A 56,215-nucleotide genomic window follows, 5' to 3' on the forward strand; every position below is an offset into this window, starting at 1 on the left:
GGTGCTGCCGGCCGGGAAATCGATGCCGGAGCACTGGGTGAAGGGACAGATCACGTTCCAGTGCCTGTCAGGCGAAATCGCCTTCGACGCGCATGGGCGCACGACCACGCTGCGCGGCGGCGAGATGCTGTACCTGGAAGGCGCCGCGCCGCACGGGCTGACGGCCGTCACCGATTCGGTCGCCCTGCTGACGATCGTCCTGAAAGACTGAAGCTTTTCACGGACACGGGTAGCGCAGCGCGTACAGCACGCGCGGGCTTCCCAGCGGCATGCCGTTGACCGGATTGCGGTCGAGGCGGGCCGCTTCTTCCAGTTCGACGCAGGCATCGTGCGTCAGCGTGCCACCCGCCGCGAAGACGTGCGTGATGCCGGCCGCGCGCAGCGGTGCCGCTTGCAGCGTCACCTGGTGCGGCGACGTGAGATTGGGTTCGAGGCCCAGCAGGCGCCGCGCTTCCGGCATGCTCGCCACGCGATTCGACAGGGCCGCGCCGGCCAGCGGATAGTGCCAGCTGCGGTCGGCCAGGTTCAGGATCGTCGCGCCGGCCGGCAGTGCGTCGATCCCCTTCGGATATTCGTAGAACAGCGCGCGCGAGGTCTGGTGCGACAGCAGGATGCGGTCGCCGAACTGCAGCGCCTGGCGCGACAGGAACACGCCCAGCATCGTCACGATGCAGACCGCCAGCACGAGGTCGAAGGCACGGCGCCAGCGACCTGCGGATTGCGTAACGGCCCACGCCACCAGCGGCATCGCCAGTGGCAGGGCGGCCAGTCCGTAGCGGGGCTGGCGGTCGCCCAGCAGCCACCAGGCGGCGGCGATGAACAGCACGGCAAACAACAAGGCCAGGCGGATGCGGTGCCGGCGCCAGCCATCGCGCACGAAGGCCGATCCGAGCGCCACGGCCGTCGCGGGCAGGGTGGCTGCTACGAAGGCGCCCAGGCCCGCGCTGTGCTTGAAGTTCTGGCCGTAGCGCTGCGGTTCCGTCCACGGATAGACCAGCCATTGCCACGTGCTGTCCACCCATTCGAGCTGCGTGGTGGCGCGCAGCGACGCGTCGAAGTCGGCAGCCGGCAGCCAGCCCAGCCAGGCACCGACCAGCGGCACGCCCACCGGATGCAGCGGATTGCCGAACGCGAGGCCGTTGCGCAGCATCCAGAAGCCGCCGGACAGCAATGCTGCCCCGCCAAACCAGGCAGCATTGCGGAATGGGGACCTTCCATCGTCACTGCGGCAGCACGCCACCAGTCCGATGGCCACCGCGCTGATCAGGTGCAGGCTCTTGAACCCGAACGCCAGCCCGGCGCACAGTCCGGCCAGCGGCAGCGCGGCCGGGGCCCGCAGCGGACCGAGAACGAACACCATCGCCAGCGCCACGAAGGCGATGCCGCCCACGTCCGCGCCCAGCTCGGCGGACGAGAACGCGATCATCGGCACGCCCACCAGCCCGCAGCAGGCGTACAGCGAGGCCTTGCGGTCGGCATCGGCCAGGCGGCACAGCGCATACGTCGCCATCACCAGCGGCACCAGCAGCACCAGGTTCGCTGCGGACGCGAGCCGCTCCGGCAGGCCGTCCAGCAGCACGGCCCACAGGATGCTGGCGTTGGCGGGGAAGGTGTGGGGGAAGTTGCCGTCCCAGGGTTGCAGCGAATGCGCCTGCAGCAGGTGGACGGACAGGGGCAGGTGGTAGGCCATCACTTCGTAGCCCTGCGGATGGCCGCAGACCAGCATCACCGCCACCAGCACGAAGCCGGCGATCGTCAGCCCCGCCAGCCGGCTGGGCTGCTCGCGCGGTGGCGTCACCCGCAGCGTGACCGCGAGGGGCATGCGCCGGATCACGAAGGCCGCTGCCAGCAGCAGCAACGCCGCGCTGCCGGTGGTGACGAGGGGCGCGCCGGTCGCCAGTTCGACAAAGCCCAGCACGTGGAAGGCCAGCAGGAAGGCGGCGAAGAACGCGGTGATGGCAACGAGCTTGCGCTGCTGCGCGAACCGCCGCGCCGCCAGCGCCGCGATCCACCCGCACAGCCCCAGGTAGACAACCGTCAGCATCACAGGTGTTCCGCGATCGAGCGCACCGCACCCACCAGCAGCAGCACGTGGTTGTGGATGCCGGCGCTGCAGCAGAAATACACGACGGCCGAGCCGATCGACAGGCCGGCCGGCACCTGCGTGACGAGCGCGCGGCTCATGCCCCCTCCGCGCCGAACGCCTGGCCGACCACCGCCTCGACATGGAAGCGGGGCCGCTTCTTGGTCGACTCGTACACCTTGGCCAGGTACTCGCCGATCACGCCCAGGCTGAGCAGCTGGATGCCGCCCAGCAGGTACATGGGGATGACGACCGAAGCCCAGCCCGGCATGGCGTGGTCCGTGAACAGGCGGATGCCCAGTGCCCAGGCGGACATCAGCAGGCTGGCCAACGACACCAGCGCCCCGACGCCGGTGATCAGCCGCAGCGGATAGGCGGTGAACGACGTGATGCCCTGCCAGGCCAGCGCCAGCATCTTGCGCAGCGGGTATTTCGACGTGCCAGCAAAGCGCGCGGCCCGGGCGAATTCCACGACCGCCGTGCGGTAGCCCAGCTGCGGCACGAGGCCGCGCAAGAACAGGTGGGTTTCCTCGTAGGCGCGCAGGCTCTCGATGGCGCGGCGGCTCATCAGGCGAAAGTCCGCGTGGTTGAACAGCACCTGCACGCCGAGGCAGGCCAGCAGGCGGTAGTAGCCCTCCGCCGTCACGCGCTTCAGGAAGCCATCGGCATCGCGGCGGCTGCGCACGGCGTAGACGATCTCGTTGCCGTCGCGCCAGGCGGCCAGCATCTTCGGGATGGCCTCGACATCGTCCTGCAGGTCCGCATCCAGGCTCACCAGCACGTCGCCCGGCGCCGTCATCAGGCCGCATAGCAGCGCGTTCTGGTGGCCCCGGTTGCGGCTCAGCTTGATGCCGCAGACGGCGGGGAGGGTGGCCGCGTAGTCGGCGACCAGGCGCCAGGTGGCGTCGCTGCTGCCGTCGTCCACGTAATAGATGGCGCTGCCCGGCGCCGCCACGCCCTCCGCTTCCAGTCGCGCCAGCAGCGCCACCAGCCGGCGCGTGGTTTCCGGCAGCACCTCCTGCTCGTTAAAACAGGGCAGCACGAGGCTGACGACGGGAGTGCTCCTCAGCGGCGCCGGCTGCTGAAAGTCCAGGCGCCATGGATGCAGTAGTTCCATGCGATGACTCCCGTGGTGGTCAGCAGCTGGGCGGGCACGGTGGCCAGGCCGGCCCCCGTCAGCCGGTCCAGCAGCAGGTGGTTCAGCGCCAGGCCGGTGGCGGCAACGAGGGCGAAGCGGGGCGCGGTGATGCGGCGTTCCAGCCGACTGTGGAAGGTGAGCTGCTCGTTGAGGAGGTAGTTCAGCAGGGCGCTGAGGAGGAAACCCATGCCGGACGCGGGCACGGCCGGCAGGCCGGCCCGCATCAGCAGCGCCATCACGAGGTAATGCGCGGCCGTTGCGGCACCGCCGACGCACAGGAAGACCAGCAGGCTGCGCGGCGAAAAATTGCCGGAGGCAGGGAGGCTGGCAGGAATGGAGGGATCGGGCATGGAAAGCGGACATGACAAGCGGACTTGTCAATGCTATCCATGGTCAACGGGGGCCGACCTCGATTCGGTCAAAGGCCCGCATCAAAACGTGCTGCAGTTTCCCGCTGTCAGACATCGGGGACAGCCACCTTTTTTTCTGCAACTTGTTGCCCGGAAATAGGTGGCTGTCCCCGATGTTACCGGCGCTACTTGGCGGCAGGGTTGAGGGTTTCGTCGCGCGGATCGCGGGCCAGCATCCGGCCGACGAGCTCCTGAGGCGACACGCCATCGAACAGCACGGCGGCCACACCGTTCGTGATCGGCATCTCCACGCCCAGCCGCGCGGCCAGTTCGCGCACGGCCTTCGCGCAGGGCACGCCTTCCGCCACGTGACCGAGCTCGCTGACGATCGTCGCCAGCGCCTTGCCCTGCGCCAGGCCGAGACCGACGCGCCGGTTGCGCGACAGGTCACCCGTGCAGGTGAGGATCAGGTCGCCCATGCCCGTCAGGCCCATGAAGGTCTCGATATTGCCGCCGAGCGTCGTGCCCAGGCGGGTGACTTCGGCCAGGCCGCGCGTGACGAGTGCCGCGCGGGCGTTCAGACCCAGGCCCAGGCCGTCGGCGATGCCGGTGGCGATCGCCATCACGTTCTTGACCGCGCCGCCGACTTCCACGCCGATCAGGTCGTCGCTGGCGTACACGCGCATCGTGCCGCCATGGACGGTGGCCACCACGCAGTCGCGCAGCGCGGCCGATTGCGATGCGATGGTCAGGGCACAGGGCAGGCCGCGTGCCACTTCCTGCGCGAACGAGGGACCGGACAGCGCGCCGCTGGCGATGCCGTCGCCCAGCACTTCGGCAAAGATCTGGTGCGGCAGCAGGCCCGTTTCGTACTCGAAGCCCTTGCACAGCCAGACCACGTTCGGAATCGGCCGGCCCTTCAGGCTTTCCAGCAGGGGGCGCAGGCCGGCGACGGGGCAGGCGGCGATCAGCAGGCCGTCGTCGCCCTCGGCATCGCGCAGCGTGTGCGCAACGGCGGCATCGAAATCGGCCGTGACCTGCAGCGCGGGCGGGAACGGATAGCCGGGCAGGTAGTGGGTGTTGTCGCGCGCGGCGTCGAGGTCGCGCATGGTGGCGGCATTGCGGCCCCACAGGAGTACGTCATGGCGGGCGGCCACGGCGATCGCCACGGCGGTGCCCCACGCGCCGGCGCCCAGGACGGTGATGCGGCGACGGTTCGGTGTGTTCTCTTGCATTGCCTGCTTTCTAATTGGCCAGCTCGTTTGTTCAGCTCAGTTGTTCAGCTCGATGACCCCAGCTCGGTCACCCCAGCTCGGTGACCCCAGCTCGGTGACCCCAGCTCGGTGCTCCAGCTCAGTTACCCCAGATATCCGTACCGCGCACATAGCCGGCCAGCCCGTCCCGATGGCGTACCTTGATCCAGCCGTTGGCGCCCGGCTCGCCCAGTTCCAGCAGCACGCCCCGGTCGGCGATGAACACGACCGTGGAGGTTTCGTCCTCGCTGGCGCGGATCTTCAGGTTCGGCGTGCGCACGATGACGTTGCGGCGCGCGGACAGGCCGCGCGACGGCGTCCAGGCCAGGTCGCCTGTTACATCGCGCACCTTGACCCAGTCGCCATAGGTGAGCACGACTTCCAGCGGCGCGCCGCGCGGGACGATGAACAGCTTGTTGCCCTTGGTGGAAGGGGCATCGTACAGCAGGGCCGGTGCGGTGCCGACCGTCTTGAATTCGGCTGCCTGGCCGGCCGCGCTTGCCAGCAGGAGGACCCCCATTATCAAGCGCGTAATAATCATTGCCAAAAACTTTCGTCCAAAATGATCAAAGGCCACAATGGGCCTTTGAATGGTGGCGGCTGGGCCGCCCCGGAACCGCGGTGTCGCCACCGCGGCGGTGAACCGGATTACTGCACCGTGTTCGTGCCTTCGGCCGTTGCGGCCTGCTGCTCGGCGATCGCCTGCAGACGCTGCTGGTAGAACACTTCGAAGTTGATCTCGGCCAGGTGCACTGGCGGGAAGCCGGCACGGGTGATCACGTCCGCGATGTTGGCGCGCAGGTAAGGGTAGACGATGTTCGGGCAACCGATGCCCAGCAGCGGGTCCAGCTGGTCGGCCGGGATGTTGCGCGCTTCGAAGATGCCTGCCTGCTTGCCTTCGACGAGGAAGGCAACCTTGTCTTTCACCTTGGCGGTCACGGTGATCGTCACGGTCGACTCGAAGATGCCGTCCTGCAGCGGGGTCGCGCCCACGTCCAGGGCGACTTCGATCGTCGGGGCATCCTGCTCGAGGAAGATCGACGGCGAGTTCGGCTGTTCCAGCGACAAATCTTTCAGGTAGACGCGTTGGATTTGAAATACGGGTTGCAGATTTTCGTCAGACATGGAACGCTTTCATTGGATTGGACACATGATTATCGTCGTCCGGCCGGGCAGGCCCGGGCCAAACGCGTGGGCAATTGTAGCAAAACTAATATGGCGATCAGCCTTTTTTTGCGCCCGGGGGACGGTCCCGATCAGCCGTTCAGCAGCGGATCCAGGGCGCCTTTCTGGTCCAGCGCATACAGGTCGTCGAAGCCGCCCACATGGGTGTCGCCCACGTAGATCTGCGGCACCGTGCGGCGGCCGGTTTTCTGCATCATCAGCTGGCGCTGCGACGGATCGAGGTCGACGCGGATCTTGTCGATGTTCTTGATGCCCTTGCTCTCCAGCAGGCGCTCGGCGCGGATGCAGTAAGGGCAAATGGCGGTGGTGTACATGGTGACTTGTGCGGTCATGGCGCTATCCTCCTGTTATTTGGTGATGGGCAAACCCTGGGTTTTCCACGCCTCGATGCCGCCTTCCAGCACGACCACGTCGGCAAACCCTGCCGCTTCCAGTTTCTTTGCGGCACCGAAGGCCCGCGCCCCTTTTTGGCAGACGACGATGGCCGTCCTGTTCTTGAATTTGTCCAGCTCGCCCTTGCGATTGTCCAGTTCGCTTGCCGGGATGTTTTTCGCATCCGGCAGGTGTCCCTCGGCAAACGCGGCAGCGTCGCGTACATCCACAATGGTGGCTTTACCGCGATTTATCAACAGCGTGACAGCCTGCGGGCTGGCTTTTTTGCCGCGCTGGGCCAGCGCCGGGAACAGCAGTGCGCCACCGGACAGGGCGGCAATAGCGATCAGGAAAATATGGTCGAGGATGAATTTCACTTAGCTTCCATTGGTTGAAGTCAACCTGACCATTATAAAATAGAAGGCGATAACGGCTGCGGCAACATTTTCCGGCCACCGGTTCTCTATTTCTCACTTCAAGAAGATTGCCCTATGTACAAAATTGTTTTCATGCGTCATGGCGAGTCCACGTGGAATCTCGAAAACCGGTTCACCGGCTGGACCGATGTCGATCTGACGGAGAAGGGCGTCAAGGAAGCGAAAGCGGCCGGCACGATCCTGAAGCAGGAAGGCTTCGAGTTCGACGTGGCCTACACGTCGGTCCTGAAGCGCGCGATCCGCACGCTGTGGCTGGCGCTGGACGAAATGGACCTGATGTACCTGCCGATCAAGCACGACTGGCGCCTGAACGAGCGTCACTACGGTTCGCTGCAGGGCCTGGACAAGGGCGAAACGGCCGCCAAGTTCGGCGACCAGCAGGTGCTCGTGTGGCGCCGCAGCTATGACATTCCGCCGCCGGCGCTGGAAGAGGGTGACGACCGCACCTCGTTCAACGATCCCCGCTACGCCGGCCTGCCGAAGGTGCAGATCCCGCTGACGGAATGCCTGAAGGATACCGTGGCGCGCGTGATGCCGGCGTGGGACGAGGAAATCGCCCCCGCCATCAAGGCCGGCAAGAAGATCCTGATCTCGGCCCACGGCAACAGCCTGCGCGCGCTGATCAAGATGCTGGACGGCATCAGCGACGAGGAAATCGTCGGCCTGAACATCCCGAACGGCCAGCCGCTCGTCTACGAGCTGGACGAGAACCTGAAACCGATCCGCCACTACTACCTGGGCGACCCGGCCGCGATCGCCGCCGCGCAGGCGGCCGTCGCCAACCAGGGCAAGGCCAAGTAATCCTCGATGACAGTTCCAGGTCGTACACGGCGCGCCAGCGCCTGGTTTGCCGCGCTGGGCGTGGCCGTGGCAGTGGCGTGCGGGGGCGGCAATGCCGTCTCCGCCGCCGCTGCCGCACCCGCCAAGCAGCAGACCAACCGCAGCAAGCAGAAGGCCGTGGCCGAGGCGGAACGCGTGGCCCTGCAGCAGAAGCTCAATGCCCTCAAGCGCGACATCGGCCAGACCGAAAGCGCGCGCGAGGATGCGGCCGACACGCTGGCCGACTCGGAAGCGGCCATCTCCAACGCCAACCGGCAGCTGCGCGAACTGGCCGGCGAAACGGCGCAGACCAACGCGAAGATCGCCGAACTGTCCACGCAGCGTGAAACGCTGACGGCCCGCATCGCCAGCCAGAAGGGACAGCTGGCCAAACTGCTGCGCGAGCAGTACGTGGCCGGCAACGAAGACCGCATCAAGCTGCTGCTCTCCGGCGACAATCCGAACCGCATCAACCGCGACCTGCAGCTGATGTCCTATGTGTCGCAAGCCCAGGCCGCGCTGATCGAATCGCTGCGCACCAACCTGGCGGCCGTCGAGACCAACCAGGCCGAGGCGCAGAACGCGCGCGACGAGCTTGTCGAGATCGCGGAAGAAGAAAACCAGCAGAAGGCCGTGCTGGAACAGCAGAAAGCAAAGCACGCCGCGCTGGTGGCGAACCTGTCGAAGAAGCTGGACACGCAGCGCAAGGAAGTGGGCCGCGTGGAACAGGACGAGCAGCGCATGGGCGCCCTGGTCGACCGGCTGAACAAGCTGATCGAGGAACAGGCGCGCGCCGCCGCGGCGGAACAGAAACGCAAGGAACAGCTGGCCGCCGCGCGGGCCGCGAAGCTGAAGGCGGAAGCGGAAGCCCGCGCGCTGGCGCTGGCCAAGGCCAAGGCGGAAGCGAAGGCGGAGCGTGAACGCATCGCCCGCGAAAACCGCAACAAGCCGAAGGCCGAGCAGAAGCCGCTGCCGAAGGTGCCGCAGGAAGTGCGGCCGGCACCGGCGCCCCAGATCGCCCAGCGCGAACCGGCCAGGCCGGAACCGAAGGATGAAGGCGCCGCCAAGCCGGCGGATGTGGCGCTGGCACCGGCGGCGCCGTCCGGCGCGTTCGCCGCATTGAAGGGGCAGATGCGCGCGCCGCTCAGCGGGCGGCTGGCCGCGAAATTCGGCAGCAAGCGGGGCGATGGCCCGGGCTGGAAAGGCGTCGTCATCCTGGCGCCGGAAGGCAGCGAAGTGCATGCCGTGGCCGGCGGCCGGGTCGTGTTCGCCGACTGGCTGCGCGGCTTCGGCAACCTGATCATCGTCGACCATGGCGGCCAGTACATGAGCATTTATGGCTACAACCAGTCGCTGCTCAGGCGCGTGGGCGAGGTGGTGAAAGCCGGCGACGTGATCGCCGCGGCCGGCAACAGCGGTGGCAACGAGGAATCGGGTCTATACTTCGAGCTGCGTCATCAGGGCCGGGCATTCGATCCGGCCGGGTGGGTGCGGTTCTGATGCGGAAGAATTATGCGTATTAAGCTCAAGAGTATCGGCCTGATCGGCCTCGGCATGGTCGCCGGCGTGGCCGTCTCGACCAATTTTTCCGCCCTGGCGCAGCGTGCCGAGGCACCGCTGCCGCTGGAGGAACTGCGCCAGCTGTCGGACGTGTTCGCGCTGATCAAGTCCGACTACGTGGAAGGCGTGGACGACCGCAAGCTGCTGCAGGATGCGATCGGCGGCATGGTCGCCTCGCTCGACCCGCATTCCGTCTATCTCGATAAGAAAGCCTTCCGCGAGATGCGCGAGTCCGTGCAGGGCAAGTTCGTGGGCGTCGGCATCGAGGTGGCGATGGAGGACGGCTACGTGAAAGTGGTCTCGCCGATCGAGGACACGCCCGCCTACAAGGCCGGCATCAAGGCCGGCGACCTGATCACCCGCATCGACAACGTGCCGCTGAAAGGCATGTCGCTCGACGAGTCGATCAAGAAGATGCGCGGGGAACCGAAGACGAAGGTGGTGCTCACGCTGTCCCGCAAGGGCGACGACAAGCCGCTGATCGTGCCCGTGATGCGCGAGGAGATCCGCGTGCAGAGCGTGAAGGCCAAGCTGGTGGAGCCGGGCTATGTGTGGCTGCGCATCGCGCAGTTCCAGGAGCCCACCGTCGACGAGATGGCGAAAAAGCTCACCGGCCTGTATGCGCAGAACCCGGACATCAAGGGCATCGTGCTGGACCTGCGCAACGATCCGGGCGGCGTGGTGCCGGGCGCGATCGGCGTCTCGGCCGCCTTCCTGCCGAAGGATTCCGTGATCGTCTCCACCAACGGCCAGCTGGCCGATTCGAAGCAGACCTTCTACGCGCGGCCGGAATATTATGCCGGCCGCAATCCGGGCGACCCGCTGGCCAAGCTGCCGGCGGCGCTGAAGACGGTGCCGCTGGTGGTGCTGGTGAATGCCGGTTCCGCATCGGCCTCCGAGATCGTGGCCGGCGCGCTGCAGGACTACAAGCGCGCCACCGTGATGGGCAGCCAGACGTTCGGCAAGGGCTCGGTGCAGACGCTGCGCCAGCTGACCGCCGACACGGCCGTCAAGCTGACGACGGCGCGCTACTACACGCCGAAGGGCCGGGCGATCCAGGCCAAGGGCATCGAGCCGGACGTGCGCGTGGACGAAACGGCCGAAGGCGATGGCCTGAACAGCCTGCGCCTGCGCGAAGCGGACCTGCAGAAGCACCTGTCCGGCGACGAGGCCGACACGCGCCCCGTGAAGCACGACGAGCTGGAAGAGGAAAAGCGCATCCTGGCGCTGGCGAAAAAGCAGAAGCCCGTCGAATTCGGCAGCAAGGACGACTTCCAGCTGGCCCAGGCGCTGAACCACTTCAAGGGCCTGCCGGTGAAGCTGGCGAAGGCCGATACCGAAACGGAGAAAGCCGCCGAGAAGATCCTCGTGAAGCCGGAAACCCAGTCGGATGTCGGCATCAAGCCGGAAGACCGCAAGGCGCCGGCATCGAAATAAATGGATGCGCATCTTGGATGATTCGCAGCTGCTGCGCTACTCGCGGCACATCCTGCTCGACGAGATCGGCATCGAGGGCCAGCAGAAGCTGCTGGCCGCCCGCGTGCTCGTGGTGGGCGCCGGCGGCCTCGGTTCGCCGGCGGCGCTGTACCTGGCCGCCAGCGGCGTGGGCCACCTGACGATCGTCGACGACGACGCCGTCGATCTCACCAACCTGCAGCGCCAGATCGCCCATACCACGGCGCGCGTCGGCCAGCCGAAGGCCCTGTCGGCGCAGGAAGCCATCGCGGCCGTGAATCCGGACGTGCAGGTCACCGCGCTGATCGAACGGGCCGGCGAGGCGCGCCTGGCCGAACTGGTGGCGGCCGCCGACGTGGTCCTCGACTGCACCGACAACTTCCAGACCCGCCACGCCATCAACCGTGCCTGCGTGGCCGCGCGCGTGCCGCTGGTCTCCGGCGCCGTGATCCGCTTCGATGGCCAGGTAAGCGTGTTCGATCCGCGCACCGGCACGCTGCCCTGCTATTCCTGCCTGTTCCCGCAGGACCAGGCTTTCGAGGACGTGGCCTGTTCCACGATGGGCGTGTTCGCGCCGCTCGTCGGCGTGGTCGGTGCGATGCAGGCCGCCGAGGCGCTCAAGATCGTGATGGGCATCGGCGAAACGCTGGCCGGCCGCCTGCTGATGCTCGATGGCCTGCGCATGGAATGGACCAGCATCGGCGTGGCGCGCGATGCTTCCTGCCCGGCCTGTTCGCGCTAGCGGGCACTTACATCCGGTCACATCTGGGGCCCGGAATTAACCCCGTTTTTCGGCCCCGCTTCACCTTCCTGTAGTATTTAAGGCTTATACTGCTGCACTCTGCAATTGCCTTAACTACTCTTCAAGTCATGCAAAACGGTCACTATTGCGGGTCCCCCAGGGCGCGCCGCGCGCGCGGTTTCACCCTCATCGAAATCATGGTCGTCGTCGTCATCATGGGCGTGCTGGCCGCGCTCGTCGTGCCGAAGCTGCTGTCCCGCACCGGCGAATCGAAGATCGCCGCGGCCCGCGTCGACATCGCCACCATCATGCAGTCGCTCAAGCTGTACAAGCTGGACAACACGCGCTACCCGACCACCGAACAGGGCCTGCAGGCGCTGCTGACGCGGCCCACCAGCGGCCCGGCCGCCAACGGCTGGAAAGAGGGCGGCTACCTGGAAAAGATGCCGAAGGACCCGTGGGGCTTCTCGTACCAGTACCTGTCGCCCGGCGTGAAGGGTGAAGTGGACGTGTTCTCGCTGGGCGCCGACGGCCAGCCGGGCGGTACCGGCGACGATGCCGACATCGGCTCCTGGGAAAACTGACTCATTGACGGCGCCGACGGACATGCGCCAGCGCGGCTTTACCCTGATCGAGCTGCTGGTGGTGCTGGTCATCATCGGCCTCACGCTGGGGCTGGTAACGCTGAACGCGGCTCCGAGCGGGCGCCAGGCCATGCAGCAGGAAGCGCAGCGCGTGGCCCTGCTGCTGCAGCTGGCGCGTGACGAGGCCATCGTGCGCAACCGTCCCATCGCCTTCGAAGCCAGTCCGATGGGCTACCGCTTCCTGGTGCGCGACGACCGCCAGTGGAAGACGCTGCCGCAGGACGACATGCTGCGCGAGCGCGCATTCAAGCGTACCCCGATGACCCTGCTGCTCGACCCGCCCACCAATGTGCCCGGCGCGCCGCTGCGCATCGTGTTCGGCCGCGAGCCGGTCGACAAGCCGTTCGTGCTGACGCTGGCGTCCGGCGACGTGAGCGCCGCCGTCCATGCCGATGGCGTGGGCCACTTCGCGGTGGAATGATGACCATGCCGACGACGTTGCGGATACGCTCGCGCGGCTTCACGCTGCTGGAAGTGCTGGTGGCGCTCGTCATCGTGGGCACGGCGCTGGGCGCTTCGCTGCGCGCCATCGGCAGCCTGACGCAGAACAGCGACGGCCTGCGCGGCACGATGATGGCCACCTGGTCGGCCGAGAACCGCATGGCGCAGATCCGCCTGGCTAGGACCTTCCCGGCGGTGGGCAGGACATCGTTCGCCTGCCCGCAGGGCGACCTGCAGCTGCTGTGCCAGGAAGAAGTGATCATCTCGCCGAACCCGCTGCTGCGCCGCGTCGAGGTGTCGGTGTACGAGGCGGCCCATCCCGAACGCCGCATCATCAAGCTGGTGCAGCTGGTGCTGAAACAATGAAGCCGCGCGCCGCATTGTCCGGTTTCACCCTGGTGGAGCTGCTGGTGGCGATCACCGTGCTGGCGATCGTGGCCGTACTGGGCTGGCGCGGCCTGGACAGCATCGTCCGCTCGCGCGTGATGCTGACGGCGCAGATGGAGCACACGCGCGGCATCCAGCTGGCGTTCGCGCAGATGCAGAACGACCTGGAACAGATGGCCGGGGCGGACCTGGTGGGCACGCGGCAGTACCTGGCCGCGGACAATGCGCGGCTGCTGTTCGTGCGCACGGTCGCCGCGGAAAACGCCGCCACGCAGCTGGTGGTGGTGAGCTACCGCGTGCGCGACGGCGTGCTGACGCGCCGCGAATCGCCCGGCACGCGCGACCTGGCGCAGCTGCAGGCCCTGTGGCAGGTGGCCATGTCGGATGGCGATCCGGTGCCCGGCGTGGCGCTGCAGCGCGGCGTGGCCGGCATGACGGTGCGGGTGTGGCGCGATGGCGCTTGGCAGCCGGCCGGCAGCGGCACGAGCAGTACCACCAGCACTGGCAGCACCAGTACCGGCAGCACCAGTACCGGCGGCACCGGCAGCGGGGCCACGGGAACTGCAGTCACGACCGCCACGGCGGCGGACCTGCCCGAGGGCCTGGAGATGTCGCTGCAGCTGCAGGGCGAAAACGCGCCGCTGGTCAAGGTGCTGCTGGTGGGGGCGACGTGAGGGGCCGGACGCAGCGGACCCGCCGCAAGCAGCGCGGCGTGGCCGTCGTCACGGCCCTGCTGCTGACGGCGCTGGCGATCACGATCGTGGCCAGCCTGTTCTGGCAGCAGCAGGTGCAGGTGCGCTCGGTGGAGAACCAGCGGCTGCACCTGCAGACGCGCTGGATCCTGCGCGGCGCGCTCGACTGGGCGCGGCTGATCCTGCGGCAGGACGGCATGGACAACCCCAAGTTCACGCGGGCGGACGGCGTATGGGCCACGCCGCTGGCGGAGACCCGGCTGGACCAGTACGTGGAACGCGAACGCGTGCAGGGCGAGGACTACGACGCCACCCTGAAAGGCCAGATTTATGACGCACAGTCGCGTTACAATCTGGCGAACCTGGCGACGGCCGCGGTGGTCAATAGCGGCGAGCTGAGTGTCTTCCGCCAGCTGCTCAACCTGCTGCAGCTGGACAGCGGCCTGGCGTCCGCGGCCGCGCAACTGGTGGCGCGCGGCCAGGTGCAGTCCGGCCAGCAAGGCACGCAGCAGAAGGGGGCGATGCCGTTGCAGCGCGTGGAAGACCTGGCAGCGGCGGGCTTTTCGCCCGCGGCGATCGAACGGCTGCGCGATTTCGTGATCGTGCTGCCCAATACCGCCAGGGTCAATGTCAACACGGCCAAGGCGGAAGTCCTGGCCGCGCTGGTGCAGGGCATGTCGCTGTCGGAGGCGCAGTCGCTGGTGGCGGCGCGCAAGAACAAGACCTACGGCCAGCAGAGCGACTTCACCGGCGCCATGACGGGTCGCACGGTACTGGCCGACGTGGTGACGCGCAGCGATTATTTCCTGGTACTGAGCCAGGTGAAGCTGGACCGCGCCGTGCTGGAATCGTGGGCGCTGATCCGCCGGCTGCCACCGCAGCAGGGTTCGCGCACGTTCCTGGAATGGATCAGGGAAATCTAAGGAAAGCAGCTTTTGACGACTCTCTACATAAGTTATCCGGCCCGCGTCGCGGCCAGCGACACCGGCGTGACCTGCGCCTACGCGCAGGTGGGCGATGGCGGAAACGTGCTGCAGCAGGGCGCCGGTGCGCTGGGCAAGCTGACCGACCTGGTCGCGGCCAGCCGCCGGGTCGTGCTGCTGCTGGCCGCGCCGGACGTGAGCCTGCTGCGCGTAACGGTGCCGCCGCTGGCCGGCAGCCGCCTGAAGGCGGCGCTGCCCAATCTCGTCGAGGACCAGCTGCTGGGCGATCCGGACGACTGCGTGTTCGCGCTGGCGCCCGCCCAGGCCGGCAGTGCCGAGCGCACCGTCGCGGTGGTGCAGCGCGCCTGGCTGGAAGTGCTGGTGAAGGCGCTGGTGGCGCAGGGCGCGCGCGCCGTGTCCGCCGTGCCCGCGCAGCTGTGCCTGCCGCTGGCGCCGGGTGGCGTGTCGGCCGCGCTGGCCCACGGCGAAGGCGACCTGGAACTCACGCTGCGCACCGCGCAGTACGAAGGCGTGGGCCTGATGCTGCCGCAGGATGCGGAGGGCGCGCTGCACACGCTGCGCGCGCTGGCGGCCGATGCACCCGTCACGCTGTACGTGCCGCCGGCCGAGCGCGCGCAATACGACGCGCTGCTGGCGAACCTGGCTGCGCCTTTGCCCGGCATGGTGCTGGAAGACGAGCACTGGGCGCACCGCATCGCCGCCAGCCGTGCGGTGCAGCTGGACCTGGCCGCCAACCTGCGCGCCGCCAGCGGGGCGAACGCGCAGGCCTGGAAACGCTGGCGCTGGCCGCTGCGCCTGGCCGTGCTGGCCGTGCTGGTCAATATCGCCGGCCTGAACTGGGAATGGCTGCGCCTGCATCGCGAGGAAGTGGCCGTGCGCCAGTCGATGCTGCAGATCTTCCGCGCCGCCTACCCGAACGAGAAGGTGGTGCTGGAACCGGCCGCGCAGATGCGCGCCAATATCGCCCGTGCCCGGGCGGCCGGCGGCCAGGCGGGACCGGATGAATTCACGGCGCTGGCCGCCGCGTTTGCCGAGGCGCTGCAGGCGCTGCCGCGGCGCGACATCGTCGCCGGCCTGGAGTACCGCGAACGCACGCTGACCGTGCGCCTGAAACCGAACGTGGTCGATGCCGCCGCGCTGGCCCAGGTGCAGGCGCAGCTGGCACCGCGCCACCTGGCGCTGACCGAGACGGGGGCCGGCACGTGGCAACTGAAAGCAGGAGGCAAGTCGTGAGCGTCAATTCCACCATCGCCGGCTGGCGCGCCCGTGGCAGCGCGTTCTGGGCTGCGCGCACGGAGCAGGAGCGCCGCATGCTCGCCATCGGCGGGGCCGTCGTCGGCCTGGCGCTGGTGTACTCGCTGCTGGTCGATCCGGCGCTGACGAACCGCGAACGGCTGCGCCGCACGCTGCCCGAACTGCGCCAGGAAGCGGCCACCCTGCAGGCGCTGGCCACGCAGGCGGCGCAGCTGTCGGCGCAGGCGCCGGTACAGGCGCTGCCCCTGTCGCGCGAGGCATTGACGGCCGCGCTGGCCGCACGGGGCCTGGCAACGCAGAGCCTCGTCATGACGGGCGAGTATGTGAAGATCGAATGGAAGGGCGTGCCGTTTGCCGGCCTGGTCACGTGGATGGATGCCGTGGCGCGCGAAAACCGGCTGCTGGTGCAGGATGCGAAGATCAGTGCCGTCGACACGGCGGGCCTGGTCGACGCGACGCTGACCTTGCGCCAGCAGGCCAACCCGTGATGCGGACGGTCCGATGAAGCGCGCCTTCCTGTGGCTGCTCGCGATCCTGGCGACCGCCGCGCTGACCACGCTCGTGTTCTTCCCTGCCGCGTGGGTCGCCACGCTGGTGGAGAAGCAGACGGGAGGGCGCATCACGCTGGGCGATGCGCAGGGCACGCTGTGGCGCGGTTCCGCCTTCGTGGGTGGCGCCGCCAGCGCGGGCAGCCCCGTCACGCCCCTGCTGCCGGGCCGCTTCGCCTGGCGCCTGTCGCCCCTGTCGCTGCTGGGCAGCGTGCGCATGGAACTGAGCAATCCGGAGGCGCTGACGCAGCCCGTGCAGTTCACGGGCAGCTGGCGCGCCTGGCAATTGAGCCCCGCCGCCCTGAAGCTGCCGGCCGATGGCCTGTCCGGCCTGGGCGCGCCATTGAACACGCTGGCGCTGTCCGGCCGGCTGCAACTGGCCTGGACCTCGCTGCAGCTGGCGCTGGCCGACCGCAACGTGCTGGTCAACGGCGTGACGACCCTGCAGATGGACGACATGTCGTCGCGCCTGGCGCCGATCAAGCCGCTGGGCAGCTACCAGCTGGCGCTCGACTGGCAGGGCCAGGGGGCCGGCGTGACACTGAAGAGCAACAAGGGCCCGCTGCTGCTGTCCGGCACGGGCCAGTTACAGAACGGGCGGCTGCGCTTTTCCGGCCAGGCCGCCGCCGATACCGGCTACGAAGACACCCTGGGCAACCTGCTCAACCTGCTGGGCCAGCGTCGCAACGTCGGCGGCAAAAACATCATCGCACTCGAGTTCAGATAATGACAAACCAGTCTGCTAGCAAATCCTCCCTCCCGGCGCTGCGCCGTCTCTCCGCTGCCGCCATGCTGTGCTGCGTGCTGTCCACGTCGGTCGGCCCGGCCTGGGCCGCGCCGCAGGACGAAGCCGCGCTGAACTTCGTCGGTGCCGATATCGAATCCGTCATCAAGGCGGTGGGCCACTACACCAACATCACGTTCCTGATCGACCCGCGCGTGAAGGGCACGATCACGCTGGTGTCGGAAAAGTCGATCAACAAGTCGCAGGCGTTCTCGCTGCTCGCTTCCGCACTGCGGCTGCAGGGCTACGCGATCGTGAGCGGCGACGGCTATGCGAAGGTGGTACCGGAGGCGGAAGCAAAGCTGCAGGCTTCGCCCACCGTGGTGCAGGGCCAGGGGGCGCCGAAGGGCGACCAGGTGGCCACGCAGGTGTTCCGCCTGAACCACGAGTCGGCCGCCAACCTGGTCACCGTGCTGCGCCCGCTGATCTCGGCGAACAACACGATCAATGCGAACCCCGGCAACAACTCGCTGGTGATCACGGACTACGCGGACAACCTGAAGCGCCTGGCGAAGATCATCGCCGCGATGGACACGCCGGCCAATGCCGACATGGACGTGATCCCGGTGCGCTACGCGATCGCCAGCGACGTCGCCTCGATGATCAACAAGCTGATGGAGCCGGGCACGGGCGCCGGCGGCGATGCGGGCGGGCGCCTGTCGGTGCTGGCCGATCCGCGCACCAATTCGCTGGTGCTGCGCGCGCCGACGGTGGCACGCGCCAACCTGGCCAAGTCGCTGATCGCCAAGCTGGACCAGCCCACTTCGCAATCCGGCAACGTGCATGTGGTGTACCTGAAGAATGCCGATGCCACCAAGCTGGCCGAAACGCTGCGCGCCGTGACGGCGGGCGAAACGCCGGCCACCACGGCCACCGGCACGGGCACCGGCACGGCGCAGAACGCCGGCCAGGGGCTGGCGCAGGCCAGCACGGGCAGCGCCTTCGGCCAGAGCGGCACGTCGACGACCAGCGGTTCGGGCCCCACCAACCCGCTGCTGAGCGCGAACCGCAGCGGGGCGCAGGCGGCCGGCGCGGGCGGTGCGGGCGGCTTCATCCAGGCCGATGCCTCCACCAACACGCTGATCATCACGGCGCCCGAAGCGATCTACCGCAACCTGCGCGCCGTGATCGACCAGCTCGACGTGCGCCGCGCCCAGGTCTACATCGAGGCGCTGATCGTGGAAGTGGCCGCCGACAAGGCCGCCGAATTCGGCGTGCAGTGGGTCGGCGCGACGGGCGACAGCAGCAGCACCTACCGCCTCGGCGGCCTGCAGTCGTTCTCCAGCGGCGGCAACAACCTGGTCAATGTCTACAACGGCGCCAGCTCGCCCAGCAACGGCCTGACGATCGGCATCTTCAAGCAGCTCGCGGACGGCAAGTTCGGCCTGGGCGCCGTGGCCCACACGCTGGAATCGACCGGCAGCGGCAATATCCTGTCGACGCCGAACATGATCACGCTCGACAACGAGGTGGCCACCATCCGCGTCGGCCAGAACGTGCCGATCCTGACGGGCCAGTTCACCACCACGTCCGGCACCAACACCAACCCGTTCCAGACCATCGACCGCAAGGACGTGGGCCTGACGCTGACAGTGCGGCCGCAGATCTCCGAAGGCGGCACGATCAAGCTGGCGATCTACAACGAATCGTCGTCGGTGGACCAGTCGACGCTGGCGGCCACCGCCGGCATCACGCTCAACACCCGCGTCATCGAGAACAACGTGATCGCCGACGACGGCCAGATCATCGTGCTGGGCGGCCTGATCGAGGACCGCGCTTCCGACAGCATCGAGAAGGTGCGCGGCCTGGGCGACATTCCCGTGCTGGGCAACCTGTTCAAGTACAACACGCGCTCGCGCAAGAAGACCAACCTGATGGTGTTCCTGCGGCCCGTCGTCATCCGCAACAAGGAGCAGAGCATGAGCCTGGCCACGGACCGCTACGACTACATGCGTGCCTCCGGTGCGGAATTCTCGCCGGACGATTCGATCCTGATCCGCCAGCTGGGCCAGCCCCAGTTGCCGACGCTGAGCAATGGCACGCCGGTCGGTTCGCCGACGGTGGCGAAACCCGTGCCGCCGGCGCCGGTACCGCCGGTGGCGCCGGGGATCGTCGCGCCGCAACCCCAGCAACCGCAACGGTAAGCGTCGATGGACAATCTTCTTCCCTACGCGTTTGCCCGCGATTACCTCGTGCTGGCACGGGGCGGCGAGCGCGATGGTGCCGGCATGGGGGCCATTGAGGTGCTGGTCTCGCAGGCCACGGCACCTTCGGCGATCGCCGAAGTGTCGCGCCGCTTCGGCCGCATCCAGTTGAAACCCGTGCCCCGTGCCCAGCTCGAGGAAGCCATTGCCGCGGCCTACGCGGGCACCGGCGGCGACGTGGCGCAGGTGGCCGACGAATTCGATGCGGACCTCGACCTGACGCGCCTGCTGCAGGACGTGCCGGCCATCGAGGACCTGCTGGAATCGTCCGACGACGCGCCCGTGATCCGCATGATCAATGCGCTGCTGACGCAGGCGCTGCGCGATGGCGCGTCCGATATCCACGTCGAGCCCTTCGAGCAGATTTCCGTGGTGCGCTTCCGCATCGACGGCGCGCTGCGCGACATCATCAAGCCGCGCAAGGCGATCCACGGTTCGCTGATCTCGCGGATCAAGATCATGGCGCAGCTGGACATCGCCGAGAAACGCCTGCCGCAGGATGGCCGCATCACCTTGCGCGTGGGGGGCAAGCCGGTGGACGTGCGCGTGTCGACGCTGCCCACCGGCCACGGCGAACGGGCCGTGCTGCGCCTGCTGGACAAGGAAGCGGGCCGCCTGGACCTGCAGCACCTGGGCATGAGCGAGACGATGCTTCCGGAGATGAACGCCCTGCTGGCGCAGCCGCACGGCATCGTGCTCGTCACGGGCCCCACGGGGTCCGGCAAGACCACCACCCTGTACGCCGCGCTGTCGCTGCTGAACTCGACGGCGACGAATATCCTGACTGTCGAAGACCCGATCGAATACGACCTGGCCGGCGTGGGCCAGACCCAGGTCAACGCGCGCATCGACATGACGTTTGCAAAAGCCCTGCGGGCCATCCTGCGCCAGGATCCCGACGTGATCATGATCGGCGAGATCCGCGACCTGGAAACGGCGCAGATCGCCGTGCAGGCGTCGCTGACGGGCCACCTGGTGCTGGCCACGCTGCACACCAACGATTCCGCATCGGCCGTCACGCGCCTGCTGGACATGGGCATCGAGCCGTTCCTGCTGTCGTCGTCGCTGCTGGGCGTGCTGGCGCAGCGGCTGGTGCGCAAGCTGTGCCCGGTATGCAAAACGACGGACGGCCACCAGTGGCACGCGGTGGGCTGCGATGCCTGCGGCCACACGGGCTACCAGGGCCGCGTGGGCATCTACGAGCTGCTGCAGACGACGGAGCGGATCCGCGCGCAGATCCACGAGCGCGCTTCCGAAGCCGCCATCAAGGACACGGCGCTGGCCGACGGCATGCAGACGATGCGCGAGGACGGCGAACGCTGGCTGGCGGACGGCACCACCACGCTGGCCGAGCTGCTGCGCGTGGCGAAGGATTAAGCCATGGCGGCTTTCCGTTACGAAGCCGTGGATGCGGGCGGCGCCACGAAGAAGGGTGTCGTCAATGCCGACAATGCCCGTTCCGCGCGTGCCGACCTGCGCGGGCAGGGGCTGGTGCCGCTGAAGGTCGAGGCGATTTCGGCGCAGGTCGATGCCAGCGGTGCGGCCACGCGGCGCGGCTTCGGCGAAAAACTGTCGACGGTGGAGCTGGCGCTGTTCACGCGCCAGCTGGCCAGCCTGCTGCAGGCCGGCCTGCCGCTGGAGCAGGCCTTCACGGCGCTGCTGGAACAGGCGGAACGCCCGTACGTACGGGATCTGATCGCATCGATCCGTTCGGAAGTGATCGGCGGCGCGGGACTGTCCGACGTGCTGGGCCGCCACCCGCGCGACTTCGCCGAGATCTACCGGGCGCTGGTGGCGTCCGGCGAACAGATCGGCCAGCTGTCGCGCGTGCTGTCCCGGCTGGCCGACTACATCGAGCGCCGCAATGCGCTGGTGACGAAGGTGCGGCTGGCTTTTACGTATCCGGCCATCGTCACGGTCGTCGCGTTTTCCATCGTGATCTTCCTGCTCACCTATGTGGTGCCGCAGATCGTTTCCGTGTTCGCCAACACGAAGCAGAAGCTGCCGCTGCTGACGGTGCTGATGCTGGCCGTCTCCGACTTCGTGCGCAACTACGGCCTGGTCGTGCTGGTCCTCCTGATCGGCGGCTGGTTCATGTGGCGGCGCGCGCTGGAGAACATCGCGCTGAAGACGCGCTGGCACACCTGGCTGCTGACCGCGCCGCTGTACGGCAAGTTCGAGCGCAGCCTGAACACATCGCGCTTTGCCAGCACGCTGGCGATCACCACCGGCTCCGGCGTGCCGATCCTGCGCGCGCTGGAAACGAGCCGCGACACGCTGTCGAACGTGGCGATGCGCCAGCTGGTGGAAGAGGCCAGCGACGCGGTGCGCGAAGGCGTGGGCCTGGCGCGCGCGCTGTCGGCCCAGAAGCACTTCCCGCCGATGCTGATCCACATGATCCGCGCCGGCGAAATCACCGGCGAGCTGCCGGCCATGCTGGAACGGGCCGCCGCTGCCCAGGAAGCGGACCTGGAACGCCGCACGCTGACGATTGCCGGCCTGCTGGAACCGGCGCTGATCCTGGCGATGGGTGTGGTGGTGCTGCTGATCGTGCTGGCCGTGCTGATGCCGATCATCGAGATCAACCAGCTGGTGAGATGATGGCTGGTGAAATGAGTCGCTGGTGACATGAGCAGCTTGTACGGCGAGCAGCTGGTGCGCTGATCCTTGGAGTCCTGAATGAACCGCTTGATGAACAACACCCTGAATCCCACGCTGGCATCGCTGGCAGCCGTCGTCGTGCTGACCGCCTCGACCGCTTACTGGGGCCTGCAACTGTTCAAACCGGAGCAGCGGCCGATCGCCGCCGTGGTGCTGCAGGAACTGCCGCCGCCGTCGGTGGATGCCGCCCGCGGCCTGTTCGGCGGCCAGGAGACCGTGGCGGAAGCCAGCGCCTACGAACTGCGCGGCGTCGTTGCCAGTCCTCGCGGCCGCAGCGTGGCGATCATCGCGACCAATGGCAATCCGCCGCAGGCCTACCCGGTCGGCAAGGAGGTCGCCGCGGGCGTGACGGTGCAGGAAGTGGCACCACGCTACGTGATGCTGATGGAGGGCGGCGTGCCGAAGCGCCTCGACCTGCCGGCCGATGCGGGCTCGTCGCTGACGACGGCCGCGCCGCTGCCAACGGTGGACCGCGCCGTGCCGCCGGTGCCCGCACTCGGCCAGGCGCAGCCGCAAGCCGTGCCGCCAGCGCCATCGGCGACGCCCCTCGTCACACCGCCACCCGGCACGCCGGTCGGTGCGCCGGGCCAGCTGGCACCGATCCAGTCCGCGCCCGCGCAGCGGCCCGTCACGTCGCAGTAAATTGGCAGGGACCCTGTTTGCCAGGAAGTTTCCTGAAAAATGGGGTCTGTCCCCATTTTTTCGGAAATTTCCTGGAAAATGGGGACAGACCCCATTTTCGCTTCCGGCCTAGTCCTCCGGATCCGCTTTCAGCTTCGCCTTGGCGATCGCCACCTTGGCGGCCTGCCGCTCGGCCGATTTGCTGCGCTCGTGCGGACCGGCGGCGCGGGACTTGGCCAGCGCCGCGAACGGGTTGCGCGGTTTGACGGGTTGCGCCAGCAGGCGCATTTTCTGGCGGGTGGCCAGGGCCTTGTTTGCCATCCGAACCTCCAAAAAGAAAAAGCCGCGGCGTCTGCGAATGCAAACGCCGCGGCAGCAGTGTTACAGCCTGCCGGTTGCAGCCTGCCGGTTACAGCACATAGCGCGACAGGTCCTCGTTCACCGACAGCGCTTCGAGCCGCTCGTTGACGTAGGCCGCATCGATCACGATGTGCTGCGCGCCGCCTTCCGTGGCGGTGAACGAGATCTCTTCCAGCAGCTTTTCCATCACCGTGTACAGCCGGCGCGCGCCGATGTTCTCGGTGCGTTCGTTGACCTGGAACGCGATCTCGGCCAGCCGCGTCACGCCTGCCGGCGCGAACTCCAGCGTCACGCCTTCGGTGGCCAGCAGCGCCTGGTACTGCATCGTCAGGCAGGCATCGGTGCTGGTGAGGATGCGCTCGAAGTCGGCGATCGCCAGCGATTCCAGTTCCACGCGGATCGGGAAGCGGCCCTGCAGCTCCGGGATCAGGTCGGACGGCTTGGCCAGGTGGAACGCACCGGAGGCGATGAACAGGATGTGGTCCGTCTTGATCATGCCGTACTTGGTGTTCACCGTGGTGCCTTCCACCAGCGGCAGCAGGTCGCGCTGCACGCCGGCGCGCGACACTTCCGCGCCACCCGCTTCCGAACGGGAAGCGATCTTGTCGATCTCGTCGAGGAACACGATGCCGTTCTGCTCGACGTTCTGGATGGCCTTCTGCTTCGTCTCGTCCTCGTTGACCAGCTTGGCCGCTTCCTCGTCCACCAGCAGCTTCAGGGCCTCGCGGATCTTGATCTTGCGGGCCTTCTTGCGCGTGCCGCCGGCACCGGCGAACATGGACTTGATCTGCTCCGTCATTTCCTCCATGCCGGGCGGCGCCATGATTTCCATCTGCGGGCCCTGTTCGGCCAGCTCGATCTCGATTTCCTTGTCATCGAGCTCGCCCTGGCGCAGGCGCTTGCGGAACGTCATGCGCGTGCCGTCCTTCTCCGGTGCTTCGGCACTGTTACTGCTGCTGTCGCGGAAGCCGAAGTCGCGCGCCGGCGGCAGCAGGATGTCCAGCACGCGGTCTTCCGCGGCATCCTCGGCACGGGCGCGCACCTTGGCCATCTCGGCCAGGCGCGTCTGCTTGATGCCGATGTCGATCAGGTCGCGGATGATGGTGTCCACGTCGCGGCCCACGTAGCCCACCTCGGTGAACTTGGTGGCTTCCACCTTGATGAACGGCGCATCGGCCAGGCGGGCGAGGCGGCGCGCGATCTCGGTCTTGCCCACGCCGGTCGGGCCGATCATGAGGATGTTCTTCGGCGTGATTTCATGGCGCAGCGGCTCGGCCACCTGCTGGCGGCGCCAGCGGTTGCGCAGCGCGATGGCGACCGCCTTCTTGGCCTTGCCCTGGCCGACCACGTGCTTGTCGAGTTCCCCGACGATTTCCTGTGGAGTCATGTTCATTGGTCAGCCTTAATCCAGGGTTTCGATGATGTGCGACAGGTTCGTGTAGATGCACAGCTCGCCGGCGATGGTCAGCGATTTCTTGACCACTTCCGCCGGTGACAGTTCCGTGTTCTCGAACAGCGCCTTGGCGGCAGACTGCGCGTACACGCCGCCCGAGCCGATCGCGCCGATGCCGTCTTCGGGTTCGAGCACGTCGCCATTGCCGGTGATGATGAGCGTCGATTCCGCATCGGCCACCAGCAGCATCGCTTCCAGGCGGCGCAGCACGCGGTCGGTGCGCCAGTCCTTGGCCAGTTCGACGGAAGCGCGCAGCAGGTTGCCCTGGTGTTTTTCCAGCTTGCCCTCGAAGCGGTCGAGCAGCGTGAAGGCGTCGGCCGTGCCGCCGGCGAAGCCGCACAGGACCTTGCCCTGGTACAGCTTGCGCACCTTGCGGGCCGAGCCCTTCATGACGATATTGCCCAGCGTGACCTGGCCATCGCCACCCAGCGCGACCTGTTTGCCGCGCCGGACGGAGAGGATGGTAGTGCCGTGAAATTGTTCCATAGTTGCCTCGAAAAATGACGTGCAAACGTCCAGCCCCGAACATGGGGCTGGGCCGGATGATTGCAAGTCTTGCAGGAAACAGGTGGGCCGCCGGGCCGCGCTCAGTGGAACAACCAGACGGCCAGTACGCCGATCAGCGCCACGGCCACTATCACGACCACCTTGCGCCAGCGCCAGGCCATGATGGCTTCCCCCCGCGCCGTCACTTCCCAGGGTACTTCGCGCAGGCCGGCATGGGAAGCCGCTTCCGACACCAGGCGCAGGTACGTCGCGCGTGGATCGCCGACGAACAGCGGGGTGCCCGTCAGCACGTAGTCGCTGCCGACGGCGCGGCGCGCGACGACGCCCGGCCGCGGCAGCGCCTGCCCGTCGTTGCCGCGCTCTTCATGCAGCGCCAGCGCCTGCAGGCGTGCCGGGCCCAGCACGCCCAGGCACGGTCCCAGCAATGCGGGGGCAGCATCGTACAGCAGCTCGCCCAGTACCAGGCCGGCCCGTCCGTCGACCGGCGCATCGCGCGCATCGATAACGAGATCGGTGGGGCCGGCATAGGAGGCATCCGGCGTCACCAGGCGGCCGCGCCAGCACCCCCGTTCCGGCTGCCAGCTGTCGAGCAGCAGGCCGAGGGCACTCCGCGTGCCGGTGAGCAGGTGGATCTGGCCGGGCGCCGGGACGCGCTGCGCCAGTGCGGCGGCGGCTTCGGCACGCGCGAACAGCAGCAGCGCGTCGGGCGGCACCGCAGTGTCGCGCCAGTCGGCCGCGCTGCCGGTGCCATCCCCGGCACCGTCCCCATCGGCAGCCAGCCGCGCCGCCACGACGGGCAGCGGCGGCGTGAGGGCGTCGTGCTCGGGCGAACCGCTGTCCGGCCCGTCCACTGCCGGCGCTGACGCCATGGCGCACAGGCAGTCCAGCACGATGCGCACGGCCGCGCTGTCGCCAGGGCCCAGGCCGTTTTCGCGCCGCAAGGTGCCAGCCAGCCAGCGCGCCAGCAGGGTATCGGCATGGGCCGGCAGCACGACTTCAGGCGCCGCGCCATGTTTCTCGCTGCCGAAGTGGGCCAGGCCGAGCGCGCCGCCATGGTAGTGCGCCGCCGCCACATGCGGTGCCAGTCGGCGTCGGGGCGTGCAGTAGCCTTGCAGCAGGACGAGCAGATCGGCCGGCAGCGTGCGCAGGAAAGCCGCCGCCGCATCGCGCACCTCGCCGCCCGTGACGCCATACGGGCGCAGCGCCGCATCGTCCTCCGCTGGCAGGGAGCACGGCCAGTCCTCATTGAACACTTCTGCCTCGGGCAAAGGACGGTGCAGCTGGTCCTGCAGGAACCGGCGGAAGCGCTGCCGCAGCACCGCCGCGTCGTCCGGGGCGGCGTCGCACCGCACCAGATACACCCGTTCCATGAACCAGGCGTGCTGCAGCGCATCGAGGGTGTCGGGCAGCCTGGCCGCTTCGTCCGGCCGGTCGCCCTGCAGGAGGGCGAGCACGCGCCGATACAGCTCCTGCCATTCGTCCTGCCGCAGCAGATCGCGGCGCCGCCACAAGGCTTGCACCACGGAGAACGGTTCCATTGGCAGCGTGCTCATCGCGTCAATACCTGTGCGGGAACAGCCGCGCCGGCACGCCCTGCAGCCGCAGCAGCGCGGCCACCAGGTGGTTCAGTCCGCGGAACTCCACGCGGCGGCCGTCCGTCGCCAGTTCGCGCAGCAGCGTGCCCAGCTGGCCGGCGGCGGCGAAATCGATGCGCGCCAGCCGCGAGCAGTCGAACACCAGCGCGCCGGGCTGCGCCGCGTAATCGCGGATCGCAGCGAAGACGGCGGCGGTGCTGCCTTCGATCGTGCGCGGCAGCAGGTAGCGGTCGGCGGCCGGCGCGGCGGCCTGGCGCGGTGCGCTGGCCACCCTGCCCGGGGCGACGAACGGCGGCGGCGACACCTCGAACGTCACGCAGTAGTCCATGCTGGCTTCCTCGAACGCCTTCTCGCGGTTCAGCAGGCGCAGCAGTTCTAGCCACAGCAGCCACGGCGCCTCGCCTTCGTCGCGGCGGCCCACGTCCAGCAGGCCGCGCACGAGCGCCAGCAGTTCGTCGGCACCGGCCAGGATCAGTTCATGGCCGGCCGGCACGCCGCGCAGCGCCTCGAGGAGCAGGATGCAGCCGTCCGGTTCCACCGCCGTGATGCGCGAGAAATCCAGCCGCAACACGGGGCCGGCATCGGCCAGTTCGCGGATGCGCGCCACCTGCGCCGCGGCGCGGTGGTCGAGCACGCCGGCGATGGCTGCTGTCGGCGTGATGCCGCTGTAGGCATGCGCTTCCTCTGCCTGCGCCGGGTTCCATGGCGGCGGCGAGGTTTCAAAGGTGCTGGCGTAATCGATCGACAGGCTGTCGAACGCCCCCTGCTGGTTGCCTGCCTGGTACAGGTCGAACAGCATCCACCAGGCGGTGCGGTCGGCGCCGGCATCGGCCATGCCGGCGGCCAGCAGTTCGCCGGCCGCCTCCGACTGGCCGTTAGCGTACAGGATGGCGGCTTCCTCCACCAGCGGGGCGCGTTCGGCGGCGGCCGCTTCGGCGGGCGTTTCGTCGTCGTCCAGCAGTTCGGTGACGGCCGTGTCGGGCAGTTCGTCATCGGCCGGGACGCGGGCCTGGCGAGGCGGGCGGCGGAAAGCCGGTTCCGGTTCGTTGAAGATGTCGGCCGCCATGGCCGCTTCGATCGCGTCGATCTTCAGCACGGTGGCGCGGGCGAGGTCGCGCTGGCGGTCCAGTGCCGTGGGGTCCGGGCGCAGCCCTTCGCTGTTGGCGGCCAGGCGCGCGTAGGCCTCGTCTGCGTCGACGTTGTCGCTGGAGGAAGTTTTGCGGAAAAGGGAGAACAGTCCCATGCGCTCAGTGTAGCCCAAGGGCAAGATCCAGGCTGGCACTGCTGGATCGGAAACGGGCGGGCAAACAAAAAGAGCATGCCGCGGCATGCTCTTTCGTGGGATATGACCGGTTCAGTCGCCGTACAGTTTCTGTTTCAGCTCGCGGCGCTGCTGCGCTTCCAGCGACAGCGTTGCCGTCGGGCGCGCGATCAGGCGGGGGATGCCGATCGGTTCGCCGGTTTCCTCGCACCAGCCGTAGTCGCCGCTGTCGATCGCCACGATCGACTGCTGCACTTTCTTCAGCAGCTTGCGCTCGCGGTCGCGGGTGCGCAGTTCCAGCGCGTGCTCTTCCTCGATGGTGGCACGGTCGGCCGGGTCCGGGACCAGCACCGTTTCACGCAGGTGCTCGGTGGTTTCGCCGGCGTTTTTCAGCAGTTCTTTTTCCAGCTGCTGCAGCTTGGCCCTGAAAAACGCCTGCTGCGCGGGATTCATGTAGTCCTTGTCGCTCATCGCGAGGATTTCTTCGTCGGTGAGGAGAGGCGCTTCCGCGGGGGTCTTGTTTGTTTTGGTCATGACTTCGCTTACCTTCGATACGTTTTCAAATTCCAGCCGGCAGGCGCCGCGGCCTGGACCGGGCGCGGCCCCACAAAAACCGGGTTAGTTTATACCAGACATTGTTCCAAACCGCGAATAAAGATGTCTTTCGGTAGATTTTTGCCGATAAAGACCATTTTGCTGCCGCGGACGTCGTTTTCCGCCCATTTGGCCCCCAGATCGCTGCCCATCAGCTGGTGCACGCCCTGGAACACCACCTTGCGCTCGGCACCTTCCATCCACAATACGCCTTTGTAGCGCAACATGCGAGGGCCGTACACATTCACGAGGCCGCCCAGGAATTCGTCCAGTTTCTGTGCATCGAACGCTCGCTCGCTGCGGAACGAAAACGCGCTGATCTCATCGGTATGGTGGGCGTGGTGGTGGCTCGGGTGGTCGCAGTGCCCGCCGTGCTCATGACCGTGCTCATGGTCGTGATGGTGTTCGTGCTCATGCTCTTCGGCGGCCAGGAAGTCCGGGTCGATCTCCAGCTTCTCGTTCAGGTTGAAGCCTTTCAGGTCCAGCACTTCCGTGACGGGCGCATTGCCGAAATCGGAACGGCCGATCGGTGCGCGCGGGTTCATGCGGCGGATGCGCGCCGTCAGCGCCTCGATCGCGGCCTCGTCCACCAGGTCCGTTTTCGACAGCAGGATGCGGTCGGCAAAGCCGATCTGGCGCTGCGCTTCCTCGTTGTCGTCCAGCTGCTGCATCGCGTGGCGCGCGTCGACGATGGTGACGATGGCGTCGAGCATGTAGTTGCTGCCCACTTCGTCGTCGACGAAGAAGGTCTGCGCCACCGGGCCCGGATTGGCCAGGCCGGTCGTTTCGATGACCACGCGGTCGAAGGCGATCTCGCCGGCGGCGCGTTTCTTCGCCAGGTCCGACAGGCCGATGACCAAGTCGCCGCGGATGGTGCAGCAGATGCAGCCGTTGTTCATCTCGACGATCTGCTCGCGGCTTTCCTGGACGAGGATCTCGTTGTCGATGTTTTCCTGGCCGAATTCGTTTTCGATGACGGCGATGCGCATGCCGTGCTGCTCGCGCAGGATGCGGTTCAGCAGCGTGGTCTTGCCGGCGCCGAGGAAGCCGGTGAGGATGGTGGTGGGGATGGTGGACATAGCGGTTGCCAAAACAGAATCGGCCGATTATGCCGGAATTCCAAATTCGCTGTCCAATGAGCACCTTGATATGGATCAGCGCCCCGATAATGACTTTACTTTAACTTCGCGCGCGGATGCGCTTTGTCATAGACCTGCGCCAGGTGCTGGAAATCGAGTGCCGTATACACCTGGGTGGACGTGATGCTGGCATGCCCCAGCATTTCCTGCACGGCGCGCAGGTCGCCGGATGATTGCAGCACGTGGGAAGCAAACGAGTGGCGCAGCATGTGCGGGTGCACGTGCAGCGGCGCGCCGGTGGCGAGGGCATGGTTCTTCAGCCGCATCTGCACCACGCGGGGCGACATGCGGGTGCCGCGCGCCGTGAGGAACAGGGCGGCGCCCCCGTCGGACGGGGCCGGACGCACGCCCAGCCAGGCGGCGATGGCGTCCAATGCGGCCTGGCCGACCGGCACGCGGCGCATCTTGCCGCCCTTGCCGGTGACGACCACTTCCCCGTTGCCCGGCTCGAACCAGCCGGCGGAGGCGTCGGTCCTGCCTTCGGCCTTCCGGTACTGCACGTCCAGCCCGCAGAGTTCGGAGACGCGCAGGCCGCTCGAATACAGCAGCTCGAACATCGCCGTATCGCACAGTTCGCTGGGGGTGGGGGCCGCGGCTGCCTTGCGGGACGGCGTGGCGACGAGCTGCACGGCATCGTCGACGGACAGCGCTTTCGGCAGGCCTTTCGCCCGCTTCGGGGCGCGCACGCCCTCGACGGGGTTGGCGGCCAGCGGCGTCTGGTCGGCCAGCCAGCCGAAGAAGCTGCGCCAGCCGGACAGCTTGCGGGCGATCGAGCGGGCCTGCTGGCCACTGGCATGCAGTTTCGCCGTGTAGCGGCGGATGTCGGCATGGCCGATGCTCGTCCAGTCGCGGTGCTCGGCCAGCGTGGCCAGCTCGGCCAGGTCGCGGCCGTAGGCTTCCACGGTGCGCGGCGACAGCTGGCGCTGCGTGGCCAGGTACTGCAGCCAGGCCGCGCGCCAGTCGCCACCGCTCATGTCACCGGGCCTCAGGCCAGCAGGGGTGCCAGCGCCACGCTGGCCGTCTCGCCGATATGCACCAGGAAATCGGTGGCCATCAGCGAGGTGAAGCGTTCCGGATCGGGCGAGCCCATGATCAGCAGGCCGAAGGCCGGGCCTTTCGATTGCGGCGCGCGCAATGCCACGATGACGGCCGATTCGATCGAGCCGGCGTCGTCCAGCCAGCGCACGGCCTCGAAATCGTTGTTGCTGCCGCAGTAGGGCGCCTGCAGGCCGTTGGCGAACAGGCGCGCATCGTCGGACACGCCGGCGGCAAACCATTCGCCGGCATATTGCGCTGCCGGGGTGAACAGGCGCAGCGTGGCGGCCGGCACGCCGAAGCTGCTTTTCAGGCCTTCCGTGATGGCGCGCGGCATGGCGGCCACCTCGCGCTCCTTCAGCAGCGACTGGTTCCAGCTGTGGAAACGGTTGGCGATGGCCTGGTTTTCCTGCGCGTGGCGGTTCAGCTCGGAGAGGCGCAGTTCCAGCGCCTTGTAGCGGTCGCGCATCACTTCCATCTGCCGCTCCTGCAGCGAGACGGCGCGGCCCGTCAGCGGGCTGGACAGCCTGACGTCGCCCAGCAGGCCGGCATGCTCTTCGAAGAAATGGGGATGGTCTGTCAGGTATTGCGCGACAGCGGCGGAATCCAGGGTAGCGGTCATTGGTGTCACATCTAAAGAAACAATGGACATTCTACCTGACCGGTCGTGAAAAAAAGCGCCCCGGCAACCTGCACCCGGGGCGCGCCTTCCCCCTCAGAAGTTGTGGTGTACGCCCAGGGCGTAGTGTTTCTGCGTGACGTCGCTGCGGGCCGTGACGACGAACGGCGTGCGCTTGTGCGACAGGTCCAGGTACAGGTAGGTGCGCGGCGACAGGCTGTATTCGTAGCCTACTGAGGCCTGCTTGGTCTTGAGCACGCCGTCCGGCTTCTTCTGGCCGTAGCCGAGCAGCACCTTGCCGACGCCGACCGTCCAGTTGGCGCCCAGCACCCAGGCATCCGTGTCCGTGTTGATGAACTGGGTGTGGCTCTGGTCCTGGCGCTGGAACGAGGCCATCAGCTTCAGGTCCGGGATCGGCTTGAACGAGGCGGCCACGGACCAGATCTTCGCTTCCACCGCATTGCGCTCGGCCGCCAGCATGGCCGCGAACGGGCCGTTGGTATAGGTGGCGCTGACCGAATACGGATTGTTCGAGGCGTTGGCGTTGGCCGCGTACTGCGGCGCCGTGGTGGTGCCCTTGCCGATCACGGCGGGGCCGCCGTTGGCTTCCTTGGTGGCGACCGTGGCATTGACCTGGAAGCCGTTCCACACGGGCGTGTTGTAGAACACGGCGTTGGAGAAGCGGTTGGCGGAATTGCCCGCCGGGCTGAGCGGATCGCTGGTGTAACCGGCCACCTGCAGGTTGGTTTGGTAGCCGGCCACGTTGGGCAGGCCGGACCACGGCTCGAAGGCCATCACGGATTCCTGGAACGCCGTCAGGCCCCGGCCCAGGCGCAGCGTGCCGAAGTTGCCCTGCAGGCCCACCCGGCTCTGGCCCTGGAACAGGGGCCGGGTATTGTTTTCCAGCGCGCCCGTATCGGGGTCGTAGCGGATCTCCAGCTGGAACAGGGCCTTCAGGCCGCTGCCCAGGTCTTCCACGCCGCGAAAGCCCAGCTTGTTGTTGTCGCGGCGCGTGATCTGCGTCGCATCGTTGGCCACGTGCGTGGTGCGCTGCACGCCGGCATCCACGGTGCCGTAGATGGTCACGGACGACTGGGCGCGGGCACCGCCGGCGGCGCCTGCCAGCGCGAGCACGGCCAGCAGCAACGGCGATCTGGAAGCGGATCTCAAAGGGGATTTCTTCATGGGCTGTTCCTTGTTGGTGACATCGTTCAGGAAGAAGCGGAACGCGGCACGGCGGTGGGCGCATGCCGGCGCTCGACAGGAAAAACCTTAAGCCGTCGCTCCCGCGGCGGTGGGCGATTGGTCGGCTGGGGACGCTACTCTTGGTGAAAAGCGCGATGCCGCGGCGTTCCTGTTGTATTTGTGGAACGCTACTTGTTCGGAAGCTACCGCCTGCCGCGGCGCGAGCGAGGCACCCCGCCTGGCGGGGCCCGGTCCGGGTTGTTTGCGAAGGATCAAGGATGGCCAACCTCGAGCACGCATGGCCACCGTTCGGGACTAGACTGCCTGGTTACGTCCCGTGGTTGTTCGTGTGCGCGGACGAACCGGCGGCCGGCGTCGTACCGGCCGCTGCGATAACAGCAGGGAGACCGACATGGCCAATCGTGAAGTGCTCGCGGTGATCCGCGTCGCGCGCTCGGGAGATGCCGCCAGCCAGCTGCAGCTGGGGCGGCTTTATCTGACGGGGGGCGCCAGCCTGCCGTGCAGCCTGCCCACGGCGCTGTACTGGCTGGCCCGCGCCGCCTCGGGCGGGCTGGACGAAGCCTGGATGCTGATCGGCCGCCATGTGCCGGCCCAATATGCCGGCCATGACCGCGCCGGCGTGCTGGAATGGTACGCACGCGCCAGCGACGCCGGCGTGGTGCAGGCGGCCGTCGCGCTGGGCCAGCTGCTGCTGCAGGAACCGGCGGCGCACCATGCGCTCCTGCGGCAGCGTGCCCGCCGTTCCCTGGAAGCGGCAGCGAACGCCGGCCTGCCGGAAGCGCGGATGCTGCTGCCCCAGCTCCGGCTCGCGCCACCCCGGCCGGCGGCACCGCCACCCTGCTGCGACGCGCTCCCCGTCACGCCGGACGATGATCTGCCGGACCACCCCGCCATCGACGATTCCGCCACGAACCTGCCGCTGGCCCGCGCGCTGCTGCAGGCAGCTCCAGCCGATGCGGCCGCCTGGCAGGGCTCGGGCGCACAGGCCCGCCTGCTGGCACACTGCGCGCGGCATTTGGTAGACAAAGAGGGCATCGCGGCCAACGAGGCGCGGCGCATGCGTGAACTGGCGGCCGTCGGCGGCGACCGCGATGCGCAGCTGGCGCTGGGCCTGCAGCTGGCACACATGGATGAAGCGGGCGGAAGGGTGCCGGGCCATGGCTGCGCCCAGTTCAAGCGCGCGGTGCGCTGGCTGACGCTGGCCGGCGAACAGGGCGTGGCGGCGGCCTGGTTCGTGCTGTCGCGCATTTACGTGAAACCGGAGTTCTCGCAGCGCAGCGTCCGCGAAGCGCGTGCCTGCCTGGAGCGAGCCGCGGCACTGGGCCACGGCGGCGCGCAGCTGGAGTGCGGCCTGCACGCCTGGCGCATGCGCCGCACCAGCGAACAGAACGAAATCTTGGCGGCCTACTGGCTGCAGAAGGCCGCCGCGCAGGGCAGCGCGCGCGCCGGCGGCATGCTGGCGCGCATCGCCCTGCCAGCCAGCGAGAGCGGCTGGGCGGCGCCCCTGCTGCCGCTGCTGACGCGCGAACTGGCCAGCAACCAGCCGCTGCTGGCGGCACGCATCGAGCTGGCCGCCCTGTTCCGGCTCACGCGCGCCGAAGCGCTGCTGCTGGACGTGCCGGCCGCCGACCGGGGCCACTGCCTGGTGATCGACATCCGCGCCAGCCACGGCCGCAGCCGGCGCCGCCTGGTGCTGGTGGAGAATGCGACGCAGCGCCAGGCCCTGGACCGCATCGTGCGCGTCTTCGAGGCGGTCGATTGCAGCCTGGCGGGCCCGGAAGGCAACTACCGGCAGCGGCTGTACCGCTTCAAGGCGTGGCTGCAGTCTGTGCAGGAAGAGGGCGCCTTGCTGGCTGCCTGACCGCCGCATTATGTCCGGCGTCGTGTCCTGGCACTAGGACACGGCCTGAACCGCGGTTGTCCTGGTGCCAGGCACCAGGACACGGACTCGACCATGTCTCGGTGCCTGGCACCAGGACACGGGCTGAACCGCGGTAAACGTCAGACTGTGATCTCGCCCTCGAACACCGTCACGGCGGGACCGGTCAGGTAGACGGGTTCGCCTTCGCCGGCCCAAGCGATCGACAGTTCGCCGCCGCGCGCATCCACGCGCACCGGGGAGTCGAGCAGGCCACGGCGGATGCCGGCCACGGCTGCCGCGCAGGCACCGGTGCCGCAGGCCAGCGTTTCGCCGGCACCCCGTTCGAACACGCGCAGGCGGATGTGGCCGCGATCGAGCACCTGCATGAAGCCGGCGTTGACGCGTTTCGGGAAGTGCGCATGGTGCTCGATCAGCGGGCCGGTCAGCTCCACCGGTGCCGTGTCCACATCGGCCACCACCTGCACCGCGTGCGGGTTCCCCATCGACAGCACGGACAGCAGCACGGTTTCCCGTTCGCCGGCCAGTTCCAGCTGCAGCGGCCACAGCGTGTCGTTGCCTTGCCGTTGCGATTGCAGGCCTTCCGTATCGAACGGCACCCGTTCCGCTTCGAAGATCGGTGCGCCCATGTCCACGGTAACGCTGCCGTCGTCTTCCAGGCGCGGCGCGATGATGCCGGACATCGTCTCGACAGCGATCCTGCGCTGGCTGGTGAGGCCTTTTTCGGCAACGAATTTCACGAAGGCCCGGGCACCGTTGCCGCACTGCTCCACTTCGCCGCCATCGTTGTTGAAGATGCGGTAGCGGAAGTCGCACGACGGGTTCTGCGATTTCTCGACCACCAGCAGCTGGTCCGCGCCGACGCCGAAGCGGCGGTCCGCCAGCGCCTTCCACTGGTCCGCCGTGAAGTCGATCTGCTGGTTGATGGCGTCGATCACGACGAAGTCGTTGCCGGCGCCGTGCATCTTGGTGAATTTGAGTTTCATCGCTTGTTCGAGTAGAAGGAAGGCTCGCCGTTGGGACGCGTCTTGTAGCGTTTGTGGGTCCAGAAGTATTCCGCCGGCGCTTCGCGCACCCGCTCCTCGATGAACTCGTTCATGCGGCGCGTGGCGGCTACCATGTCGGTACCCGGGTAATTGTCCCACACCGGATAGAATTTCACGCGCCAGCCACGGTAATCCGGCAGGAAGGTGGCGATCACCGGCATCACCTGCGCACCCGTCGTGGCGGCGATGCGCGCCGTGGCCGTCAGGGTCGCGGCCGGGACGCCGAAGAAGGGCACGAATTCCGCATCCTTCTCGCCGAAGTCCATATCCGGCAGCATGAAGTAGGGCAGGCGTTCGCGCAAGGCGCGCAGAATGGGCTTGATGCCGTCCTGGCGCGTGAACAGGCGCACCGGCTTGAAGCGGGCCCGTCCGGCACGCAGCACCTCGTCGAACGTGGCGTTCTTCTGCTGCACGTACATCGACGAGGCGGAGGCTTCCATCGCGATCGCGGCGCCGCCCACGTCCAGGCACACGAAGTGCGGGCACAGCAGGATCGTCGGCTTTTCCGTCATTGCGGCGACCGGGATTTCGGCTGGCGGCATGCCTTCACTCGTCTCGATGACGATCAGCCGGCGCAGCCGCGCTTCGGACGCCCACCACAGGATGGCGCGCTCGAACACGCTGCGCGAATAGGCCTGGAAGTGGCGGCGCACCAGACGGCGGCGCGCCGGTTCCGTGAGCTCCGGCATGGCAAGGCGCAGGTTGGTCAGCGCGATCTCGCGGCGCGGCCCCATGATGACGAACAGCAGGCTGCCGACGGCCGCGCCGAAGCGGCCCAGCACCGGCAGCGGCAGCCAGTGCAGCAGCCACATGAACCCCAGCAGCAGCTTCATGCGGCCTCCTGTGCGGCAGACGGACCCGGCACGCCCGGCGGCACCTTGTAGCGGTTGTAGCTCCAGTAGTACTGCGCGGGGCAGTCGGCGATCAGGTCTTCCATCGCCGCGTTGATGGCGCGGGCCTGCTGCGCGTTGTCGCCGTCGAGCGAGCCCGTGAATGGCACGAAGTGGATCAGGAAGCCGCGGCCGTGCGGCAGGCGCTCGGCATACGTCAGCACCACCGGCGCATCGCCGCCCAGTTTCGCCATCTTGGCCGGCAGGGTCATCGTGTAGGCGGGGCGGCCGAAGAAGTCCGCCCACACGCCTTCGCCCTCGCCCGGCACCTGGTCCGGCAAGATGCCCACCGGCTTGCCGGACTTGAGGAACTTGGCCAGCATGCGCACGCCGGACAGGTTGGCCGGCGCCAGCCGCAGCTGGCCACGGGCGCGCGCCACTTCGACCAGCGGCCGCATCGCTTCCTGCTTCGGCGGGCGGTACATCACCATCAGTTCCGTGTCATGCGACACGCGCTGTGCCGTGATCTCGAAGCACCCCAGGTGCGGGGTCAGGAACACGATGCCGCGGCCGGCCGCCAGATGCCGTTCGACGAGCGAGTAGTCCTTGATGAAGACGCGCTTGGCGATGCGCGCATCGGAGGCCAGCCAGATGAACGGCAGCTCGGCGATCGCCTTGCCGGCCTCGGCCACGGCACGGGGCAGGTGCGACGAGAAACCGGCGCGCGCCATGTTCTCGCGCATGCGGCGGCGGTACGACGGGGACAGCAGATACACGATCCAGCCCAGCATGGCGCCGAGGGCGTGCAGCACGGGGAGAGGGAAGACGGAGAAGAAGCGGAAAGTTCTTAACAACATGAGATGTAAAGCAAGGCGTCAGCACAACAGTTCGTGTTGCTCCGCCCAAAATTTTTTGAAGAAGCGTAAAATACCACGTCGTAGTACCCGCCGAGTTAATGACAACTTGCGAGGCGGTATATAAATCTCGCTAAAGCGTCGCAAGCCGGTTGGGTTATTGCGACAATTCTATAACCGTACTGGAGCTTGCATGTCTTCCATCGATTATCTCTTCACCTCCGAATCCGTTTCCGAAGGCCATCCCGACAAGGTTGCCGACCAGATCTCCGACGCCATCCTCGATGCGATCCTCGCGCAAGATCCGACGGCACGCGTCGCCGCGGAAACGCTGTGCAACACGGGCCTCGTGGTGCTGGCAGGTGAAATCACCACGCACGCGAATGTCGATTACATCCAGGTCGCGCGCGAAACCATCAAGAGCATCGGTTACGACAACACCGAGTACGGCATCGACTACAAGGGCTGCGCCGTGCTGGTGGCCTACGACAAGCAGTCGCCCGACATCGCCCAGGGCGTGGACGAAGGCGCCGGCATCGACCTGGACCAGGGCGCCGGCGACCAGGGCCTGATGTTCGGCTACGCCTGCGACGAAACGCCGGAGCTGATGCCGGCCGCGATCTACTATGCGCACCGCCTGGTCGAGCGCCAGTCGCAGCTGCGCAAGGACGGCCGCCTGCCATGGCTGCGTCCGGATGCGAAGTCGCAAGTCACGCTGCGCTATGAAAACGGCCGTCCGGTCGGCGTGCACACCGTCGTGCTGTCGACGCAGCACGCGCCGGAAATGCAGCACGCGCAGATCGAGGAAGCCGTGATCGAGGAGATCATCCGTCCCGTGCTGCCGAAGGAATGGCTGAACGACACGAAGTTCCTGGTCAACCCGACGGGCCGCTTCGTCATCGGCGGTCCGCAGGGCGATTGCGGCCTGACGGGTCGCAAGATCATCGTCGACACGTACGGCGGCGCGGCCCCGCACGGCGGCGGCGCGTTCTCCGGCAAGGATCCGTCGAAGGTCGACCGCTCGGCTGCCTATGCCGCCCGCTACGTGGCGAAGAACGTGGTCGCCGCCGGCCTCGCGCGCCAGTGCCAGGTGCAGGTGTCGTACGCGATCGGCGTGGCCCGGCCGATCAACATCACCGTGTACACCGAAGGCACTGGCGTGATTCCGGACGAGAAGATCGCCGCGCTGGTCCAGGAGCACTTCGACCTGCGCCCGAAAGGCATCGTGCAGATGCTGGACCTGCTGCGCCCGATCTACCGCAAGACGGCCGCCTACGGCCACTTCGGCCGCGAAGAGCCCGAGTTCAGCTGGGAGCGCACCGACAAGGCCGCCGCACTGCGCGCCGCTGCCGGCCTCGCCTAAAAAATTTCCAAAATTCGGGGACTGTCCCCTTTTTTTAGAAATATTTCCAGAAATCGGGGACTGTCCCCTTTTTTAGGAAATATTTCCTGGAATTGAGGTGTGTCCCCGATCTGCTCCGCGGCCGCGGGAAATGGGGATTCACCGAGACCACGTCTATAGGGAGGCCGCACTTCGGGCCGCGGCTGGCCTCGCCTCAAAAGTTTCCAAAAAATGGGGACTGTCCCCGGTTTTTGGAAATATTTCCCGGGATTGAGGTGTGTCCCTTTTCGTGGCGACAGTTCAGTGGGGCGGGTGTGTCGTGGTTGGCGCATCCGTGTGGCATGTATGTGATTATCCGCTCGCGGCTGGTTTTGTTATAAAATGCCGGTTCTTCCGAGGAGCGTTGCGACAGGTGATCGACCTGCCAGGCTCGGACAGTCACAACTGCGCTCACGTCAACTTTTTTCAACACTGAAAGGAGGCGTGATGAACGCCGTACTCAAAGATTCCCAGGATTACATCATCGCGGACATCGGCCTGGCCGCATGGGGCGAAAAAGAAATCAAGATCGCCGAAACGGAAATGCCCGGCCTGATGGCCATCCGTGACGAATACGCCGCCGCGCAGCCGCTGAAGAACGCGCGCATCACCGGCTCGCTGCACATGACCATCCAGACCGCCGTGCTGATCCGCACGCTGGAAGCGCTGGGCGCCCAGGTCCGCTGGGCATCGTGCAATATCTACTCGACGCAGGACCACGCCGCTGCCGCGATCGCCGCCGTCGGCACGCCCGTGTTCGCCGTCAAGGGCGAAACGCTGGACGACTACTGGGACTACACGCACCGCATCTTCGAATGGCCGGGCGAAGGCGTCTACTCGAACATGATCCTCGATGACGGCGGCGATGCCACGCTGCTGCTGCATCTGGGCGCGCGCGCCGAGAAGGACCTCTCCGTGCTGGACAACCCCGGCTCGGAAGAAGAGATCTGCCTGTTCAACTCGATCAAGGCCCGCCTCAAGAAGGATGCCACCTGGTACTCCAAGCGCCTGCCGGAAATCCTGGGCGTGACGGAAGAAACCACCACCGGCGTGCACCGCCTGTACCAGATGCACAAGGAAGGCAAGCTGGCGTTCCCGGCCATCAACGTCAACGACTCCGTCACGAAGTCGAAGTTCGACAACCTGTACGGCTGCCGCGAATCGCTGGTCGACGGCATCAAGCGTGCCACCGACGTAATGATCGCCGGCAAGATCGCCGTCATCGCCGGTTACGGCGACGTGGGCAAGGGTTCGGCACAGGCCATGCGCGCGCTGTCCGCCCAGGTGTGGGTCACCGAGATCGATCCGATCTGCGCGCTGCAGGCCGCGATGGAAGGCTACCGCGTCGTGACGATGGACTATGCTGCTGCGCACGGCGACATCTTCGTCACCTGCACCGGCAACTATCACATCCTGACCGAACAGCACATGCTGGCCATGAAGGACCAGGCCATCGTCTGCAATATCGGCCACTTCGACAACGAGATCGATGTCGCTTCGCTCAAGAAATACGAGTGGGACAACATCAAGCCCCAGGTCGACCACGTGATCTTCCCTGACGGCAAACGCATCATCCTGCTGGCCGAAGGCCGCCTGGTGAACCTGGGCTGTGGCACGGGCCACCCGTCGTACGTGATGAGCTCCTCGTTCGCGAACCAGACGATCGCCCAGATCGAACTGTTCCAGCACAAGGACCGCTACCCGGTCGGCGTCTACACGCTGCCGAAGCACCTGGATGAAAAAGTGGCGCGCCTGCAGCTCAAGAAGCTGAACGCGCAGCTGACGGAGCTGACCGAAGAGCAGGCCGCCTACATCAACGTGCAGGTGACGGGCCCTTACAAGCCGGACCACTACCGCTACTAACCTGGCACCGGCCGGCGCGAGCCGGCCTTTTTTTGCCCGTTTTTTCGAACCTTTTCCCGTTCAAAGGCTTATCTCTATGCGTTTGGTCCTGACCTGGTTGATCAATGCCGCGGCGCTGTTCGCAGTGCCTTACCTGATGCATTCCGTCGACGTCACGAGCGTTGGCGCAGCCCTGATCGCGGCGCTCGTCCTCGGGCTCGTGAATACGCTGATCCGCCCGCTGCTCGTCCTGCTGACCCTGCCCGTGACGGTCCTGTCGCTGGGCCTGTTCATCTTCCTCATCAACGGTTTCACGTTCTGGCTGGTGTCGCAGTTCGTGCCAGGCTTCCACGTGACGGGGTTCTGGGGTGCGGTGGGCGGAGCGTTGCTGTACAGCGTGATTTCGTGGGCCCTTTCTACCCTGTTGCTGAAAGACGCCGATGGCTGACCACAATTTTAGTATCGAATTTTTCCCGCCGAAGACGGTGGAAGGCGCCGAAAAACTGCGCGCCACCCGGGCCAAGCTGGCCGAGCTCCACCCGAAATATTTCTCCGTGACGTTCGGTGCCGGCGGCACCACGCAGCACGGCACGCTCGACACGGTGCTGGAGATCATGGCTTCCGGTGCCGATGCGGCGCCGCACCTGTCCTGCGTGGGCGGCACGCGCGAATCGATCCGCGCCATCCTGAACGAATACAAGGCGAACGGCATCAAGCGCGTGGTGGCGCTGCGTGGCGACCTGCCGAGCGGCTATGGCGCGGGCGGCGAGTTCCGCTATGCCAATGAGCTGGTGGAATTCATGCGCGCCGAGACGGGCGACTGGTTCCACATCGAAGTGGCCGCCTATCCGGAAGTGCACCCGCAGGCGCGCTCGCCGCAGGCCGACCTGGACGCGTTCGTCCGCAAGGTGCAGGCCGGCGCCGATGCCGCCATCACGCAGTATTTTTACAACGCGGATGCGTACTTCCAGTTCGTGGAGTCGGCCGCTGCGGCTGGCGTCAACGTCCCGGTCGTGGCCGGCATCATGCCGATCACGAACTACTCCCAGCTGATGCGTTTCTCCGACATGTGCGGCGCCGAGATCCCCCGCTGGATCCGCCTGAAGCTGGCCAGCTACGGCGACGACACGGCCTCCATCAAGGCATTCGGCCTGGATGTGGTGACGGATCTGTGCGAACGCCTGCTGGAAGGCGGTGCCCCCGGCCTGCATTTCTACAGCATGAACCAGGCGGTGGCCACCACCGCCATCTGGCAGCGGCTGGTGAGATAACCGCCTGCGCGTCTTTTTCGCAACACGAACGCCTTGCCAGGCCAGCACCGGTGCCTGATGTCTGACACCGGCCTCATCGGTGTCAGACACTGGTTTTCTGCAAACTCCACTCTAGCGCCTACCCGACTCCACCGAGAAATATTTCCAAAAATCGGGGACAGTCCCCTTTTTCAGGAAATATTTCCAAAAAACGGGGACAGTCCCCATTTTTTGGAAACTTTCAGCCGGCCTCGGTGATGATCCGGTCCAGTGCCACATCGTGCCCGTCGCTGTCGAAATCGGCGGCGAGGCACGAATAGGCGATGCCGATCGTGGCAGGGCGGGGGGCGTGCTCCAGCGTGCGGTCATAAAAACCGCCGCCGTAACCGAGCCGGTAGCCCTGCGCGTTGTACCCAAGGCAGGGCACCAGCAGTGCCGGCGGCGTGGGCTGCAGGCGCAGCGCGGCGGGGATGGCAATGCCCATCGCATCCTTCACCATCGCTTCACCGGGCTGCCACTCGGCAAACGCCAGCGGTGCATCCCGTTCCAGCACCACCGGCAGCAGCAGCTGCCCGCCCAGTGCCGTCATTTCCCCGAACACATGATGCAGGTCCGGCTCGTCGCGCAGCGGCCAGTAGACACCCAGCGCGGGCCGGTTCACGTCGCGCCACCAGGCCAGGACATGCTCGCCCAGCGCGCGGTCCCAGGCCGCCCGCGTGGCCGGATCGAGCGAGCGGCGCGCGGCCAGCAATTGCCTGCGGAGCGCGGCCTTGTCCGGGGTTGCCGCCGGGGGCGTGCCGGGCTGTAGCCCCGCGGGCAGCCGTGTTATTCTAGGGTCGCTGGTCATATCATCCACATGAGAGTCGTATCTTGATTTCCCCGTTGAAATGGATAGCCGGCGCCCTGATCGCGCTCGGTTGCGCCGCCACTCCGCTGGCAATCCCGCAGGACCTGGGCGACAGCCGCAAGGAAGACGATGCCTTCCTGCTGCTGCGCGATTCCGTACGCCGCGATGACGCGACGAAATCGGAATTCTACGCAGCCCGGCTGACCAACTACGCCATCCCTTCCTACGTCGACTATTATCGGCTGAAATCGCATTTCCGCGATGCCAGCACGAGCGAGATCCTCGACTTCCTGAAACGCTACGAAGGCCAGGCGATCGTCGACCGCCTGCGCAACGACTGGCTGCTGGAACTGGGCCGCAAGCGCGACTGGGCCCTGTTCGACCAGCAGCTGCCCCTGTTCGTGCTGAACGACGACCTGCAGGTCAAATGCTACGCGCTGCTGTCGCGCCTGGCGAAAGGCGAGAACGTGGCCGCCGAAGCGCGGGCGCTGCTGGTCGCGCCGGCGAACTATGGCGACGGCTGCAGCGCGCTGATCGCCTCGCTGGCGCAGACCGGCCAGTTCACGCCGGAAGACCTGTGGGCGCAGGTGCGCCTGGCCGGCGAAACGAATGCCACGGGTCCCGCGCGCCGCACCATCATGCTGCTGAACGGCTCCGACAAGCAGGTGGCGCAGGCCATCGATACGCCTGCGCTGGTGCTGGCCAAGGGTGCCGGTACCAGCCGCGTCGACCACGAGGTGTTCCTGATCGCGCTGGGCCGCGCCGCCCGCACCAGCGTCAAGCTGTCCGTGCTGGCGCTGCAGAAGGCGCTGCCCCGCTTGACGCCGCAGGAGCAGGCGATCGGCTGGGCCAATATCGCGCTGCCCGCCTCGTATGTGCTGGCGGACGACACGTCGGACTACTGGCGCCGCGCGAACGGCGCGCCGCTTTCGATCGACCAGCACCAGTGGCGCACCCGCTACGCGCTGCGCGAGGGGAACTGGAAGAACGTGCGCGACTACATCGCCGCCATGCCCGCGCAGTTGCGCCAGGATCCGACGTGGGTCTACTGGCAGGCCCGCACGTCGGTCGCGCTGGCCGGCGGCAGCATGACGCCGGAAGCGCAGTTCCTGTACCAGAGCATTGCCGCGCGCGAGGATTACTACGGCCTGCTGGCCGCCGAGGAGCTGGGCCGCACCGTGACGATTCCTGCCGCCGGCGCGCCCGTCACGCAGGCCGAGATCGCGGCCGTGGCGGCCAGCCCCGGCTTCCAGCGCGCGCTGAAGTTCTTCGACCTGCGCCTGCGCTTCGAGGGCACGCGCGAATGGAACTGGGAGCTGCGCCGCATGTCGGACCGCGAACTGATCGCGGCCGCCGAATTCGCGCGCCAGAACCATATCCTGGACCGCATGGTCTACACCTCCGAACGCACCCGTGCGCTGGCCGACTACACGCACCGCTATCCGGCCCCGCATGACGACATCATGCAGAACACCACCCGCACGCTGGGCCTGGACCGCGCCTGGGTGTATGGCCTGATCCGCCAGGAGTCGCGCTTCATCATGACGGCGCAGTCGAGCGCCGGCGCGTCTGGCCTGATGCAGGTGATGCCGTCCACCGGCCGCTGGGTCGCCAACAAGATCGGCCTGACGAACTTCGTGCAGGAGATGCTGACGGACGTGCGCACCAATATCCTGCTGGGCGCGAACTACATGAACATGGTCCTGGGCAGCATGGACGGCTCGCAGGTGCTGGCCACCGCCGCGTACAATGCGGGCCCGGGCCGCCTGCGCTCGTGGCGCGGCGCGCTGACGAAGCCGATGGATTCGACCATCTTCATCGAGTCGATCCCGTACCTGGAAACCCGCACGTATGTCAAAAACGTGATGACCAACGCCACCTACTATGCCGCGCTGTTCGAAGGCCACCCGCAGTCGCTGAAGTCGCGCCTGGGCACCGTCACGCCGAAGGGCTACAGCGCGCAGGAACAGCAGCAGACGACGTTCTCGAGCCGCTGAGCTTTCACTTTCCATCCCATGCAAACCTACGAACTCGATCCCACCCTGAGCCAGACCTTGGCCAACGCACGCCAGCCCGGCCTGACGCTCGTCATCGGCAACAAGAATTCCTCGTCCTGGTCGATGCGGCCCTGGGTGGCGCTGGCAGCCTTCAACATCCCGTTCACCGAAGTGCGCGTGCTGCTGGACCAGCAGGACACGGCCAACAACATCGCCAAATACACCTACAGCGGCCGCGTGCCGGTGCTGCTGGCGGGCGACATCACCATCTGGGATAGCCTGGCGATCTGCGAGTATCTCGCCGAGCAGTTCCCGGACGAGCACCTGTGGCCGCAGGATGTGGCGGCGCGCGCGATGGCCCGTTCCGTCTGCGCCGAGATGCACTCCAGCTTTGCCAGCCTGCGCAGCACGATGAGCATGAACATCCGCGCCAGCCTGCCGGGCCGCGGCCGCACGCCGGACACGCAGGCCGATATCGGCCGCATCAGCGAGATCTGGGAAGAGTGCCTGTCCCGCTTCGGCCACAACGAATTCCTGTTCGGCGACTTCACGATCGCCGATGCGTTCTTCGCCCCCGTCGTGATGCGCTTCAAAACGTATGGCGTGGCGCTGCCGCCGGCGCTGTCGGCCTACTGCGACCGCATGTGCAGCCATCCGGCCGTGGCGCGCTGGGTCGCCGAGGCGCTGGCCGAAACCGAGCGCGCAGAAAAACACGAAGACTGACATGAAGACGTATGTGGTGGGCGGTGCCGTCCGCGACGAGCTGCTCGGATTGCCCGTCAAGGACCGCGATTACGTGGTCGTCGGCGCCACGCCGGACGAGATGGTGGCACAGGGCTTCCGCGCCGTCGGCAAGGATTTTCCCGTCTTCCTGCATCCGGAAACGCAGGCCGAATATGCGCTGGCGCGCACCGAGCGCAAGACGGCGCCCGGCTACAAAGGCTTCGTGTTCCATACCGCGCCCGATGTGACGCTGGAAGAAGACCTGGTGCGCCGCGACCTGACGATCAACGCCATGGCCCGCGCCGACGATGGCACGCTCACCGATCCGTTCGACGGCCAGGGCGATGTCGCACGGCGCGTGTTCCGCCACGTGTCCGATGCCTTTGCCGAAGATCCGGTACGCATCCTGCGCATTGCCCGCTTCGCCGCGCGCTACCCCGAATTTACCGTGGCGCCGGAAACGAATGCGCTGATGCGCCGGATGGTCGACGAGGGGGAGGTCGATGCGCTGGTGCCGGAACGCGTGTGGCAGGAGCTGTCGCGCGGGCTGATGGAGCGCCAGCCGTCGCGCATGCTGCAGGTGCTGCGGGACTGCGGCGCGCTTGCGCGCATCGTGCCGGAGCTGGACCGCCTGTGGGGTATTCCCCAGCCCGAGAAATGGCATCCGGAGGTCGACACCGGCATCCACATTGAGCAGGTGGCCGACTATGCGGCCAGCCAGCGCTACGAGCTGCCGGTGCGTTTCGCGGCGCTGCTGCACGACCTGGGCAAGGGCATTACCCCATCCGAACAGTGGCCTTCCCATCATGGACACGAAGGACTCGGCGTGGCGCTGGTGAAGGACGTGTGCGCGCGCCTGAAAGTGCCGACCGAATGCCGCGACCTGGCCGTGTTGGCCGCACGCGAGCATGGCAACGTCGCGCGCGCGCTGGAACTGCGCTGCCGGACGGTCGTCAAGCTGTTCGAGCGCAGCGATGCGTTCCGCAAGCCGGCCCGTTTCCTCCAGTTGCTGCTGGTGTCCGAATGCGATGCGCGCGGTCGTATCGGCCCCACCGGCAGCTTTGCCGAGGCACCGTTCCCACAGCGCGCCCACCTGGAGCTGGCGCTGGCCGCCGCCCGTGGCGTCAATGCCGGCGAGATCGCGCAGGCCTGCACCGACCGGCCGGATCGCATCCCGGACCTGGTGCGCAATGCCCGCGTGCGCGCCGTCAGCGTCGCGCTGGCGCGGCCGGACGAAGCCGATGACAGTGATGTCGCCGGGGATGGGACCAGCGCAGGGGCCGGTGAAGAAGGCAGTGCCGCAGCTGGCGGAGCGAGCGCAGGAGCCGGCAAGGCCGCCTGATGAACCGCCTGAACCTGTTCCGCAACCCGCTCAACCGCTGGCTGGGCCGCGAGGAAGCCCGGCCCACGGTGCCGGTGAAGGAACTGCGCGAACGGGACCGCCGGCGCATGGTGCGTCACTTCCTGCTGCTGGAAGGGCGCGACCGGGTGCTGCGTTTCGGGTCGCTGCTGTCGGACGAGCAGGTGACGAAGTACGTTGCCGGCATCGACTTCAAGCGCGACATGGTGTTCGGCGTCTACAACCGCATGTTCCGGCTGGTGGCCGTGGGCCACCTGGCGTTCGCGCCGCGCGAACCGGCGAAGGAGGGCGTCACGGCAAAGGCGCGCGTGGCGGAATTCGGCGTCTCCGTGCTCAAGTCCGCGCGGGGTCTCGGCATCGGCTCGAAGCTGTTCGAGCGGGCCGGCATCGTCTGCCGCAACAACGATGTCGACACGCTGTACATGCACTGCCTGTCCTCGAACCAGGTGATGATGCACATCGCGAAAAAGGCCGGCATGGCCATCGAGCGCGAGCACGGCGAGGCCGATGCCTACCTGAAGCTGCTCCCGGCCGACCCGTCCAGCGTCATGCGCGAGGCCATGCAGGAGCAGCTCGCCACGCTGGACTACGCGCTGAAAGCCAACGTCCGCCGCGCCACCAAGTTGTGGGAACGGCTGCCCCGCCGCAAGAAGCCCGACAACAGCTGAGTTCGTGTCCACCATGGGGTCTGACCCCGACACGGACACGGCCTCAACCTTGAAACCACTGCAAATCGGCCAGAACTGCTGAGCTCGTGTCTATGTCGGGGTCTGACCCCAAGGTGGACACGAGCTCATCATTAGTCAGACCAGCGGCAGCGCGGTGGTGTCCTTGATGCGCTGCAGGGCGAAGCTGGATTTGACGTCCAGCACGGCCGGATGGTGCAGCAGCGTGGCCATCATGAAGCGCGAGAAGTGGTCCATGTCTTCCACGTGCACGCGCAGCAGGAAGTCCATCTCGCCCGTCATGGCATAGCAGGCCACCACTTCCGGCCACTGGCCGACGGCCACGGAGAAGTCCTCGCGGGGCGAGACGGTGCCGGGCAGGGCGCCCAGCGCGCGGGCCGTGCTGGTGGCCACGGCGGCGGCGTCGCTGTGCTTTTCCAGCCGCACATTCACATAGGCCAGCAGGCCGAGGCCGATCTTGTCCGGGTCGAGCAGCGCCACGTACTGGCGGATCACCCCTTCCTCTTCCAGCCGCTTGATGCGGCGCAGACATGGCGACGGCGACAGGCTCACCTGCTCGGCCACGTCCTGGTTCGACAGCCGGCCATCCTCCTGCAGGATGGACAGAATCTTGCGGTCGGTTTTGTCGAGCGCGATCTTGGTCATGAAATCTCCATTTGGTCCTCTGATGCGCAATTTTATTGCTTGATCAGGGGATGCGCAGCAAATGTTTGCAATTTAATGCCGGCCGTGGAGGCCTATACTTTTCGGCATTACATAAAAAGGAGACAGGCATGCAATTCACGCCATGGGACAACCCGATGGGCACCGACGGTTTCGAGTTCGTCGAGTTCGCCGCGCCCGACCCGCAGGCGCTCGGTGCGCTGTTCGAGAACATGGGATTCACGGCCATCGCCCGCCACCGCACGAAGAACGTCACGCTGTACCGCCAGGGCGAGATCAACTTCATCATCAATGCCGAGCAGGATTCGTTCGCGCAGCGTTTCGCGCGCCAGCATGGCCCGTCCGTGTGCGCCATCGCGATCCGCGTCGATGATGCCGCCTACGTCTACAACAAGGCGCTCGAGATGGGCGCCTGGGGCTTCGACAACAAGACGGGCCCGATGGAGCTGAACATCCCCGCCATCAAGGGCGTGGGCGATTCGCTGCTGTACCTCGTCGACCGCTGGCGCGGCAAGAATGCCGACAAGGGCGTCAGCCCCGGCAGCATCGGCGACATCAGCATCTACGATGCCGACTTCGTGGCGATTCCCGGCGTCGACCCGCACCCGGTCGGCAATGGCCTGACCTATATCGACCACCTGACGCACAACGTCTACCGCGGCCGCATGGGCGAATGGTCCGGCTTCTACGAGCGCCTGTTCAACTTCCGCGAGATCCGCTACTTCGACATCACCGGCAAGCTGACGGGCCTGAAATCGAAGGCGATGACTTCGCCCTGCGGCAAGATCCGCATCCCCATCAACGAATCGTCGGACGACAAGTCGCAGATCGCCGAGTACCTGAACGAGTACCACGGCGAAGGCATCCAGCACATCGCGCTGGGCACGGAGGACATCTACACGTCGGTGCAGGGCATGCGCGACAGCGGCATCGCCTTCCAGGATACGATCGAAACCTACTACGAGCTGGTCAACCGCCGCCTGCCGAACCATGGCGAGAACCTCGAGGAACTGCGCCGTCTGCGGCTGCTGATCGACGGCCAGGCCAACAGTGCTGGCGAAAACGGCGAAGCGCAGCGCGAACTGCTGCTGCAGATCTTCACGCAGAACGTGATCGGGCCGATCTTCTTCGAGATCATCCAGCGCAAGGGTGACCAGGGCTTCGGCGAAGGCAATTTCCGCGCGCTGTTCGAATCGATCGAGCTCGATCAGATCCGCCGCGGCGTACTGGAGGATCCCGCCAGCACGGCCGCGTAAACAAACCAGCGCCGGTAGCGCCTCGTCAGAAGGCGCACCGGCAGTGCAGCACCCATAGAATATTGGAGACACCCATGAACGCACCATACGATGGCACTGCGAACGGGTCGGCGCTAGGCAATCCCGACCCGGCCATCACCCTCGACGACAAGTGGACCCTGGAGCGCGGCCGCGCCTTCATGACCGGCACGCAGGCGCTGATCCGCCTGCCGATGATGCAGCGCGAGCGCGACCTGAAGGCGGGCCTGAACACGGCCGGCTACATTACCGGCTACCGCGGCTCGCCCGTCACGTCGATCGACATGACGGCGATGAAGGCCAAAAAATACCTCGACGCGCACCACGTCAAATTCCATCCAGGGATGAACGAGGACCTGGCCGCCACCGCCGTCTGGGGCACCCAGCAGACCAATCTGTTCGAGGACGCCAAGTACGATGGCGTGTTCTCCATGTGGTATGGCAAGGGCCCCGGCGTGGACCGCTGCGGCGATGTGTTCAAGCACGCCAACAACGCCGGCAGCGCCAAGCATGGCGGCGTGCTGGTGCTGGCCGGCGACGACCATGCGGCCAAGTCGTCGTCCACCGCGCACCAGTCGGACCACATCCTGGGCGCCTGCGGCATCCCCGTGCTGTATCCGTCCTCGGTACAGGAATACATCGACTACGGCCTGCACGGCTGGGCGATGAGCCGCTACACGGGCCTGTGGGTGGCGATGAAGTGCGTGACCGACATCATCGAGTCCGGCGCCGTCATCGACTTCGATCCGGACCGCGTGCAGATCGCCATGCCGGACGACTTCGAGCTGCCGCCCGGTGGCCTCAACATCCGCTGGCCCGATGCGGTGCTGGACCAGGAAGTGCGGATGAACAGCTATAAATGGTACGCCGCGCTGGCGTACTGCCGCGCCAATAAACTGAACAAGATCATCTGGGACACGCCGCGGCCGAAGATCGGCATCATCACGGCCGGCAAATCCTACCTGGACACGCGCCAGGCGCTGGCCGACCTGGGCATCGACGAACAGGTCGCCGCCGACATCGGCATCCGCCTGTACAAGATCGGCATGACGTGGCCGCTGGAGGCGGACGGCGTGCACGAATTCGCGCGCGGCCTGGACGAGATCCTCGTCATCGAGGAGAAGCGCCAGATCCTCGAATACGCGCTGAAGGAAGAGCTGTACAACCTGCCGGATGGCCAGCGCCCCCGCGTGGTCGGCAAGTTCGACGACACGGGCGAATGGTCGAACCACCACCGCAGCGGCCACGGCGACTGGCTGCTGCCCGCCACGTATGAGCTGAACCCCGCGCAGATCGCCCGGGCGATCGCCAGCCGCATCGCCGTCTATTGCGCGGACCACCCGGTGGCCGCGCGCGTGCGGGAGCGCATCGCCTACCTGGAAGCGAAGGAGCTGGTGCTGAAGAACGTGCCAGCGAAAGCCAATCCGCAGACGGACCGCACGCCGTACTTCTGTTCCGGCTGCCCGCACAACACGTCGACCAAGGTGCCGGAAGGGTCGCGCGCGCTGGCCGGCATCGGCTGCCACTACATGGTGCTGTGGATGGACCGCGAGACGTCGACGTTTACGCACATGGGCGCGGAAGGCGTCACCTGGGTGGGCCAGGCGCCGTTCACGAACGAGAAGCACGTGTTCACGAACCTCGGCGACGGCACCTATTTCCATTCGGGGATCCTGGCGATCCGCGCGGCCGTTGCGGCGAAGGTGAACATCACCTACAAGATCCTGTACAACGATGCGGTGGCGATGACGGGCGGGCAGAGCTTCGACGGTCCGCTCGATCCCGGCATGATCTCGCGGCAGATCGCCGCGGAAGGCGTCACGCCGATCATCGTCGTCACGGACGATCCGGACAAGTACCCGCGCGACTATGCCTGGGCACCGGGCGTGACGGTGCGCCACCGTTCCGAGCTGATGGACGTGCAGAAGGAACTGCGCGACATGCCGGGCGTGTCGGCAATGATCTACGACCAGACCTGCGCATCCGAAAAGCGCCGCCGCCGCAAGCGCAACGAGTATCCCGATCCGGCCAAGCGCGCCGTGATCAACGAAGCCGTCTGCGAAGGCTGCGGCGACTGCTCGGTACAGTCGAACTGCCTGTCGGTGGAACCGCTGGAGACGGAGCTGGGCCGCAAGCGCCAGATCAACCAGTCCACCTGCAACAAGGATTATTCCTGCGTGAACGGCTTCTGCCCGAGCTTCGTCACGGTGGAAGGCGGCCAGCTGAAGAAGCCGAAGAAGGTGGCGGCGGGGACGGGCGACATGCCGCCGCTGCCCAGCCCCGTGCTGCCTTCGACGGCGCAGCCGTACGGCATCCTGATCACCGGTATCGGCGGCACGGGTGTCGTCACGGTTGGCCAGATCCTGGCGGTGGCCGCGCACGTGGCCGGCAAGGGTGCCGTGGTGCTGGACATGAGTGGCCTGGCGCAGAAGGGCGGCCCCGTGATGTCGCACGTGCGCCTCGCCGACCGCCAGGCGGACCTGCATTCGACGCGCGTGGGCACCGGCAGCGCGGACCTGGTGATCGGCTGCGACCAGATCGTCACGGCCAGCCGCGATGCGCTGTCGCGGATGGGGGAAGGGCGCAGCTGGGCCGCCGTCAATTCGAGCGGTGCGACTACGGCGGCGTTCGTGAAGAACCCGGACTGGCAGTTCCCGGCCGCCAGCTCGCAGACCGAGATCGTGCGCGCCTGCGGCGAGGGCCGCGTGGAATTCCTCGACGCGGGCGGCATCGCCACCGCGCTGATGGGCGACACCATCGCCACCAATATGTTCATGCTGGGCTATGCGTTCCAGAAGGGCCGCGTGCCGCTGTCGGAGGCCGCGCTGGTGCAGGCGATCGAACTGAATGGCGTGTCGGTGGCGTTCAACAAGGCTGCCTTCCACTGGGGCCGTTATGCGGCGCATGACCTGGCCGCCGTGACGAAGATCGCCACGCCGGCGCAGGTCATCGAGTTCAAGAGGACGCAGACGCTGGAGGATGTCGTGGCGCGCCGCATCGAACTGCTGACGGCCTACCAGAACGCTGCCTACGCAAATCAGTACGCGGACTTCATCGGGCAGGTGCGCGCCGCGGAAGCGAAGCTCGGTTCCACGAAACTGACGGAAGCGGTGGCGCGCTACCTGTACAAGCTGATGGCCTACAAGGACGAGTACGAGGTGGCACGCCTGCACACCGATCCCGCCTTCCGCCAGAAGATCGAGAACATGTTCGAAGGCGACTACCAGGTGAAGTTTCACCTGGCGCCGCCGATCCTGGCGAAGAAGGACCGCGACGGCCACCTGGTCAAGCGCGAATTCGGTCCGTGGATGCGCCAGGCCTTCGGCGTGCTGGCCAGGCTGAAGGGCCTGCGCGGCACGCCGCTGGACGTGTTCGGCTACACGGCCGAGCGCCGCACCGAACGGGCGCTGATCGGCGCGTACCGCGAGACTGTGCTGGCGCTGCTGCCAGCGCTGAACGCGGACAACCTGGCGACCGCCGTGGCCATCGCGCGCATCCCCGAAGACATCCGCGGCTATGGCCATGTGAAGGAGCGGCACCTGAAGGCGGCCAAGCAGAAGGAGGCATCGCTGCTGGCGGCGTATCGGTCGCCAGCCGCCGCGCCTGCGGCAACGCACGCAGCGTAGGTTTTCGGCCTGCCGCGCCACCCGTCCGCCGGATGGCGCGTCGGGGGCGCTCGGTTCCCGCCGGACGCCGCAGCGCTCGCCGGCGTTTCGGCAGGGCGCCCGAAGCGCGCTAGAATGCTGCCGCATGAAGACTCTCATCAGTACGATGGCGCTGGTGCTGCTGGCCGGCTGCGGCGGCGACTCGGCGGCGCCCGATCATCCCCCGGTTGCCGTCGACCCGCCTGCGCTGCCGGTGCCGGTACCGGACCTCCCTTCAACGCCGGCGCCGGCCGAGCCGCCTGCCACGCAGCCCCCCACCACGCAGCCTCCCGTTGCCGGACCGCCCATCATCGAGCCGCCTGCCACGGAGCCGCCGGCGGCCGATCCGATCGCCAACCTGCTGCACTACATGAACCGCTGCGTGGCCAGGCCGAACTCGCTACCCGGTACGCTGCGCGACGAGCAGACCTTCCTGCGGCTGTGGATCGATGAAACTTATCTGTGGTATCGCGAGGTACCATCCGCGGACATGGGCGCGCATGACAGCGCAACCGGATATTTCGACGTGCTGAAGACACCTCTGCTGACGCCGGCGGGACAGCCGAAGGACCGTTTCCACTTCAGCTATCCGGAAGCGCGCTGGATCGAGCTGTCGGCCGGCGTGGAACGTGGCTATGGCATCGGCTGGCTGCGTGCGGCTGGCGTGCCGCGCGACTGGCGCATCGCCACCGTGGCCGATGGGTCCTCAGCGGCACTGGCCGGCCTGCGGCGCGGCGACCGGCTGGTGCAAGTGGATGGCATCGATTTCGCCAGCGCGGCAGGGGCCGACCTCGACATGGTCAACGCGGCACTGTCCCCCGCCGCGGATGGCGTCACGCACCGCTTTTCCCTGCAGCGCGGCGAACGCATGCTGCAGGCAGCGCTGGTGTCCGCGCGGGTCAGTGTCGCGCCGGTGCAGAACACCCGCGTGATCGCCACACCTTCCGGCCCGGTGGGCTACCTCACTTTCGGCAGCCACGTGGTGCCTGCCGAGCCGCAGCTGGTTGCGGCGTTCACCACGCTGCGCGATGCCGGCGTGCGCGATCTCGTGCTGGACCTGCGCTACAACGGCGGCGGCCTGCTCAGCATTGCCAGCGAAGTGGGCTACATGATTGCCGGCGCACGGTCCGAGGGCCGCACGTTCGAGCACACGCTCGTCAACGACAAGCTCACGCCGCGCCCGCCGGCCCCCTTTGCCACCCGCTCGCAGCAGAGTGGCCAGCCGTTGCCGACGCTGAACCTGGCGCGCGTCTACATCCTGGCGGGACCGGGCACGTGCTCGGCCAGCGAATCGATCATCAATGCACTGCGCGGCATCGACGTGGACGTGCATCTCGTCGGCGAGCGCACCTGCGGCAAGCCTTACGCCTTCACGCCCACCACCAACTGCGGCACGACCTATTTCGCGATCCAGTTCCAGGGCGTGAACGCAAAGGGCTATGGCGAGTACGGCGACGGTTTTGCTCCCACCTGCGCGGCCAGCGACGATCTGGACCACGCGCTGGGCGACAGCGCTGAAGGCATGCTGGCCACGGCGCTGCACCACCGTGCCTCTGGCGCCTGTCCCAAGCCGGCTGCCGCGCGCAGTGCCGCCCGGGTGCCCGCATTGTCTCCCTCACTGCTGCCCGTGCGGCCGGCGGCCAGCGAGATCGCCGTGCACGACCTGCGCTGAGGTGGCATGGCGTGCTGCGATAAGCGGATAAGCATGCGCGAAACGATTCGTTCCCTCGCGCGTGCCCGATGGCTATCGTGGGAAGCATGAAGAGGGAACGTCCGTCTCCCGGCGTTCAGTCTTTATTCCCTTCCTGATGTGCTTTCGGCAGTCGCATCTGGCCCGCCATTTTCGGCGGGACTATAATGCTCCGGCCAGGCGGGACCGGCACGCGATCCGTGCCGCGTTCCGCCATTTTTTTGTCGGTCCATCCTACCGGAGCTCCCAGTCGATGATTCGTCACGCCCTTGCATTCGCCCTCTCCGCAACACTGCCCCTGGCGCACGCCGCGCCTGTCAACGCCACCGACCTGACCACCGTTTCCGAACGCTCCGGCTTCACGGCCACCGGCCGTTACGACGAAGTGGAAAAGCTGTGCGCCGCGTTCCAGAAGGCGTATCCGAAAGCGGTGCGCTGCTTCGAGTTCGGCCGCACGCCGGAAGGCCGGCCGATGCTGGCGCTGGCCGTGTCGAAGAGCGGCGCGCTGACGGCGGCGCAGGCGAAGAAGCGGAACCTGCCGGTGCTGCTGGTACAAGGCGGCATCCACGCGGGCGAGATCGACGGCAAGGATGCCGGCTTCCTAGCCGTGCGCAATGCACTGGAAGGCAAGATCGCCAGCGGTGCGCTGGACAGGCAGGTGCTGCTCTTCGTCCCCGTCTTCAACGTGGACGGCCATGAGCGCTTCGGCCCGAACAACCGCCCGAACCAGCGCGGCCCGGTGGAGATGGGCTGGCGCGTCACGGCGCAGAACTACAACCTGAACCGCGACTACGTGAAGGCCGATGCGCCGGAAATGCAGGCGATGCTGGGCCTCGTCAACGACTGGGATCCGCTGGCCTACATCGACCTGCACGTGACGGACGGCGCCAAGTTCCAGCCGGACGTGTCGGTCCAGGTCGAGCCCGTGCATGGCGGCGACGAGGCGCTGCGCGTTGCCGGTACCGCACTGCGCGACAACGTGATGGCCGACCTGAAGAAGGAGGGCTCCGATCCGAAGCACTTCTACATCTCGTTCGACAAGACCGACGAGCCCCAGTCAGGCTTCGTGGACGGCATGTCCACGCCGCGCTTCTCGACCGGCTACTTCGTGCTGCGCAACCGCTTCGGCATGCTGGTGGAGACGCACTCGTGGAAGGACTACCCAACGCGCGTGAAGATCACCTACAACACCATCGTCTCGCTGCTGGACCAGATGGCGCAGCATGGCGCCAAGTGGCGCAAGCTGGCCCTCGCTGCCGATGCCCGCACCGTCGCGGCGCAGGGCATGCAGTTCCCGCTCAGCTACAAGACAACGGACAAGGTGCAGACCATCGAGTTCGCCGGCTACGAATACCAGCGCGTGCCGTCCGACGTGTCGGGCGGCACCTGGACCCAGTACGACGAAACGAAGCCGCAGGTATGGCGCGTGCCGCTGCGCGACGAGGTGGTGCCGGACTTCGTGATCGCGGCGCCGGCGGGTGGCTACCTCGTGCCGGCCGCGTATGCCGCGCAGGTGGGCGCCAAGCTGAAGCAGCACGGCATCGCGTTCAGGGTGCTGGCCGCGGCGCCGGGCAAGGTCGATGTCGAGGCCTTCCGCGCCGAGAAGACGAAACTCTCGCCGCAGTCGTTCGAAGGCCACCAGATGCTGAGCGTGGAAGGCGCCTGGAAGACGGAGGCGCGCGAGGTGGGCAAGGGCGCGCTGTTCGTGCCGATCGCGCAGCCGAAGGCACGCCTGGCGATGACGATGCTGGAACCGCAGGGCGCCGATTCGCTGGCCGCCTGGGGCCTGTTCAACGCCGCGTTCGAGCGCAAGGAGTACATGGAAGAGTATGTGGCGGAGGAAGTCGCGCGCGAGCAGCTGAAGGACCCGCAGGTGGCCGCGGCGTTCAAGGCGCAGCTGGCAGCC

General features: G+C 67.0%; 54 protein-coding genes and 1 riboswitch (2 of these 55 running past the window's edge). Of the genes, 30 read left to right on the top strand and 24 right to left on the bottom strand.

What is annotated here, in order from left to right; translation table 11 throughout:
- Positions 1-211 carry the 3' portion of a cupin domain-containing protein gene (locus IP91_RS19600; protein WP_145650959.1) on the top strand. It extends 119 nt beyond the left edge of the window, so 211 of the gene's 330 nt are visible here — the last part of the coding sequence; its start codon lies off the left edge, out of view; the stop codon is at positions 209-211.
- Between the two features lie 6 nt (positions 212-217).
- Here the strand turns inward: IP91_RS19600 and IP91_RS19605 are convergent, their stop codons facing one another.
- The 9 genes from IP91_RS19605 to IP91_RS19640 all read right to left on the bottom strand — a co-directional run bounded on the left by IP91_RS19605 (position 218) and on the right by IP91_RS19640 (position 6,758).
- A complete protein-coding gene (locus IP91_RS19605; RefSeq protein WP_145650966.1) occupies positions 218-2,044 on the bottom strand; it encodes a cytochrome d ubiquinol oxidase subunit II in 1,827 nt (608 codons plus the stop codon).
- Positions 2,044-2,184: a hypothetical protein gene (locus IP91_RS26100; protein WP_158643176.1), complete on the bottom strand. Its 141-nt coding sequence runs from the start codon at positions 2,182-2,184 to the stop codon at positions 2,044-2,046. The genes IP91_RS19605 and IP91_RS26100 overlap by 1 nt, the downstream gene beginning before the upstream one ends.
- Positions 2,181-3,200: a glycosyltransferase family 2 protein gene (locus tag IP91_RS19610; RefSeq protein WP_145650971.1), complete on the bottom strand. Its 1,020-nt coding sequence runs from the start codon at positions 3,198-3,200 to the stop codon at positions 2,181-2,183. Before IP91_RS19610 ends, IP91_RS26100 begins: the two co-directional genes overlap by 4 nt.
- Entirely contained in the window at positions 3,149-3,571 is a 423-nt protein-coding gene (locus IP91_RS19615) for a GtrA family protein (RefSeq protein ID WP_145650974.1), read from the bottom strand. The genes IP91_RS19610 and IP91_RS19615 overlap by 52 nt, the downstream gene beginning before the upstream one ends.
- Positions 3,572-3,756: 185 nt before the next feature.
- On the bottom strand, positions 3,757-4,806 hold the full coding sequence (locus IP91_RS19620) for an NAD(P)H-dependent glycerol-3-phosphate dehydrogenase (RefSeq protein WP_145650978.1): 1,050 nt from the start codon (positions 4,804-4,806) through the stop codon (positions 3,757-3,759).
- 118 nt (positions 4,807-4,924) lie between these two features.
- On the bottom strand, positions 4,925-5,344 hold the full coding sequence (locus IP91_RS19625) for an SH3 domain-containing protein (RefSeq protein ID WP_229474697.1): 420 nt from the start codon (positions 5,342-5,344) through the stop codon (positions 4,925-4,927).
- Between the two features lie 128 nt (positions 5,345-5,472).
- On the bottom strand, positions 5,473-5,949 hold the full coding sequence (secB, locus tag IP91_RS19630) for a protein-export chaperone SecB (protein ID WP_145650981.1): 477 nt from the start codon (positions 5,947-5,949) through the stop codon (positions 5,473-5,475).
- Positions 5,950-6,080: 131 nt separating this feature from the next.
- The gene (gene grxC, locus IP91_RS19635; protein WP_145650985.1) at positions 6,081-6,341 is read right to left on the bottom strand and encodes a glutaredoxin 3; all 261 of its coding nucleotides are present in this window, start codon (positions 6,339-6,341) and stop codon (positions 6,081-6,083) included.
- Between the two features lie 15 nt (positions 6,342-6,356).
- Positions 6,357-6,758: a rhodanese-like domain-containing protein gene (locus tag IP91_RS19640; RefSeq protein ID WP_145650989.1), complete on the bottom strand. Its 402-nt coding sequence runs from the start codon at positions 6,756-6,758 to the stop codon at positions 6,357-6,359.
- Positions 6,759-6,872: 114 nt separating this feature from the next.
- Here IP91_RS19640 and gpmA point away from each other — a divergent pair, with 114 nt between their 5' ends.
- From gpmA to IP91_RS19720, 16 genes are all read left to right on the top strand, one after another.
- Positions 6,873-7,619, top strand: coding sequence for a 2,3-diphosphoglycerate-dependent phosphoglycerate mutase (gpmA, locus tag IP91_RS19645; protein WP_145650993.1), 747 nt, complete (start codon positions 6,873-6,875; stop codon positions 7,617-7,619).
- Between the two features lie 6 nt (positions 7,620-7,625).
- Positions 7,626-9,137: a peptidoglycan DD-metalloendopeptidase family protein gene (locus IP91_RS19650; protein ID WP_145650998.1), complete on the top strand. Its 1,512-nt coding sequence runs from the start codon at positions 7,626-7,628 to the stop codon at positions 9,135-9,137.
- Between the two features lie 12 nt (positions 9,138-9,149).
- The gene (locus IP91_RS19655; RefSeq protein ID WP_145651004.1) at positions 9,150-10,634 is read left to right on the top strand and encodes a S41 family peptidase; all 1,485 of its coding nucleotides are present in this window, start codon (positions 9,150-9,152) and stop codon (positions 10,632-10,634) included.
- A 13-nt stretch (positions 10,635-10,647) separates the two neighbouring features.
- Positions 10,648-11,394 (top strand): HesA/MoeB/ThiF family protein, encoded by a 747-nt coding sequence (locus IP91_RS19660; protein WP_145651008.1) that lies wholly within the window; start codon positions 10,648-10,650, stop codon positions 11,392-11,394.
- A gap of 128 nt (positions 11,395-11,522) precedes the next feature.
- Positions 11,523-11,978: a type II secretion system major pseudopilin GspG gene (gene gspG / locus IP91_RS19665; RefSeq protein ID WP_145651013.1), complete on the top strand. Its 456-nt coding sequence runs from the start codon at positions 11,523-11,525 to the stop codon at positions 11,976-11,978.
- A 22-nt stretch (positions 11,979-12,000) separates the two neighbouring features.
- The gene (gspH, locus tag IP91_RS19670; protein ID WP_229474716.1) at positions 12,001-12,459 is read left to right on the top strand and encodes a type II secretion system minor pseudopilin GspH; all 459 of its coding nucleotides are present in this window, start codon (positions 12,001-12,003) and stop codon (positions 12,457-12,459) included.
- A gap of 5 nt (positions 12,460-12,464) precedes the next feature.
- The gene (gspI, locus tag IP91_RS19675) at positions 12,465-12,845 is read left to right on the top strand and encodes a type II secretion system minor pseudopilin GspI (protein ID WP_145651022.1); all 381 of its coding nucleotides are present in this window, start codon (positions 12,465-12,467) and stop codon (positions 12,843-12,845) included.
- Positions 12,842-13,540, top strand: coding sequence for a PulJ/GspJ family protein (locus tag IP91_RS19680; protein ID WP_145651025.1), 699 nt, complete (start codon positions 12,842-12,844; stop codon positions 13,538-13,540). The genes gspI and IP91_RS19680 overlap by 4 nt, the downstream gene beginning before the upstream one ends.
- Complete coding sequence (gene gspK / locus IP91_RS19685) at positions 13,537-14,481, top strand: type II secretion system minor pseudopilin GspK (RefSeq protein ID WP_145651028.1); 945 nt, start codon at positions 13,537-13,539, stop codon at positions 14,479-14,481. The genes IP91_RS19680 and gspK overlap by 4 nt, the downstream gene beginning before the upstream one ends.
- 12 nt (positions 14,482-14,493) lie before the next feature.
- Positions 14,494-15,735: a type II secretion system protein GspL gene (gspL, locus tag IP91_RS19690; RefSeq protein WP_145651034.1), complete on the top strand. Its 1,242-nt coding sequence runs from the start codon at positions 14,494-14,496 to the stop codon at positions 15,733-15,735.
- On the top strand, positions 15,732-16,244 hold the full coding sequence (locus IP91_RS19695) for a type II secretion system protein M (RefSeq protein ID WP_145651038.1): 513 nt from the start codon (positions 15,732-15,734) through the stop codon (positions 16,242-16,244). The genes gspL and IP91_RS19695 overlap by 4 nt, the downstream gene beginning before the upstream one ends.
- Before the next feature lie 13 nt (positions 16,245-16,257).
- The gene (gene gspN / locus IP91_RS19700; protein ID WP_145651041.1) at positions 16,258-17,031 is read left to right on the top strand and encodes a type II secretion system protein N; all 774 of its coding nucleotides are present in this window, start codon (positions 16,258-16,260) and stop codon (positions 17,029-17,031) included.
- Complete coding sequence (gene gspD, locus IP91_RS19705; protein WP_145651047.1) at positions 17,031-19,232, top strand: type II secretion system secretin GspD; 2,202 nt, start codon at positions 17,031-17,033, stop codon at positions 19,230-19,232. The genes gspN and gspD overlap by 1 nt, the downstream gene beginning before the upstream one ends.
- Positions 19,233-19,238: 6 nt before the next feature.
- The gene (gene gspE / locus IP91_RS19710; RefSeq protein WP_145651052.1) at positions 19,239-20,669 is read left to right on the top strand and encodes a type II secretion system ATPase GspE; all 1,431 of its coding nucleotides are present in this window, start codon (positions 19,239-19,241) and stop codon (positions 20,667-20,669) included.
- Positions 20,670-20,672: 3 nt separating this feature from the next.
- Entirely contained in the window at positions 20,673-21,893 is a 1,221-nt protein-coding gene (gspF, locus tag IP91_RS19715; RefSeq protein ID WP_145651058.1) for a type II secretion system inner membrane protein GspF, read from the top strand.
- Positions 21,894-21,971: 78 nt separating this feature from the next.
- Positions 21,972-22,595, top strand: a complete 624-nt coding sequence (locus IP91_RS19720; RefSeq protein ID WP_145651063.1) for a type II secretion system protein N — start codon at positions 21,972-21,974, stop codon at positions 22,593-22,595.
- Between the two features lie 108 nt (positions 22,596-22,703).
- Here IP91_RS19720 and IP91_RS19725 read toward each other — a convergent pair whose 3' ends face one another.
- The 10 genes from IP91_RS19725 to IP91_RS19770 all read right to left on the bottom strand — a co-directional run bounded on the left by IP91_RS19725 (position 22,704) and on the right by IP91_RS19770 (position 32,322).
- Positions 22,704-22,895 (bottom strand): hypothetical protein, encoded by a 192-nt coding sequence (locus IP91_RS19725; protein WP_145651067.1) that lies wholly within the window; start codon positions 22,893-22,895, stop codon positions 22,704-22,706.
- A gap of 88 nt (positions 22,896-22,983) precedes the next feature.
- A complete protein-coding gene (gene hslU / locus IP91_RS19730) occupies positions 22,984-24,327 on the bottom strand; it encodes an ATP-dependent protease ATPase subunit HslU (RefSeq protein WP_145651071.1) in 1,344 nt (447 codons plus the stop codon).
- Between the two features lie 9 nt (positions 24,328-24,336).
- Entirely contained in the window at positions 24,337-24,873 is a 537-nt protein-coding gene (hslV, locus tag IP91_RS19735; RefSeq protein ID WP_145651075.1) for an ATP-dependent protease subunit HslV, read from the bottom strand.
- 101 nt (positions 24,874-24,974) lie between these two features.
- Positions 24,975-26,447, bottom strand: coding sequence for a hypothetical protein (locus IP91_RS19740; protein WP_145651078.1), 1,473 nt, complete (start codon positions 26,445-26,447; stop codon positions 24,975-24,977).
- A 4-nt stretch (positions 26,448-26,451) separates the two neighbouring features.
- Positions 26,452-27,750 carry an STAS domain-containing protein gene (locus tag IP91_RS19745; protein ID WP_229474699.1) on the bottom strand — a complete coding sequence of 433 codons (1,299 nt, stop codon included), beginning with the start codon at positions 27,748-27,750 and terminating at the stop codon, positions 26,452-26,454.
- Positions 27,751-27,843: 93 nt separating this feature from the next.
- A complete protein-coding gene (gene dksA, locus IP91_RS19750; RefSeq protein ID WP_145651081.1) occupies positions 27,844-28,284 on the bottom strand; it encodes an RNA polymerase-binding protein DksA in 441 nt (146 codons plus the stop codon).
- 89 nt (positions 28,285-28,373) lie between these two features.
- Positions 28,374-29,423, bottom strand: coding sequence for a CobW family GTP-binding protein (locus IP91_RS19755; RefSeq protein ID WP_145651086.1), 1,050 nt, complete (start codon positions 29,421-29,423; stop codon positions 28,374-28,376).
- Positions 29,424-29,518: 95 nt separating this feature from the next.
- Positions 29,519-30,457, bottom strand: a complete 939-nt coding sequence (locus tag IP91_RS19760) for a tyrosine recombinase XerC (protein ID WP_145651090.1) — start codon at positions 30,455-30,457, stop codon at positions 29,519-29,521.
- 11 nt (positions 30,458-30,468) lie between these two features.
- The gene (locus IP91_RS19765) at positions 30,469-31,140 is read right to left on the bottom strand and encodes a DUF484 family protein (protein ID WP_145651095.1); all 672 of its coding nucleotides are present in this window, start codon (positions 31,138-31,140) and stop codon (positions 30,469-30,471) included.
- Positions 31,141-31,233: 93 nt separating this feature from the next.
- A complete protein-coding gene (locus tag IP91_RS19770; protein WP_145651100.1) occupies positions 31,234-32,322 on the bottom strand; it encodes a porin in 1,089 nt (362 codons plus the stop codon).
- A 412-nt stretch (positions 32,323-32,734) separates the two neighbouring features.
- On the opposite strand from IP91_RS19770, the gene IP91_RS19775 reads away from it, so the two are divergent.
- Entirely contained in the window at positions 32,735-34,204 is a 1,470-nt protein-coding gene (locus tag IP91_RS19775) for an SEL1-like repeat protein (RefSeq protein ID WP_145651104.1), read from the top strand.
- A gap of 140 nt (positions 34,205-34,344) precedes the next feature.
- Here the strand turns inward: IP91_RS19775 and dapF are convergent, their stop codons facing one another.
- From dapF to IP91_RS19790, 3 genes are read right to left on the bottom strand one after another with little or no spacing between them, the layout of a single operon-like run.
- The gene (gene dapF, locus IP91_RS19780; RefSeq protein ID WP_145651108.1) at positions 34,345-35,208 is read right to left on the bottom strand and encodes a diaminopimelate epimerase; all 864 of its coding nucleotides are present in this window, start codon (positions 35,206-35,208) and stop codon (positions 34,345-34,347) included.
- Entirely contained in the window at positions 35,205-36,101 is an 897-nt protein-coding gene (locus IP91_RS19785) for an LpxL/LpxP family acyltransferase (RefSeq protein ID WP_145651110.1), read from the bottom strand. The genes dapF and IP91_RS19785 overlap by 4 nt, the downstream gene beginning before the upstream one ends.
- Positions 36,098-36,955: a lysophospholipid acyltransferase family protein gene (locus IP91_RS19790; protein WP_145651114.1), complete on the bottom strand. Its 858-nt coding sequence runs from the start codon at positions 36,953-36,955 to the stop codon at positions 36,098-36,100. Before IP91_RS19790 ends, IP91_RS19785 begins: the two co-directional genes overlap by 4 nt.
- 190 nt (positions 36,956-37,145) lie before the next feature.
- Here IP91_RS19790 and metK point away from each other — a divergent pair, with 190 nt between their 5' ends.
- From metK to metF, 4 genes are all read left to right on the top strand, one after another.
- Positions 37,146-38,315, top strand: a complete 1,170-nt coding sequence (gene metK / locus IP91_RS19795) for a methionine adenosyltransferase (RefSeq protein WP_145651117.1) — start codon at positions 37,146-37,148, stop codon at positions 38,313-38,315.
- A gap of 368 nt (positions 38,316-38,683) precedes the next feature.
- Positions 38,684-38,753, top strand: a riboswitch (S-adenosyl-L-homocysteine riboswitch).
- 27 nt (positions 38,754-38,780) lie between these two features.
- Positions 38,781-40,196, top strand: a complete 1,416-nt coding sequence (gene ahcY, locus IP91_RS19800; protein ID WP_145651120.1) for an adenosylhomocysteinase — start codon at positions 38,781-38,783, stop codon at positions 40,194-40,196.
- Between the two features lie 76 nt (positions 40,197-40,272).
- Positions 40,273-40,623 carry a phage holin family protein gene (locus tag IP91_RS19805; RefSeq protein ID WP_145651124.1) on the top strand — a complete coding sequence of 117 codons (351 nt, stop codon included), beginning with the start codon at positions 40,273-40,275 and terminating at the stop codon, positions 40,621-40,623.
- A complete protein-coding gene (gene metF, locus IP91_RS19810) occupies positions 40,616-41,446 on the top strand; it encodes a methylenetetrahydrofolate reductase [NAD(P)H] (protein WP_145651128.1) in 831 nt (276 codons plus the stop codon). The genes IP91_RS19805 and metF overlap by 8 nt, the downstream gene beginning before the upstream one ends.
- 220 nt (positions 41,447-41,666) lie before the next feature.
- On the opposite strand, the gene IP91_RS19815 is transcribed toward metF, so the two are convergent.
- Complete coding sequence (locus IP91_RS19815; RefSeq protein WP_145651133.1) at positions 41,667-42,272, bottom strand: 5-formyltetrahydrofolate cyclo-ligase; 606 nt, start codon at positions 42,270-42,272, stop codon at positions 41,667-41,669.
- 35 nt (positions 42,273-42,307) lie between these two features.
- Between IP91_RS19815 and IP91_RS19820 the strand changes: the two genes are divergently transcribed.
- Genes IP91_RS19820 through IP91_RS19835 form a run of 4 tightly spaced genes read left to right on the top strand, consistent with a single transcriptional unit; the run spans position 42,308 to position 47,020 of the window.
- Positions 42,308-44,269, top strand: coding sequence for a lytic transglycosylase domain-containing protein (locus IP91_RS19820; RefSeq protein ID WP_229474701.1), 1,962 nt, complete (start codon positions 42,308-42,310; stop codon positions 44,267-44,269).
- Between the two features lie 18 nt (positions 44,270-44,287).
- Positions 44,288-44,992, top strand: a complete 705-nt coding sequence (locus IP91_RS19825; RefSeq protein WP_145651139.1) for a glutathione S-transferase family protein — start codon at positions 44,288-44,290, stop codon at positions 44,990-44,992.
- A gap of 1 nt (position 44,993) precedes the next feature.
- Positions 44,994-46,334: a multifunctional CCA addition/repair protein gene (locus tag IP91_RS19830; RefSeq protein ID WP_145651144.1), complete on the top strand. Its 1,341-nt coding sequence runs from the start codon at positions 44,994-44,996 to the stop codon at positions 46,332-46,334.
- Entirely contained in the window at positions 46,334-47,020 is a 687-nt protein-coding gene (locus tag IP91_RS19835; RefSeq protein WP_145651149.1) for a GNAT family N-acetyltransferase, read from the top strand. The genes IP91_RS19830 and IP91_RS19835 overlap by 1 nt, the downstream gene beginning before the upstream one ends.
- A gap of 135 nt (positions 47,021-47,155) precedes the next feature.
- Here IP91_RS19835 and IP91_RS19840 read toward each other — a convergent pair whose 3' ends face one another.
- Positions 47,156-47,683, bottom strand: a complete 528-nt coding sequence (locus tag IP91_RS19840) for an Lrp/AsnC family transcriptional regulator (protein WP_145651153.1) — start codon at positions 47,681-47,683, stop codon at positions 47,156-47,158.
- A 128-nt stretch (positions 47,684-47,811) separates the two neighbouring features.
- On the opposite strand from IP91_RS19840, the gene hppD reads away from it, so the two are divergent.
- From hppD to IP91_RS19860, 4 genes are all read left to right on the top strand, one after another.
- Positions 47,812-48,957, top strand: a complete 1,146-nt coding sequence (gene hppD, locus IP91_RS19845) for a 4-hydroxyphenylpyruvate dioxygenase (protein ID WP_145651157.1) — start codon at positions 47,812-47,814, stop codon at positions 48,955-48,957.
- A 74-nt stretch (positions 48,958-49,031) separates the two neighbouring features.
- A complete protein-coding gene (locus tag IP91_RS19850; RefSeq protein WP_145651161.1) occupies positions 49,032-52,601 on the top strand; it encodes an indolepyruvate ferredoxin oxidoreductase family protein in 3,570 nt (1,189 codons plus the stop codon).
- Between the two features lie 124 nt (positions 52,602-52,725).
- Complete coding sequence (locus IP91_RS19855; protein ID WP_145651164.1) at positions 52,726-54,291, top strand: S41 family peptidase; 1,566 nt, start codon at positions 52,726-52,728, stop codon at positions 54,289-54,291.
- A 271-nt stretch (positions 54,292-54,562) separates the two neighbouring features.
- Positions 54,563-56,215 carry the 5' portion of a M14 family metallopeptidase gene (locus tag IP91_RS19860; protein WP_145651167.1) on the top strand. The gene runs 117 nt beyond the window's last position, so the window shows 1,653 of its 1,770 coding nt (coding positions 1-1,653); the start codon lies at positions 54,563-54,565; its stop codon lies off the right edge, out of view.

Origin of the sequence: Pseudoduganella lurida (genome assembly GCF_007830455.1) — a bacterium.
GTDB classification, from domain to species: domain Bacteria; phylum Pseudomonadota; class Gammaproteobacteria; order Burkholderiales; family Burkholderiaceae_D; genus Rugamonas; species Rugamonas lurida.

What these genes read in the sequence shown, in the direction of transcription:
- IP91_RS19605 (WP_145650966.1), bottom strand. Translation starts at nt 2,044, where the DNA reads ATGCTGACGGTTGTCTACCTGGGGCTGTGCGGGTGGATCGCGGCGCTG.
- IP91_RS26100 (WP_158643176.1), bottom strand. Translation starts at nt 2,184, where the DNA reads ATGAGCCGCGCGCTCGTCACGCAGGTGCCGGCCGGCCTGTCGATCGGC.
- IP91_RS19610 (WP_145650971.1), bottom strand. Translation starts at nt 3,200, where the DNA reads ATGGAACTACTGCATCCATGGCGCCTGGACTTTCAGCAGCCGGCGCCG.
- IP91_RS19615 (WP_145650974.1), bottom strand. Translation starts at nt 3,571, where the DNA reads ATGCCCGATCCCTCCATTCCTGCCAGCCTCCCTGCCTCCGGCAATTTT.
- IP91_RS19620 (WP_145650978.1), bottom strand. Translation starts at nt 4,806, where the DNA reads ATGCAAGAGAACACACCGAACCGTCGCCGCATCACCGTCCTGGGCGCC.
- IP91_RS19625 (WP_229474697.1), bottom strand. Translation starts at nt 5,344, where the DNA reads ATGGGGGTCCTCCTGCTGGCAAGCGCGGCCGGCCAGGCAGCCGAATTC.
- secB (WP_145650981.1), bottom strand. Translation starts at nt 5,949, where the DNA reads ATGTCTGACGAAAATCTGCAACCCGTATTTCAAATCCAACGCGTCTAC.
- grxC (WP_145650985.1), bottom strand. Translation starts at nt 6,341, where the DNA reads ATGACCGCACAAGTCACCATGTACACCACCGCCATTTGCCCTTACTGC.
- gpmA (WP_145650993.1), top strand. Translation starts at nt 6,873, where the DNA reads ATGTACAAAATTGTTTTCATGCGTCATGGCGAGTCCACGTGGAATCTC.
- IP91_RS19650 (WP_145650998.1), top strand. Translation starts at nt 7,626, where the DNA reads ATGACAGTTCCAGGTCGTACACGGCGCGCCAGCGCCTGGTTTGCCGCG.
- IP91_RS19655 (WP_145651004.1), top strand. Translation starts at nt 9,150, where the DNA reads ATGCGTATTAAGCTCAAGAGTATCGGCCTGATCGGCCTCGGCATGGTC.
- gspG (WP_145651013.1), top strand. Translation starts at nt 11,523, where the DNA reads ATGCAAAACGGTCACTATTGCGGGTCCCCCAGGGCGCGCCGCGCGCGC.
- gspH (WP_229474716.1), top strand. Translation starts at nt 12,001, where the DNA reads ATGCGCCAGCGCGGCTTTACCCTGATCGAGCTGCTGGTGGTGCTGGTC.
- gspI (WP_145651022.1), top strand. Translation starts at nt 12,465, where the DNA reads ATGCCGACGACGTTGCGGATACGCTCGCGCGGCTTCACGCTGCTGGAA.
- IP91_RS19680 (WP_145651025.1), top strand. Translation starts at nt 12,842, where the DNA reads ATGAAGCCGCGCGCCGCATTGTCCGGTTTCACCCTGGTGGAGCTGCTG.
- gspN (WP_145651041.1), top strand. Translation starts at nt 16,258, where the DNA reads ATGAAGCGCGCCTTCCTGTGGCTGCTCGCGATCCTGGCGACCGCCGCG.
- gspD (WP_145651047.1), top strand. Translation starts at nt 17,031, where the DNA reads ATGACAAACCAGTCTGCTAGCAAATCCTCCCTCCCGGCGCTGCGCCGT.
- gspE (WP_145651052.1), top strand. Translation starts at nt 19,239, where the DNA reads ATGGACAATCTTCTTCCCTACGCGTTTGCCCGCGATTACCTCGTGCTG.
- gspF (WP_145651058.1), top strand. Translation starts at nt 20,673, where the DNA reads ATGGCGGCTTTCCGTTACGAAGCCGTGGATGCGGGCGGCGCCACGAAG.
- IP91_RS19720 (WP_145651063.1), top strand. Translation starts at nt 21,972, where the DNA reads ATGAACCGCTTGATGAACAACACCCTGAATCCCACGCTGGCATCGCTG.
- IP91_RS19725 (WP_145651067.1), bottom strand. Translation starts at nt 22,895, where the DNA reads ATGGCAAACAAGGCCCTGGCCACCCGCCAGAAAATGCGCCTGCTGGCG.
- hslU (WP_145651071.1), bottom strand. Translation starts at nt 24,327, where the DNA reads ATGAACATGACTCCACAGGAAATCGTCGGGGAACTCGACAAGCACGTG.
- hslV (WP_145651075.1), bottom strand. Translation starts at nt 24,873, where the DNA reads ATGGAACAATTTCACGGCACTACCATCCTCTCCGTCCGGCGCGGCAAA.
- IP91_RS19740 (WP_145651078.1), bottom strand. Translation starts at nt 26,447, where the DNA reads ATGAGCACGCTGCCAATGGAACCGTTCTCCGTGGTGCAAGCCTTGTGG.
- dksA (WP_145651081.1), bottom strand. Translation starts at nt 28,284, where the DNA reads ATGACCAAAACAAACAAGACCCCCGCGGAAGCGCCTCTCCTCACCGAC.
- IP91_RS19755 (WP_145651086.1), bottom strand. Translation starts at nt 29,423, where the DNA reads ATGTCCACCATCCCCACCACCATCCTCACCGGCTTCCTCGGCGCCGGC.
- IP91_RS19760 (WP_145651090.1), bottom strand. Translation starts at nt 30,457, where the DNA reads ATGAGCGGTGGCGACTGGCGCGCGGCCTGGCTGCAGTACCTGGCCACG.
- IP91_RS19765 (WP_145651095.1), bottom strand. Translation starts at nt 31,140, where the DNA reads ATGACCGCTACCCTGGATTCCGCCGCTGTCGCGCAATACCTGACAGAC.
- IP91_RS19770 (WP_145651100.1), bottom strand. Translation starts at nt 32,322, where the DNA reads ATGAAGAAATCCCCTTTGAGATCCGCTTCCAGATCGCCGTTGCTGCTG.
- IP91_RS19775 (WP_145651104.1), top strand. Translation starts at nt 32,735, where the DNA reads ATGGCCAATCGTGAAGTGCTCGCGGTGATCCGCGTCGCGCGCTCGGGA.
- dapF (WP_145651108.1), bottom strand. Translation starts at nt 35,208, where the DNA reads ATGAAACTCAAATTCACCAAGATGCACGGCGCCGGCAACGACTTCGTC.
- IP91_RS19785 (WP_145651110.1), bottom strand. Translation starts at nt 36,101, where the DNA reads ATGAAGCTGCTGCTGGGGTTCATGTGGCTGCTGCACTGGCTGCCGCTG.
- IP91_RS19790 (WP_145651114.1), bottom strand. Translation starts at nt 36,955, where the DNA reads ATGTTGTTAAGAACTTTCCGCTTCTTCTCCGTCTTCCCTCTCCCCGTG.
- metK (WP_145651117.1), top strand. Translation starts at nt 37,146, where the DNA reads ATGTCTTCCATCGATTATCTCTTCACCTCCGAATCCGTTTCCGAAGGC.
- ahcY (WP_145651120.1), top strand. Translation starts at nt 38,781, where the DNA reads ATGAACGCCGTACTCAAAGATTCCCAGGATTACATCATCGCGGACATC.
- IP91_RS19805 (WP_145651124.1), top strand. Translation starts at nt 40,273, where the DNA reads ATGCGTTTGGTCCTGACCTGGTTGATCAATGCCGCGGCGCTGTTCGCA.
- metF (WP_145651128.1), top strand. Translation starts at nt 40,616, where the DNA reads ATGGCTGACCACAATTTTAGTATCGAATTTTTCCCGCCGAAGACGGTG.
- IP91_RS19815 (WP_145651133.1), bottom strand. Translation starts at nt 42,272, where the DNA reads ATGACCAGCGACCCTAGAATAACACGGCTGCCCGCGGGGCTACAGCCC.
- IP91_RS19825 (WP_145651139.1), top strand. Translation starts at nt 44,288, where the DNA reads ATGCAAACCTACGAACTCGATCCCACCCTGAGCCAGACCTTGGCCAAC.
- IP91_RS19830 (WP_145651144.1), top strand. Translation starts at nt 44,994, where the DNA reads ATGAAGACGTATGTGGTGGGCGGTGCCGTCCGCGACGAGCTGCTCGGA.
- IP91_RS19835 (WP_145651149.1), top strand. Translation starts at nt 46,334, where the DNA reads ATGAACCGCCTGAACCTGTTCCGCAACCCGCTCAACCGCTGGCTGGGC.
- IP91_RS19840 (WP_145651153.1), bottom strand. Translation starts at nt 47,683, where the DNA reads ATGACCAAGATCGCGCTCGACAAAACCGACCGCAAGATTCTGTCCATC.
- hppD (WP_145651157.1), top strand. Translation starts at nt 47,812, where the DNA reads ATGCAATTCACGCCATGGGACAACCCGATGGGCACCGACGGTTTCGAG.
- IP91_RS19850 (WP_145651161.1), top strand. Translation starts at nt 49,032, where the DNA reads ATGAACGCACCATACGATGGCACTGCGAACGGGTCGGCGCTAGGCAAT.
- IP91_RS19855 (WP_145651164.1), top strand. Translation starts at nt 52,726, where the DNA reads ATGAAGACTCTCATCAGTACGATGGCGCTGGTGCTGCTGGCCGGCTGC.